At 74.2% G+C, this 57671-nt stretch carries 49 protein-coding genes and 3 pseudogenes (1 of these 52 running past the window's edge); 29 read left to right on the top strand and 23 right to left on the bottom strand.

The genetic code is table 11. The annotated features are described in order from the left end of the window. Positions 1-997, bottom strand: the 5' portion of a protein-coding gene (locus tag ACFYPD_RS29825; protein ID WP_387120659.1) for an SGNH/GDSL hydrolase family protein. Its footprint begins 50 nt before the window's first position; the window shows 997 of its 1047 coding nt (coding positions 1-997); its start codon is at positions 995-997; its stop codon lies beyond the left edge, outside the window. Between the two features lie 140 nt (positions 998-1137). Between ACFYPD_RS29825 and ACFYPD_RS29820 the strand changes: the two genes are divergently transcribed. Both ACFYPD_RS29820 and ACFYPD_RS29815 read left to right on the top strand, forming a co-directional pair. Next, positions 1138-1494 (top strand): YkvA family protein, encoded by a 357-nt coding sequence (locus ACFYPD_RS29820; RefSeq protein WP_387120656.1) that lies wholly within the window; start codon positions 1138-1140, stop codon positions 1492-1494. 76 nt (positions 1495-1570) lie between these two features. Then, positions 1571-2941 carry a cystathionine beta-synthase gene (locus ACFYPD_RS29815; protein WP_387120653.1) on the top strand — a complete coding sequence of 457 codons (1371 nt, stop codon included), beginning with the start codon at positions 1571-1573 and terminating at the stop codon, positions 2939-2941. Positions 2942-2994: 53 nt separating this feature from the next. Here ACFYPD_RS29815 and ACFYPD_RS29810 read toward each other — a convergent pair whose 3' ends face one another. The 10 genes and pseudogenes from ACFYPD_RS29810 to ACFYPD_RS29765 all read right to left on the bottom strand — a co-directional run bounded on the left by ACFYPD_RS29810 (position 2995) and on the right by ACFYPD_RS29765 (position 12644). Next, positions 2995-3945: a S1C family serine protease gene (locus ACFYPD_RS29810; RefSeq protein WP_387120650.1), complete on the bottom strand. Its 951-nt coding sequence runs from the start codon at positions 3943-3945 to the stop codon at positions 2995-2997. Positions 3946-3989: 44 nt separating this feature from the next. Next, entirely contained in the window at positions 3990-4499 is a 510-nt protein-coding gene (locus ACFYPD_RS29805; protein WP_387120647.1) for a GNAT family N-acetyltransferase, read from the bottom strand. Beyond that, complete coding sequence (locus tag ACFYPD_RS29800; RefSeq protein WP_387120645.1) at positions 4496-5422, bottom strand: ribonuclease Z; 927 nt, start codon at positions 5420-5422, stop codon at positions 4496-4498. The genes ACFYPD_RS29805 and ACFYPD_RS29800 overlap by 4 nt, the downstream gene beginning before the upstream one ends. Positions 5423-5785: 363 nt before the next feature. Next, the gene (locus ACFYPD_RS29795) at positions 5786-6961 is read right to left on the bottom strand and encodes an osmoprotectant NAGGN system M42 family peptidase (protein WP_387120642.1); all 1176 of its coding nucleotides are present in this window, start codon (positions 6959-6961) and stop codon (positions 5786-5788) included. After that, entirely contained in the window at positions 6958-8784 is a 1827-nt protein-coding gene (ngg, locus tag ACFYPD_RS29790; protein ID WP_387120639.1) for an N-acetylglutaminylglutamine synthetase, read from the bottom strand. The genes ACFYPD_RS29795 and ngg overlap by 4 nt, the downstream gene beginning before the upstream one ends. Positions 8785-8786: 2 nt before the next feature. Further along, the gene (locus tag ACFYPD_RS29785) at positions 8787-10571 is read right to left on the bottom strand and encodes an N-acetylglutaminylglutamine amidotransferase (RefSeq protein ID WP_387120636.1); all 1785 of its coding nucleotides are present in this window, start codon (positions 10569-10571) and stop codon (positions 8787-8789) included. A 204-nt stretch (positions 10572-10775) separates the two neighbouring features. Further along, positions 10776-10856, bottom strand: a pseudogene (locus ACFYPD_RS29780) (peptide-methionine (S)-S-oxide reductase); the annotation flags it as partial. 49 nt (positions 10857-10905) lie between these two features. After that, positions 10906-11268, bottom strand: coding sequence for a YciI family protein (locus tag ACFYPD_RS29775; protein WP_387120633.1), 363 nt, complete (start codon positions 11266-11268; stop codon positions 10906-10908). 214 nt (positions 11269-11482) lie between these two features. Next, positions 11483-12154, bottom strand: coding sequence for a peptide-methionine (S)-S-oxide reductase MsrA (gene msrA, locus ACFYPD_RS29770; RefSeq protein WP_387120631.1), 672 nt, complete (start codon positions 12152-12154; stop codon positions 11483-11485). 76 nt (positions 12155-12230) lie between these two features. Continuing rightward, entirely contained in the window at positions 12231-12644 is a 414-nt protein-coding gene (locus ACFYPD_RS29765; RefSeq protein ID WP_387120628.1) for an HIT family protein, read from the bottom strand. Between the two features lie 168 nt (positions 12645-12812). Here ACFYPD_RS29765 and ACFYPD_RS29760 point away from each other — a divergent pair, with 168 nt between their 5' ends. The 4 genes from ACFYPD_RS29760 to ilvA are packed head-to-tail and all read left to right on the top strand — an operon-like array spanning position 12813 to position 17587. Next, on the top strand, positions 12813-13955 hold the full coding sequence (locus ACFYPD_RS29760) for a cystathionine gamma-synthase (protein ID WP_387120625.1): 1143 nt from the start codon (positions 12813-12815) through the stop codon (positions 13953-13955). Between the two features lie 16 nt (positions 13956-13971). Next, a complete protein-coding gene (locus tag ACFYPD_RS29755; RefSeq protein ID WP_387120622.1) occupies positions 13972-15384 on the top strand; it encodes an amidase in 1413 nt (470 codons plus the stop codon). A gap of 11 nt (positions 15385-15395) precedes the next feature. Then, on the top strand, positions 15396-16370 hold the full coding sequence (locus ACFYPD_RS29750; protein WP_387120619.1) for a DUF4328 domain-containing protein: 975 nt from the start codon (positions 15396-15398) through the stop codon (positions 16368-16370). After that, positions 16367-17587 carry a threonine ammonia-lyase gene (gene ilvA / locus ACFYPD_RS29745; RefSeq protein WP_387120616.1) on the top strand — a complete coding sequence of 407 codons (1221 nt, stop codon included), beginning with the start codon at positions 16367-16369 and terminating at the stop codon, positions 17585-17587. Before ACFYPD_RS29750 ends, ilvA begins: the two co-directional genes overlap by 4 nt. Positions 17588-17717: 130 nt before the next feature. Here the strand turns inward: ilvA and greA are convergent, their stop codons facing one another. After that, positions 17718-18218 (bottom strand): transcription elongation factor GreA, encoded by a 501-nt coding sequence (gene greA / locus ACFYPD_RS29740; protein ID WP_387120613.1) that lies wholly within the window; start codon positions 18216-18218, stop codon positions 17718-17720. A 146-nt stretch (positions 18219-18364) separates the two neighbouring features. Further along, a complete protein-coding gene (locus ACFYPD_RS29735; RefSeq protein WP_387120610.1) occupies positions 18365-18799 on the bottom strand; it encodes a DUF4307 domain-containing protein in 435 nt (144 codons plus the stop codon). Between the two features lie 213 nt (positions 18800-19012). Between ACFYPD_RS29735 and mca the strand changes: the two genes are divergently transcribed. From mca to ACFYPD_RS29720, 3 genes are all read left to right on the top strand, one after another. Next, the gene (gene mca / locus ACFYPD_RS29730; RefSeq protein ID WP_387120607.1) at positions 19013-19894 is read left to right on the top strand and encodes a mycothiol conjugate amidase Mca; all 882 of its coding nucleotides are present in this window, start codon (positions 19013-19015) and stop codon (positions 19892-19894) included. 48 nt (positions 19895-19942) lie between these two features. Further along, the gene (locus tag ACFYPD_RS29725; protein ID WP_387120604.1) at positions 19943-20236 is read left to right on the top strand and encodes a hypothetical protein; all 294 of its coding nucleotides are present in this window, start codon (positions 19943-19945) and stop codon (positions 20234-20236) included. 216 nt (positions 20237-20452) lie between these two features. Next, positions 20453-22948, top strand: a complete 2496-nt coding sequence (locus ACFYPD_RS29720; protein WP_387120820.1) for a putative bifunctional diguanylate cyclase/phosphodiesterase — start codon at positions 20453-20455, stop codon at positions 22946-22948. A gap of 57 nt (positions 22949-23005) precedes the next feature. Here the strand turns inward: ACFYPD_RS29720 and ACFYPD_RS29715 are convergent, their stop codons facing one another. Further along, positions 23006-24037, bottom strand: coding sequence for a phosphatidylinositol-specific phospholipase C domain-containing protein (locus ACFYPD_RS29715; protein WP_387120600.1), 1032 nt, complete (start codon positions 24035-24037; stop codon positions 23006-23008). Positions 24038-24259: 222 nt separating this feature from the next. Between ACFYPD_RS29715 and ACFYPD_RS29710 the strand changes: the two genes are divergently transcribed. Both ACFYPD_RS29710 and ACFYPD_RS29705 read left to right on the top strand, forming a co-directional pair. Further along, entirely contained in the window at positions 24260-25132 is an 873-nt protein-coding gene (locus ACFYPD_RS29710; RefSeq protein ID WP_387120597.1) for a hypothetical protein, read from the top strand. A gap of 85 nt (positions 25133-25217) precedes the next feature. Then, positions 25218-27254 carry a thioredoxin domain-containing protein gene (locus tag ACFYPD_RS29705; protein WP_387120594.1) on the top strand — a complete coding sequence of 679 codons (2037 nt, stop codon included), beginning with the start codon at positions 25218-25220 and terminating at the stop codon, positions 27252-27254. On the opposite strand, the gene ACFYPD_RS29700 is transcribed toward ACFYPD_RS29705, so the two are convergent. After that, positions 27247-27807, bottom strand: coding sequence for a PadR family transcriptional regulator (locus tag ACFYPD_RS29700; RefSeq protein WP_387120591.1), 561 nt, complete (start codon positions 27805-27807; stop codon positions 27247-27249). The two genes, ACFYPD_RS29705 and ACFYPD_RS29700, sit on opposite strands and share 8 nt — an antisense overlap. A 101-nt stretch (positions 27808-27908) precedes the next feature. Here ACFYPD_RS29700 and ACFYPD_RS29695 point away from each other — a divergent pair, with 101 nt between their 5' ends. From ACFYPD_RS29695 to purE, 3 genes are all read left to right on the top strand, one after another. Continuing rightward, a complete protein-coding gene (locus ACFYPD_RS29695) occupies positions 27909-28385 on the top strand; it encodes a hypothetical protein (RefSeq protein ID WP_387120588.1) in 477 nt (158 codons plus the stop codon). 139 nt (positions 28386-28524) lie between these two features. Continuing rightward, the gene (locus ACFYPD_RS29690) at positions 28525-29685 is read left to right on the top strand and encodes a 5-(carboxyamino)imidazole ribonucleotide synthase (protein ID WP_387120585.1); all 1161 of its coding nucleotides are present in this window, start codon (positions 28525-28527) and stop codon (positions 29683-29685) included. Beyond that, on the top strand, positions 29682-30173 hold the full coding sequence (purE, locus tag ACFYPD_RS29685; RefSeq protein ID WP_387120582.1) for a 5-(carboxyamino)imidazole ribonucleotide mutase: 492 nt from the start codon (positions 29682-29684) through the stop codon (positions 30171-30173). Before ACFYPD_RS29690 ends, purE begins: the two co-directional genes overlap by 4 nt. Before the next feature lie 72 nt (positions 30174-30245). Here purE and ACFYPD_RS29680 read toward each other — a convergent pair whose 3' ends face one another. Both ACFYPD_RS29680 and ACFYPD_RS29675 read right to left on the bottom strand, forming a co-directional pair. Next, entirely contained in the window at positions 30246-35156 is a 4911-nt protein-coding gene (locus ACFYPD_RS29680; protein WP_387120579.1) for an SCO7613 C-terminal domain-containing membrane protein, read from the bottom strand. Positions 35157-35317: 161 nt separating this feature from the next. Continuing rightward, the gene (locus ACFYPD_RS29675; RefSeq protein ID WP_387120576.1) at positions 35318-36745 is read right to left on the bottom strand and encodes a UDP-glucose dehydrogenase family protein; all 1428 of its coding nucleotides are present in this window, start codon (positions 36743-36745) and stop codon (positions 35318-35320) included. 250 nt (positions 36746-36995) lie between these two features. Between ACFYPD_RS29675 and ACFYPD_RS29670 the strand changes: the two genes are divergently transcribed. After that, on the top strand, positions 36996-38159 hold the full coding sequence (locus ACFYPD_RS29670) for an acyl-CoA dehydrogenase family protein (protein WP_387120573.1): 1164 nt from the start codon (positions 36996-36998) through the stop codon (positions 38157-38159). Between the two features lie 55 nt (positions 38160-38214). Here ACFYPD_RS29670 and ACFYPD_RS29665 read toward each other — a convergent pair whose 3' ends face one another. Further along, positions 38215-38883, bottom strand: a complete 669-nt coding sequence (locus tag ACFYPD_RS29665) for a hypothetical protein (RefSeq protein ID WP_387120570.1) — start codon at positions 38881-38883, stop codon at positions 38215-38217. A 23-nt stretch (positions 38884-38906) separates the two neighbouring features. On the opposite strand from ACFYPD_RS29665, the gene ACFYPD_RS29660 reads away from it, so the two are divergent. Continuing rightward, on the top strand, positions 38907-39422 hold the full coding sequence (locus ACFYPD_RS29660) for an acyl-CoA thioesterase (protein WP_387120567.1): 516 nt from the start codon (positions 38907-38909) through the stop codon (positions 39420-39422). A gap of 205 nt (positions 39423-39627) precedes the next feature. Next, positions 39628-41616, top strand: coding sequence for an acetoacetate--CoA ligase (locus tag ACFYPD_RS29655; protein WP_387120564.1), 1989 nt, complete (start codon positions 39628-39630; stop codon positions 41614-41616). A 6-nt stretch (positions 41617-41622) separates the two neighbouring features. On the opposite strand, the gene ACFYPD_RS29650 is transcribed toward ACFYPD_RS29655, so the two are convergent. Next, entirely contained in the window at positions 41623-42312 is a 690-nt protein-coding gene (locus ACFYPD_RS29650) for a TIGR03089 family protein (RefSeq protein WP_387120561.1), read from the bottom strand. Between the two features lie 152 nt (positions 42313-42464). On the opposite strand from ACFYPD_RS29650, the gene ACFYPD_RS29645 reads away from it, so the two are divergent. Both ACFYPD_RS29645 and ACFYPD_RS29640 read left to right on the top strand, forming a co-directional pair. Then, the gene (locus ACFYPD_RS29645; RefSeq protein ID WP_387120558.1) at positions 42465-43610 is read left to right on the top strand and encodes a glycosyltransferase family 4 protein; all 1146 of its coding nucleotides are present in this window, start codon (positions 42465-42467) and stop codon (positions 43608-43610) included. 63 nt (positions 43611-43673) lie between these two features. Beyond that, entirely contained in the window at positions 43674-44765 is a 1092-nt protein-coding gene (locus ACFYPD_RS29640) for a mannose-1-phosphate guanylyltransferase (protein ID WP_387120555.1), read from the top strand. Positions 44766-44776: 11 nt separating this feature from the next. Here the strand turns inward: ACFYPD_RS29640 and ACFYPD_RS29635 are convergent, their stop codons facing one another. Continuing rightward, positions 44777-45349, bottom strand: coding sequence for an NUDIX hydrolase (locus ACFYPD_RS29635; RefSeq protein WP_387120553.1), 573 nt, complete (start codon positions 45347-45349; stop codon positions 44777-44779). Between the two features lie 39 nt (positions 45350-45388). On the opposite strand from ACFYPD_RS29635, the pseudogene ACFYPD_RS29630 reads away from it, so the two are divergent. From ACFYPD_RS29630 to ACFYPD_RS29620, 3 genes and pseudogenes are all read left to right on the top strand, one after another. Then, positions 45389-46064: pseudogene (locus ACFYPD_RS29630) on the top strand (hypothetical protein); the annotation flags it as partial. A gap of 65 nt (positions 46065-46129) precedes the next feature. After that, positions 46130-46477 (top strand): annotated as a pseudogene (locus ACFYPD_RS29625) (hypothetical protein); the annotation flags it as partial. Between the two features lie 253 nt (positions 46478-46730). After that, a complete protein-coding gene (locus ACFYPD_RS29620) occupies positions 46731-47735 on the top strand; it encodes an ArsR/SmtB family transcription factor (RefSeq protein ID WP_387120550.1) in 1005 nt (334 codons plus the stop codon). Positions 47736-47759: 24 nt separating this feature from the next. Here ACFYPD_RS29620 and ACFYPD_RS29615 read toward each other — a convergent pair whose 3' ends face one another. Both ACFYPD_RS29615 and cofD read right to left on the bottom strand, forming a co-directional pair. Beyond that, the gene (locus ACFYPD_RS29615; RefSeq protein WP_387120547.1) at positions 47760-48845 is read right to left on the bottom strand and encodes a coenzyme F420-0:L-glutamate ligase; all 1086 of its coding nucleotides are present in this window, start codon (positions 48843-48845) and stop codon (positions 47760-47762) included. Continuing rightward, positions 48842-49789, bottom strand: a complete 948-nt coding sequence (cofD, locus tag ACFYPD_RS29610) for a 2-phospho-L-lactate transferase (protein WP_387120543.1) — start codon at positions 49787-49789, stop codon at positions 48842-48844. The genes ACFYPD_RS29615 and cofD overlap by 4 nt, the downstream gene beginning before the upstream one ends. A gap of 97 nt (positions 49790-49886) precedes the next feature. Between cofD and ACFYPD_RS29605 the strand changes: the two genes are divergently transcribed. The 6 genes from ACFYPD_RS29605 to ACFYPD_RS29580 all read left to right on the top strand — a co-directional run bounded on the left by ACFYPD_RS29605 (position 49887) and on the right by ACFYPD_RS29580 (position 56441). Next, entirely contained in the window at positions 49887-50807 is a 921-nt protein-coding gene (locus tag ACFYPD_RS29605) for a hypothetical protein (RefSeq protein WP_387120540.1), read from the top strand. A 92-nt stretch (positions 50808-50899) separates the two neighbouring features. Further along, positions 50900-53407: a bifunctional FO biosynthesis protein CofGH gene (locus ACFYPD_RS29600; RefSeq protein WP_387120537.1), complete on the top strand. Its 2508-nt coding sequence runs from the start codon at positions 50900-50902 to the stop codon at positions 53405-53407. Positions 53408-53560: 153 nt separating this feature from the next. Then, on the top strand, positions 53561-53842 hold the full coding sequence (locus tag ACFYPD_RS29595; RefSeq protein ID WP_387120534.1) for a hypothetical protein: 282 nt from the start codon (positions 53561-53563) through the stop codon (positions 53840-53842). Positions 53843-53932: 90 nt separating this feature from the next. Beyond that, positions 53933-55330, top strand: coding sequence for a DUF4331 domain-containing protein (locus ACFYPD_RS29590; RefSeq protein WP_387120531.1), 1398 nt, complete (start codon positions 53933-53935; stop codon positions 55328-55330). A 13-nt stretch (positions 55331-55343) separates the two neighbouring features. Continuing rightward, positions 55344-55685: a phospholipase gene (locus tag ACFYPD_RS29585; RefSeq protein WP_387120528.1), complete on the top strand. Its 342-nt coding sequence runs from the start codon at positions 55344-55346 to the stop codon at positions 55683-55685. Positions 55686-56180: 495 nt separating this feature from the next. Then, positions 56181-56441, top strand: coding sequence for a WhiB family transcriptional regulator (locus ACFYPD_RS29580; RefSeq protein WP_013284161.1), 261 nt, complete (start codon positions 56181-56183; stop codon positions 56439-56441). A 102-nt stretch (positions 56442-56543) separates the two neighbouring features. Here ACFYPD_RS29580 and ACFYPD_RS29575 read toward each other — a convergent pair whose 3' ends face one another. Further along, a complete protein-coding gene (locus ACFYPD_RS29575; protein WP_091260118.1) occupies positions 56544-56993 on the bottom strand; it encodes a metallopeptidase family protein in 450 nt (149 codons plus the stop codon). A gap of 154 nt (positions 56994-57147) precedes the next feature. On the opposite strand from ACFYPD_RS29575, the gene ACFYPD_RS29570 reads away from it, so the two are divergent. Then, positions 57148-57519 (top strand): DUF3499 domain-containing protein, encoded by a 372-nt coding sequence (locus tag ACFYPD_RS29570; protein WP_387120525.1) that lies wholly within the window; start codon positions 57148-57150, stop codon positions 57517-57519. The last annotated feature ends 152 nt before the right edge of the window (positions 57520-57671 follow it).

The raw sequence follows: 57671 nt of genomic DNA, 5'->3' as shown, positions 1-57671 counted from the left end.
GCACCGCGCCGACGCCGAAGAAGGCCCGTCGCCGAAGCTGCGCCCAGCGCCCACCGGGCCCGCGCTCGCGGCCCCGGACCTGGGCGCCGCTGACCTCGGTGCCGGCGTGCCGGGCCGCCTCCTGGGCCGCCTCGGGGAGCGACCGTACGCCTTCCGCGACGGCAAGCAAGGACCGGCGTTCCTGGCCGGCGCCCAACGCGGACAGCACGGTGGGCAGCAGTGCCGCCGCAGCGACCGCGTACCCCTCCGCGGACGGGTGGAACCGGTCCCAGGCGAACATCCGGGTCGGCTCGGCGGCGAACCGCGGCCCGAGCAGGTCGCCGAGGGAGACCGTCCAGCCGCCCGCCTCGACCACCGCCACCGTCTGGGCGGCGGCGAGCTGGCGGCTCCAGCGTCGGGCCAGCCAGCGCAGCGGCGGCTGGATCGGCCGGATCGCGCCCAGGTCGGGGCAGGTGCCGACGACCACCTCGCAGCCGGCGGCCCGCAGCGTGCGAACCGCGTCGACCAGGTAGCGCACGGCCACCGAGAGCGGCGTGCGGTTGGTGACGTCGTTGCCGCCGACCAGGACGACCGCGATGTCCGGTTCGACCTCAAGAGCCGACTCGACCTGCGGCTTCAGCCCGGTGGACAGGGCACCCACCACGGCGAACCGGTGCAGCCGGACCGGCCGGTGCAGCCGGCGGGACAGCCCGGTGGCGAGCAGCGCGCCCGGGGTCTCCCGGCGGCGGTGCACGCCGTAGCCGGCGGCCGAGGAGTCGCCGAGGATCACCACGGTGATCGGCGGGCCGGGGAACTTCGCGCCGTAGACGCCGTCGCAGCGTGGCGGGGGCGCCTCGGCCATGGGGATGGTGCGCCGGGCCTGGCGGGCCTGACCGAGCAGCACCCCGCCCGTGACGACGGTGGCCGCCACCGTGGCGCCCGTGCCGATCGCCGTCACGCGGGCGATCCGCCGGGCGCGCTGCCAGCCGCCCGGCACGACGGAACCAGCGTCCCCCATGCACCGACATTATCGCGCCGCCACGACACCCGCTCTCCCCGTGATCGTCACGGCTGGGACGGGACGGTTCCGGGTACCGGTAGGTCAGGGGCGGGCTTGCGCCGGGCCCGCACCCTGGTCGAGCGGAAAGGGGCGAGGAGATGGGTAAGACGTTGAAGCGGAGCGCGGCCTTCACCGCGCTGGCCCGGGCGCTGGCGGCCGGGGCCCGGGGTGGGCCGTCGCTGGGCGCCCGGCTGGCGGCGCTGCCCCGGATGATCCGGGCTACCGCCCGGGGTGAGTACGACGGCGGCCTGCGGCTGGCCCTGATGGCCGGGGCCACGGCGTACATCGTCTCGCCGATCGACCTGCTGCCGGAGATCCCGCTGGCGATCTTCGGCCTGGCCGACGACGCGGTGATGGTCACCTGGCTGGCCGGCAGCGTGCTCGCTGAGACCGAGCGCTTCCTGGAGTGGGAGGCACGTCGCAGGTCCGTCATCCCGGGGCATGTGGGGCCCTGACGGCACGTACCCTGGGCGACGAACTGACGACTTTCCGGCCGCCCCACGACGGCGGCGCAACGAAGGGCACAACGAGGTGCAGTACTACGACAACGTGGTCGACCTGATCGGCAACACCCCGCTGGTACGCCTGCGCAACGTCACCGAGGGCATCCAGGCGACCGTGCTGGCGAAGGTGGAATACGTCAACCCGGGCGGTTCGGTCAAGGACCGGATCGCGCTGCGGATGGTCGAGGACGCCGAGAAGGCCGGGCTGCTCCAGCCGGGCGGCACGATCGTCGAGCCGACCAGCGGCAACACCGGCGTCGGGCTGGCCCTCGTCGCCCAGCTCAAGGGCTACAAGTGCGTCTTCGTCTGCCCCGACAAGGTCAGCCAGGACAAGCAGGACGTGCTGCGGGCGTACGGCGCCGAGGTGGTGGTCTGCCCGACCGCCGTGGCGCCGGAGGACCCGCGCTCCTACTACAACGTCTCCGACCGGCTGGCCCGCGAGATCCCCGGCGCCTGGAAGCCCAACCAGTACAGCAACCCGGCCAACCCGCGCTCGCACTACGAGACCACCGGGCCGGAGATCTGGCAGCAGACCGAGGGGCGGCTCACCCACTTCGTGGCGGGCGTCGGCACCGGCGGCACCATCTCCGGCATCGGCCGCTACCTGAAGGAGGCGTCCGAGGGGCGGGTCCGGGTGGTCGGCGCGGACCCGGAGGGTTCGGTCTACTCCGGCGGCACCGGCCGGCCCTACCTTGTCGAGGGCGTCGGCGAGGACTTCTGGCCGGAGACCTACGACCGGGCCGTGGCCGACGAGATCGTCGAGGTGTCGGACAAGCAGTCCTTCGAGATGACCCGGCGGCTGGCCCGTGAGGAGGGGCTGCTGGTCGGCGGCTCCTGCGGCATGGCCGTGGTGGCCGCCCTGGAGGTGGCCCGCAAGGCCGGCCCGGACGACGTGGTCGTGGTGCTGCTGCCGGACAGCGGCAAGGGCTACCTGTCGAAGATCTTCAACGACACCTGGATGGCCCGCTACGGCTTCCTGGACAACTCGGGCACCGAGCCGACCGTGGCCGCCGCGCTCGCCGGCAAGCCGGGCGGCCTGCCCGAGCTGGTGCACGTCCACCCGACCGAGACGGTCCGCGACGCGATCGACTACATGCGCGAGTACGGCGTCTCCCAGCTCCCGGTGCTCAAGGCCGAGCCGCCCGTGGTGACCGGCGAGGTGGCCGGCTCGATCGCCGAGAAGGACCTGCTCGACGCGCTCTTCACCGGCCAGGCCCACCTGCACGACACGATCGAGCGGCACATGGCCGACCCGCTGCCCATGATCGGTGGCGGCCAGCCGGTGAGCGAGGCGGTCGCGCTGCTGGAGAAGGCCGACGCCGCGCTGGTGCTGGTCGACGGCAAGCCGAAGGGCGTGCTGACCCGGCAGGACCTGCTCGCCCACCTCGGCGCCCGCTGACCCACCTCGACACGAGGGCCGCACCCCGGGCGGGGGTGCGGCCCTCGTTCGCGTCAGCGGCTCAGCTCGGTGGGCACCGCCACCACGTCCACGTACGCGCCCTTGCGCAGCACGGTGACCGGCAGGCGGGCGCCGATCGCCGGGCCGAGCATCAGCCGCTGCAGGCCCTGGCCGTCCTGCACGGGCCGGCCGCCGGCTGCCACGATCACGTCGCCGAGGTAGAGCCCGGCCATCCCGGCCGGGCTGCCCGGCACCACCTCGACCACGCGCAGCCCGCGCCGCTGCCCGGTCCGGGCGGTGATCTCCGGTGGCAGCGGCACCGGCACGCCGGCCACGCCCAGCCAGGCCCGCCGAACCCGGCCGTCGGCGGTGAGGTCGGCGATGATCTGCCGGGTGGTGGCGTTGACCGGCACGGCCAGCCCGAGGCCGTACCCGGCGACCGCCGTGTTGACCCCGACCACCCGGCCGGCCGAGTCGGCCAGCGCGCCGCCGGAGTTGCCCGGATTGAGTGCGGCGTCGGTCTGGATGACGTCCTCGATGAGCCGGGTGAGCCGCCCGTCGCGGGCCGGCAGTGACCGGCCCAGCCCGGAGACCACCCCGGCGGTGACCGACCCGGCCAGCCCCAGCGGGTTGCCGACGGCGACCACCAGTTGGCCGATCCGCAGCCGGTCCGCGTCGCCCAGCTCCACCGGCGGCACGGTCACCCGCTCCGCCCGCAGTACGGCCAGGTCGGAGAGCGGGTCGGCGCCGACCACCCGGAAGCGGGTCTCGGTGCCGTCGCCGAAGGCGGCCGACCCGTCCTGGGCGCCCTGCACCACGTGGGCGCTGGTGAGCAGCAGCCCGTCCGGGCCGATCACCACGGCCGAACCCGCGCCGGCGCCGAGCGGGGTCCGCACCGCCAGGGCGGCCACGCTGGGCAGCACCCGGGCGGCCACGCCGGTCACCACCCGGGAGTACGCGTCGAGCGCGGCGTCCTCCGCCCCCTCGGTGTGCTCGGTGTCCATGCCGGTCCCAACGCGCCGGCATCGACGCCCATGCCCCGATCCGCTCAGAGCGAACGGCGGTAGCGGAGTTGGGGGACGAGGGTGGTGCCGATGACGTCGTCGCGCTGCTCGCCGGTGAAGGTCCAGCCGCCGCGCTCGTAGAACCGGCGGGCGGTCGCGTTCTCCCGCAGCACCCAGAGCGCCGCCCGGGACCAGCCGCGGGCCCGCATCGCGTCGAGGGCGTCGACCATCAGTGCCCGACCGGTGCCCCGGCCCCGCTCGGCCGGCTCCAGGTGGATGGCGTTGAGCAGGCCGGTGGCCGGGTCGCCCTCGTCGTCCGGCCCCAGGTAGCTGAAGCCGACGAGCCGGCCGTCCCGCTCGACCACGGTCATCCGGTGGTCGGCGCCTTCCCAGGTCACCCGCTCCGTCCAGTACCGGCCCATCGCCTCCGGGGTCGGATCCGCCAGCGCCTCCGGGGGCAGGAACGACGAGTACGCCGCGACCCGGGACCGTTGATGCAGGGCGCCGACCGCCATGAGGTCGGCCTCGGTGGCGGGGCGCAGGGAGACCGTCACCCGGCCGAGGCTACCCGCCGGGGCGGCACCGGCACGGTCATCAGGTCCTCGGCGATCACCAGTTCCCCGGCGAACGCGGAGGCCTCGTCGGCGAAGCGGCGCGGGTCCGCGTACCGCTGGGAGAAGTGGGTGAGCACGAGCGTGCGTACGCCCGACTCGGCCGCCACCCGGGCGGCCTGGCCGGCGGTGAGGTGGCCGACCTCGGCGGCCAGGGCCGCCTCCGACTCCAGGAAGGTCGACTCGATGACCAGCAGGTCGGCGTGCTCGGCCAGGGCCCACACGCCGTCGCAGAGCCCGGTGTCCATGACGAAGGCGAACCGCTGCCCGGGTCGGGTCACGCTCACCTCGTCCCGGGTGACGTGGCGTCCGTCCAGGTCCAGGTGGCCGTCGCGGAGGAGCTGCCCGACCGCCGGACCGGCGATGCCGTACGCGAACAGCTTCTCCGGCAGCATCCGGCAGCCGTCCGGCTCGACGAGCCGGTAACCGTACGTCTCGATGGGGTGCCGCAGCCGGCGGGCCTCCAGCGTGCCGATGCCCAGCGTGATCCGCTGCCCGTCCGCCTCGATGGGCTCGACGGCCAGCTCGGCGGTCTCGTAGAAGCTCGTCGCGTGGCGCAGCCGGGCGAAGTATTCGGCGCCGCCGGCGGGGAAGTGCACGGCCACCGGGTGCGGTACCCGGTCCAGGGAGAGCCGCTGGATCATGCCGGGCAGGCCCAGGCAGTGGTCGCCGTGGAAGTGGGTGACGCAGATCCGGGTCAGGTCGGTGGCGGAGATCCCGGTGTGCAGCATCTGCCGCTGGCTGCCCTCGCCGGGGTCGAAGAGGAGCACCTCGTCGTCCCAGCGCAGCAGGTAGCCGTTGTGGTTGCGCTGCCGGGTGGGTGCCTGACTGGCCGTACCGAGGATCGCCAGCTCGCGCATCGACACGGCGGCCTCCTCCCAGCCGGGCTGACCGGTCCGGCTCCGCCGGACATGAAGCGACCCCCGGGGCTTCCGCGCTCGCGCGCGGGCCGGCTGGACTGGGCCGGCACCCCGGGGGTCGGGTGGCTGTCGTGGTTTCGCCGCACCGCTGCCACACGGTCTCGACGATGGTGCCTTGTGCCCGCCTCGCGGCGGACGGGATTTCACTGTCGAGGACAGCGGCTAGCGGACAGCCACCTCACGAGTCCGATTGCTATACAAGTCTGGACCACCTCCTTTCCCGTGTACCGCCACGCTATCGACTTCCCGTCGGGCTCGGCAACGGATTTGGATCACAGGCCCGACCCGGAATCAGGAGCGCCGGCCCGATCAGTCCACGCCGATCGGGCCCTCGCGTGGCCCCTCCGCGGAGGCGGGCTGGACGGCCAGCGACGGGAAGTCGGCCAGGTCGCCCTCGGGTTCGGCGTCCCACTCGGGGAAGACCAGCGGCTTCTGGAGATAGAGGCAGAGCAGGTGGGCGAGGTGCCGCAGCCCGTCCAGGTGGGTGCGCTCGTGCCCGTGGGTGGCGTCCACGCCGAAGCCGAGCAGCGCCACCCGGGCATGCGCGCCCGCCTCGACCGCCGCCGCCACGTCCGAGCGGTAGTAGTCGAAGACGTCGCGGACCAGGTGGACGCCGTGCTCCCGGGCGATCGCGGCCAGGTGCCGGGTGAGGTGGTAGTCGAACGGGCCCACCCCGTCGCCCATGGCCAGCGTGGCGGCGTCCTCCCGGGACTGCTGACCGGGCGCGACCACCGCGGCGTCCACCGAGACGATCTCCGCGACGTCGGGGTCGAGGCCGTGGCTGGCCCCGTGCCCGATCTCCTCGGTGACCGTGACCAGCAGGTGCGCGGTGACCGCCGGCGTGACGCCCGCGTCGACCATCGCCTTGAACGCGGTCAGCACCGCGGCCACCCCGGCCTTGTCGTCCAGGTGCCGGGACTTGACGTACCCGCTCGGGGTGATCGTCGGGTTGGCGAGCAGCGCGACGAAGTCCCCGGCGTCGACGCCGAGCGCCCGGAGCCCGGCCTCGTCGGTGACCGGCTCGTCGACCCGGACCTCGACCAGCTCCCAGCCGACGCCCTGGAGGTCGACGCCCTCGTTGTAGCGGTGCCCGCTGGCCTTCAGCGGCAGCACCTGGCCGGTGAGCACCCGGTCCAGGTCGTCGGTGAAGATCCGCACCTGAGCGCCCTCGGCGAAGCGGGCGCTGTGCGTGCCGATCGGCTTCACCTCCAGCCGGCCGTTGTCCTTCAGCCGCTTCACCATGCCGCCGATGGTGTCGGTGTGCACCACGATCGCCCGGTCGGCGCCGGTCGACCGCGGCCCGGGCAGGGACGCGCTCAGCGCCCCGCGCCGGGTCAGCGTCGAGCCGATGCCGAGCGCCGAGAGCCGCTCACCCACGTACTGCTGCACGTGGTCGGTACGCCCCGACGGGCTGGGGATCTCCAGCAGCTCCACCAGCACCTGGCGCAGGTAGTCGAGGTCGAGCTCCAGCGGCTTCGGGCTCACGCGGCCCCTCCCGTGCCGGCCGGCGACCAGAGCCGCCGCGGCGCCCGGGTGCCGGGGAAGAGCAGGTCGACGAAGCGTTCGGCGGTCGGCTGCGGCTCGTGGTTGGCCAGGCCGGGCCGCTCGTTCGCCTCGATGAACACGTGCTCCGGCCGGTCGGCGGCGGGAACCAGCAGGTCCAGCCCGGTGACCGGGATGTCCAGCGCCCGGCTGGCCGTCACGCACGCCTCGGCGATCGCCGGGTGCAGCTCGGCGGTCACGTCGTGGATGGTGCCCCCGGTGTGCAGGTTCGCGGTCCGGCGGACCGCCAGCACCTGCCCCTCGGGGAGCACGTCGTGCATCCGGTAGCCGGCCTCGGCCACCACCTCGCGGGTCATGTCGTCGATGGGGATCCGGGACTCGCCGCCCGTGGCGGCCGCGCGGCGGCGGCTCTGCCGCTCGATCAGCTCGGTGACGTCGTGCACCCCGTCCCCGGTGATCTGCGCGGGCCGGCGGACCGCCGCGGCCACCACCTCGTGGTCGATGACGACCACGCGCAGGTCCTCGCCCTCCCGCAGCTCCTCGATCAGCACGTCCGGGCAGAACCGCCGGGCCAGCTCGACGGCCGCGGTCAGCGCCTCCGGCGTGCGTACCCCGACGGTGATGCCGTTGCCCTGCTCGCCCCGGGCCGGCTTCACCACCACCGGGCCGACGTCGGCCAGGAACGCCAGGTCGTCGGCGTCGCCGGTGGCGGTGCGGCCGCGCGGCACCGACAAGCCCGCCTCGGTGAGGATGCGCCGGGTGACCCGCTTGTCGTCGCAGCGGCTCATCGCCACCGCCGAGGTCAGCTCGGAGAGCGACTCGCGGGTGTGGACCGTCCGGCCGCCGCTGCTCAGCCGCAGCTCGCCCCAGCGGGGATCGGTCACCTCGACCCGGATGCCGCGCCGCATCGCCTCGTCCGCGACGATCTTCGCGTACGGGTTGAGCTCGTCGTAGCCCACGGGCATGGCGGGCAGGAACAGCCGCTCGTTGATCGGGTTCTTCCGCTTCACGCAGAGCGTCGCGGTGCGGTGGAAGCCGAGCCGCTCGTAGAGCCGGATCGCCCCCGAGTTCTCGGCCAGCACCGACAGGTCCACGTACGCCCGGCCCCGCGCGTCGAGCCGGTCGGCCAGCGCGGTGAGCAGCGCCTGACCGGTGCCGGGCGGGGCCGTGTTGAAGTCCACGGTCAGGCACCAGAGGCTGGCGCCGTTCTCCGGGTCGCCGAAGACCGCGACGTGGTCCACCCCGGTGATGGTGCCGACCACCTCGCCGGTGGCGTCCTCGGCGACCAGGTGCAGGAACCGGTCGGTGCCGGCGTTGTCGACCAGCACCTCCACCGGCGCGGTGACCATGCCGTTGCGGGCGTAGATCCGGTTCACCGCGTCCGCGTCGTCCGCGTCGCGCAGCGGCCGGACGGTCAGCCCGGGGACCTCGCCGCCCTCGGTGGCGGCCGGCCGCCGCTCGCCCAGCGGCAGCCGGTAGGTCAGCGACGGGTCGATGAACAGCTCGTCGGGGAGGCGGGAGACCAGCACGTGCGGGTCGCGCAGGTAGATGCAGATGTCCCGGGCGCCGACCGCCTCGGAGCGCAGCACGTCGGCGACCTCGACCTGCTCGGCGAAGGTCTGCCCGAAGACCAGCCGGCCCCAGCCGCAGTCCAGCACCACGCCGGACCCGTCGGCGGGCTGCCGGCGCGGCTCGGGGGTGCCGGGCGCCACCGGGTCGCCGCCCGGGCCGACCCGCTCCCGGCGCCGGCCCGGCAGCCGCTCCCGATCGGTACGCGCCGCCCCGGTCGCGAGGGTGTCGGTCACGGTCAGTCGATTCCGTGGCTCTGGAGCCACATTTCCAGGAGTCCCAGCTGCCACAGCTTGTTTCCGTTCAACGGGGTCAGTTCGGCGTTCGGGTCGGCGAGCAGCGCATCGACGTAGTCGGCGCGGAACAGGTCGCGGCGGCGGGCTTCCGGCGCGGTGAGCGCGTCGCGTACCCGGTCGAGGAGCTTGTCCTCCAGGTGGGTGAGGCCCGGGACGGGGAAGTAGCCCTTCGGCCGGTCGATGACCTCGTGCGGCAGGACCCGCCGGCCGATCTCCTTGAGCACGCCCTTGCCGCCCTGGGCCAGCTTCAGCTCCGGCGGGCAGCTCGCGGCCAGCTCGACGAACTCGTGGTCGAGGAACGGCACCCGGGCCTCCAGCCCGTGCGCCATGGTCATGTTGTCGACCCGCTTGACCGGGTCGTCGGTGAGCATGACCTGGGTGTCGATCCGCAGGCCGGCGTCCACCGCGGTCTGCGCCCCGGGCCGGCCGAGGTGCGCGGCCACGAACTCCCGCGCCGGGTCGCCGTCGGCCAGCCACGCCGGGTTGAGCACCCGGGCCAGGCCGGCCGCGTCGCGGTCGAAGAACGCCGACGCGTACGTCTCCAGCGCCCGCTCCCGGTCCACGCCGGCCAGCGGCGGGTACCAGTGGTAGCCGCCCAGGATCTCGTCCGCGCCCTGACCCGACTGGACCACCCTGACGTGCCGGGCGACCTCCTGGCTGAGCAGCCAGAACGCCACGCAGTCGTGGCTCACCATCGGCTCGCTCATGGCGGCGACGGCGGCCTCCAGCGGCGGCAGCAGGTCGCCGGTGGGCACCCGGATCTGGTGGTGGTCCGTGCCGAAGGTCTTCGCGACCAGGTCGGAGTAGACGAACTCGTCGCCCTCCCGGCCGCCCACCGCGTCGAAACCGATGGAGAAGGTGGCCAGCCCCGACTGGCCCTCGCCGGCCAGCAGCGCGACCACCAGGCTGGAGTCGAGCCCGCCGGAGAGCAGCACGCCCACCGGCACGTCGGCCACCATCCGGCGGCGGACGGCGGTGGTCAGCGACTCCAGCAGCGCGTCCTGCCAGTCCCGCTCGGACCAGCCGGCCCGCTCGGCGGATCGGGTGAAGGCCGGGTCCCAGTAGACCCGGTCGTGGGTGGTGCCGTCCGGCTCGTACACGCGGACCGTGGCCGGGGGGAGCTTGGCGACGCCGCGCAGGATCGTCCGCGGCGGCGGCACGATGCTGTGGAAACTCAGGTAGTGGGCGAGGGCCACGGGGTCGATGCCGGTGTCGACGCCGCCGCCGGCGAGCAGCGCCGGCAGGGTCGAGGCGAAGCGCACCACGCCGGGGCTCTCGGCCAGGTAGAGCGGCTTGATGCCGAGCCGGTCCCGGGCCAGCACCAGGCGGCCGGTGTCGCGCTCGCTGATCGCCACCGCGAACATGCCGACCAGGTGGTCGACGAAGTCGAGCCCCCACTCGGCGTACGCCTTGATGACGACCTCGCTGTCGCCCGCCGAGAAGAAGCGGTGCCCCCTGGCCTGCAACTCCTCGCGCAGCTCGCGGTAGTTGTAGATGCAGCCGTTGAAGACGCCGGTGAGCCCGGCGGCCGGGTCGACCAGCGGCTGGCCGCTGGCGGCCGAGAGATCGATGATCTTCAGGCGGCGGTGGCCGAGGGCGACCGGCCCCTGGGACCAGACCCCGCTGTCATCCGGGCCCCGGTCGCTCATGGTGGCCGCCATCCGCTCCACCGCCGCGACGTCGGCCCGCGATCCGTCCCGTCGGAACTCTCCTGCCAGTCCGCACATGCCGGGCAATGCTGCCAGACGTTGTTGCAGTTCGCCTGTTGAGCTGATGTCGGTGGCGTTACGTCTTTGCTAGGATGCGCGCTCCCGACGAGCCGGCGGCTGGCCTGGGCAAAGATCCGGTAGTCGGGCGGGCCGGGTGCCCGAATCGGACCGGGCCCACGGTGTGACAAACACCGCAGGCCCGGGAAACGCTCGTCGGGTCGGTCAGCCGGCGGTGCGCGCCACGCCCACCGGGCAGCTCAGGCCGTTGGGGCCGTGGTTGCAGTAGCCGTTCGGGTTCTTGGACTCTGGCGCAGGGTGTAGTACTTCGCAGCTGGGACCGCCGACTCCCCACTCACTCATCACCGGGTTGCGGGCCGCGGCCGAACCGTCGGACCTCCTGGGGCCAGCCGCATGCTTCCGCGAGCTTGCCGGCCCACATCCGGGCCGATTCCTCGTCGGCCACGTCCACAACGGTCAGCCCGCCCAGCCACTCCTTGGTTTCGACGTAGGGCCCGTCGGTGAACATCAATGTGCCGCTCGTGGCGTCCGCGCTGAAGACAGGGGCGTCCTCTTCCAGGCCCCCGGCGAACACATATGCCCCGGCTGCCTTGATCTCGTCCACGACCGCCGCAGCGAGCGGCCCGCGCCCGCGAAACCACTCCTCGGTGTGGTCGCCCACCCACTGCTGGTTGAAGTAGATGAGGTACTCGGCCATGTCTGCTCCCTCGTCTCGGGCGGACCTTTGTCTGCCTCCATCTTCGCTACGAACGGCGCCGGGCGGATACGACACCTCAGGCCGGAAATTTCCACGTCGATGTTGGCGGGGGAGCGGTGGTGCGGGTCCGTCACCGGTCCACGTAGGCGAGCGACGCGAGCGATGCGTGCGGTTGTCGTTCCGTTTGGGGTGGCGGCCGGCTCTGTCCAAGAGACTAGTGAAGGTCGGACGGCACCCGGGCGACGCCGACGGGGCAGGTCAGGCCGCTGGGGCCGTGGTTGCAATAACCGTTCGGGTTCTTGGTCGGCGCGAGGTACTGCTGGTGGTAGTCCTCGGCGAAGTAGTAGTCACCGAGGCGGGCGATCTCCGTGGTGATCTCACCCTTGCCGGCCCGCGCCACGATCGGCGCGAACGCGTCCCGCGAGGCCTGCGCGGTGGCCAACTGCTCGTCGGTGGTGACGTAGACGGCCGACCGGTACTGCGTACCGACGTCGTTGCCCTGGCGCATGCCCTGGGTCGGGTCGTGGTTCTCCCAGAAGACCTTGAGCAGGTCCTCGTAGCTGATCTTCGACGGGTCGTAGACCACCTGGACCACCTCGGCGTGCCCGGTCATCCCCGAGCAGACCTCCTCGTACGTCGGGTTCGTGGTGTATCCACCCGCGTAGCCGGCCGACGTGGTGATGACGCCGGGGAGGGTCCAGAACAGCCGCTCGGCACCCCAGAAACAGCCCATCCCGAAGACGGCAACCTGCGCGCCCGGGGGGAATGGGCCCTTCAGCGAGGACGGCAGAACCTCGTGCCGGTCGGCGATCGGCATCGCGATCGGACGGCCCGGCAGGGCCTGGTCGGGAGAGATCATCTCGGCCTTGATGCGGCGAAGGAACACGGTGGGACTCCTCTCTTGGCTTTCCCAGCGTGTGCAACAGCGCCGGTCCCCGGTTCCTTACCCGACGGTCCCGGGCTCAGGCCAGCGCGGCGGCGACCCGGCCCGCGACGTCCTCGGCCTCCGCGTCGTCGGCGTAGCGGGTGCGCGGCCAGAAGAAGCCGCGCAGCCCGTCGCCCTTGGTCCGCGGCACCACGTGGGTGTGCAGGTGGGGGACCGACTGGGACACCTTGTTGTTCATCGCCACGAACGTGCCACCGGACCCCAGACCGGCCTCCACCGCGACGGCGAGCCGCTGCACCAGCCGGAAGTAGCCGGGCAGCGCGTCGGCCGGCAGGTCGGCCAGGCTGACCAGGTGGGTGCGCGGCACCACCAGCACGTGCCCCTTGAACACCGGGCGGGTGTCCAGGAAGGCCACCCCGTCCGCCTCGTCGGCGACCCGGAACGCCGGCACCCCGCCCGCCACGATCCCGCAGAACACGCACCCAGCCACCCGCCCAGGCTAGGTGTTGCCCTGTGCTCTTGCCGGTTTCCCGCGCCGATCTTGGCGACCTGTCGTTCGCCCGGGAACGGCAACTCGCCAAGATCCACACCATGCGCCAGCGCGGGTGCCGGGCGGGTTCCGGGCGGTGGGACGGGCGGGCGGACTAACGTCTCGGGAATGAGTCACGGCTTCGAGACGCTCGCCATCCACGCCGGTCAGGACCCCGAGGCCCGCACCGGCGCGGTGATCCCGCCGATCTATCAGACCAGCACCTACGCCCAGGACGCCGTCGGAGCGCCCCGGGAGGGCTACGAGTACAGCCGCTCCGGCAACCCGACCCGGGACGCGCTCCAGGAGTGCCTGGCGGCGCTGGAGGGCGGGCCGGTGGGGCTCGCCTTCGCCAGCGGCCTGGCCGCCGAGGACGCCCTGCTGCGGACCGTCTGCAAGCCGGGCGACCACGTGGTGATCCCGGACGACGCGTACGGCGGCACCTACCGGCTCTTCGCCAAGGTGGCCGAGCGCTGGGGGCTGGAGTACACCCCGGCCCGGGTCTCCGACCCGGACGCGGTGCGGGCCGCGATCCGCCCCGGCGCCACCCGGATCGTGTGGGTGGAGACGCCGACCAACCCGCTGCTCGGCATCGCCGACATCGCCGCGCTGGCCGCCGTCGCCCACGAGGCCGACGCGCTGCTGGTGGTCGACAACACGTTCGCCTCGCCGTACCTCCAGCAGCCGATCGCGTTCGGCGCGGACGTGGTGGTGCACTCCACCACCAAGTACATCGGCGGACACTCCGACGTGGTCGGTGGCGCCCTCGTCGCGGCCGACCGGGCGCTCGGCGAGGAGCTGCGCTACCACCAGAACGCGATGGGCGCCGTCAACGGCCCGTTCGACGCCTGGCTCACCCTGCGCGGCATCAAGACCCTCGGGGTACGGATGGACCGGCACTGCGACAACGCCGAGCGGATCGCCGCCTACCTGGACGGTCACGCCAAGGTCGCGCAGGTGATCTACCCGGGGCTGCCGGCGCACCCGGGTCACGAGGTGGCCGCCAAGCAGATGCGCCGGTTCGGCGGGATGATCTCCTTCCGGGCGGCGGGCGGCGAGGAGCACGCCGTGGAGATCTGCAACCGGGCGAAGCTCTTCGTGCTCGCCGAGTCGCTCGGCGGGGTCGAATCGCTGATCGAGCACCCGGGACGGATGACACACGCGAGCGCTGCCGGCTCGCCGCTTGAAGTTCCCGGCGATCTCGTGCGACTGTCTGTCGGCATCGAGACGGTCGACGACCTGCTCGCCGATCTGGAGCAGGCGCTGGGCTGACCGCTGGCTGGGGAGGATGGCCGTGCAGGACATCATGCCGACGACCTGGGTGGGGGCGACCGCCAAGCAGATCGCCCGGGGCGTACGCCGGGGTGACGTCTCCGCCACCCAGGTCGTGGCCGACCACCTCGACCACATCGCCCGGGCCGACGCCGACCTGGCCGCGTTCCGCTCGGTACGCGGCGGCGAGGCGATCACCGAGGCGGAGAAGGTCGACGAGCAGGAGGACCTGGCCAACCTCCCCCTGGCCGGCGTGCCGATCGCGGTCAAGGAGAACACTCCCGTGGCCGGCCTGCCGACGTGGAACGGGTCCGCCGCCGTGCGTACCGCGGTGGCGGAGGCCGACCACGAGGTGGTCCGCCGGCTGCGCGGCGCGGGCGCGGTGATCCTCGGGGTGACCCGGATGCCCGAGCTGGGCCTCTGGGCCCTCACCGACGACGAGACCGGGGTGACCCGCAACCCCTGGGACCCGACGCGGACCCCCGGCGGCTCCTCCGGCGGCGCGGCCGCCGCGGTGGCCGCCGGGCTGGTGCCGATGGCGCACGGCAACGACGGCCTCGGCTCGATCCGCATCCCGGCCGCCTGCTGCGGGCTGGTCGGGCTCAAGCCCGGCCGGGGCGTGGTGCCCTGCCAGCTCGGCGCGGACGACTGGTTCGGCCTCACCGAGCACGGCGTGCTGACCGGCACGGTGGCCGACGCGGTGGTCGGCTTCTCGGTGCTGGCCGGGCGGCGCCCGGACAAGCTGGTCCCGCCGCCGCGGCTGCGGGTCGGCGTCTCGCTCCGCTCCCCGGTGCGGGGCGTCTCGCCGGACGCGCCGAACCGCGACGCGGTCGCCGCCGCCGGCCGGCTGCTCGCCGCGGCCGGGCACGACACCGTCCCCGCCGACCCGGTCTACCCGACCCGGCTCGGGCTGCAGGGCATCGCCACCTGGTTCGCCGCGGCCGCCACCGAGGTGCAGGCCGCGGGCGTGGAGCGGCGCGGGCTCCAGCGGCGCAGCCGCCGGCACGTCGCGCTCGGCGAGTGGGCGCAGCGCCGGGGGTACGTGCGCGAGGCCGACCGGGCCGCCTGGCGCGAGCGGTCGGTGAACTTCTTCGCCGACCAGTCGGTCGACCTGCTGCTCACCCCGGCGCTGGCCGGCCCGCCGCCGGAGGCCGCCGGCTGGTCCGGCCGGTCCTGGCTGGCGAACATGAAGGCCAACATCCGGTACGCCCCGTACGCCGCGCCGTGGAACATCGCCGGGCTGCCCGCGATCGTGGTGCCGGTCGGCCGCCGCCCGGACGGCCTGCCGGTCGCCGTGCAGTTCGTCGGCCCGCCCGGCTCGGAGCTGCTGCTGCTCGGCGTCGCCGGCCAGTTCGAGATGCAGGCGCCGTGGCAGCGGCACGCCCCCGGCTATCCCCGGGTGGGCACGGGGTCGCCGGCCCACGCATGATCGTCTAGCGTGTGCGCACCTCCCACCGCGCACACCACCGGACGGTCGACATGCACTGCCAGACCTGCGGGGACGCCATGTCCCCGGCCGACAACGAGTGCCGGCGTTGTGGCACGTTCCCCGGTCAGCCCGCGGTGCTGCCCGGCGTGTCCACGTACGCCGTCCGCGGCCTCGGCACGGCGGCCGCGATCGCGGTCGGCATGGCGACCGTGCTCTACCTGCCGAGCGCGCTCTTCTCCCTGGTCGGGGTGCGGATCGCCCGCGCGGCGGCCGAACAGGCCGACCGCGACCTGCTGATGGGTGCGGCGGTGGCCGAGGTGCTGCTCGTCCTGCCGTACCTCATCGCTCTGCTGGTCGCCGCGGTCCTGGTCATCGTCTGGACCTGGCGGGCGCGGAAGAACATCGAGGCGTTCCCGGGCGCCCAGCCGGCGCTGGGTCCCGGTTGGGCGATCGCCGGCTGGCTGGTGCCGATCGCCAACTTCGTCGTGCCGGCCCGGGTGGTGTCGAACGTGGCCAGGAACAGCACGTGGCGGCGGAGCACGCCCGTGCTGGTCGGCGTCTGGTGGGCGGCGTGGCTGGTGTTCACCGTGGGCGACCGCATCGTCAGCCGGCGCGAGGAGCAGCGGTACGCCGAGCTGACCGAGTGGCCCCGCAACGACGTGGAGTTCGGCACGTACGTCCGCTACTACCAGGACGCGCTGGGCCCGCGGCTGATCCCCGTCGTCGCCGTGCTGGTGGCGGGGCTCTCCTTCGTGGTGCTGATCCGGCGCGTCTCCGCCGCCCAGCAGGACCGCATCGCCAGGGCGGTTCCGGTCTGGCCGGCCCACCCCGGGTGGCCGCTGCCCGGCGCGGTCGTCCCGGCGCCCGGATCCGCCCCGGGGTACCCGACGCAGCCCGTCACCGGCGTGTCGCCCCAGGTGGCGACAGCTCCGTCGGTGGCGTCGCCGCAGGTTCCACCCGGCGCGGGTGGCACGATCGGGGCATGACGGAACTGGTCGGTCTCGCCGACGTACAGGCCGCGCGGGAACTGCTCGCCGGCGTCACCCGCACCACCCCGCTGGAGCCGTCCCGGCCGCTCAGCGCCGCGCTCGGCGGGCCGACCTGGCTGAAGTGCGAGAACCTGCAGCGCGCCGGGTCGTACAAGGTGCGCGGCGCGTACGTGCGGATCTCCCGGCTCTCCGCCGCGGAACGGGAACGGGGGGTGGTCGCGGCCAGCGCCGGCAACCACGCCCAGGGGGTCGCGCTCGCCGCCGGCCTGGTCGGCACGCACGCCACGGTCTTCATGCCGGTCAACGCGCCGCTGCCGAAGGTGGCCGCCACCAAGGGGTACGGGGCCCAGGTCGAACTGGTCGGCAACACGGTGGACGAGTCGCTGGTCGCGGCGCAGACCTTCGCCGAGCGGACCGGGGCGGTGTTCATCCACCCGTTCGACCACCGGGACGTCATCGCCGGCCAGGGCACGGTGGCCCTGGAGATCCTCGAACAGTGCCCGGACGTGAAGACCATCGTGACCGGGGTGGGCGGCGGCGGGCTGATCTCCGGCCTGGCGGTGGTCGCCAAGGCGCTGCGCCCCGACGTACGCGTGATCGGGGTGCAGGCGGCGAGCGCCGCCGCCTTCCCGCCCTCGCTGAAGGCCGGCGAGCCGGTCCGGCTGCCCTTCTTCTCGACGATCGCCGACGGGATCGCGGTCGGCCGCCCCGGCGAGCTGACCTTCACCCACGTCCGCAAGCTGGTCGACGAGATCGTCACGGTCTCCGAGGAGGACATCTCCCGGGCGCTGCTGATGCTGCTGGAGCGCGGCAAGCAGGTGGTGGAGCCGGCCGGCGCGGTCGGCGTGGCGGCGCTGCTGGCCGGGGTGGTGGAGGTGCAGGCGCCGGTGGTGGCAGTGCTGTCCGGCGGCAACATCGATCCGCTGCTGATGCTGCGGGTGATCGAGCACGGCCTGGCGGCGGCCGGTCGCTACCTGCGGGTCACCGTCCGCTGCACGGACCGGCCGGGCCAGCTCGCCTCGCTGCTCGGCGAGATCGCCGAGCACCGGGCCAACGTGGTCGACGTGGTGCACCAGCGAGCCAACCCGCACCTGCGGCTCGGCGAGGTGGAGGTGGCGCTCTCGGTGGAGACCCGCGGCGTGGAGCACTCGGACACCCTGATCAGCGCCCTGCGGGCCAGCGGTTACCAGGTGGTCTTCGCCGCCGAGGGGTGAGGACGCCGCGGACGCGACCGCCCCGGCCGGACGGTGCCGGTCGGGGCGGTCGGATGTGGCTCGGGGCCGAGGAGCCTGTCAGCCTCGGTCGGGTCGGACCCGAGCCGTCCGGCGCGGGTCCGGATGGCGGCTAGCCGGAGAACGGCTCGAACGTGACCACCGTCACCTTGATGTCGGCGCCGCTGGGCGCCGTGTAGGTGCAGGCCTGGCCCGCCTTGCCGCCCAGGATCGCCTTCCCGAGCGCGGACTCGGGGCTGTAGACGGTGAGGTCGGTCGTGGCGGCGATCTCGCGGGAGCCGAGCAGGAAGGTCTCCGTGTCGTCGGCGTCGTCGTCGAAGTAGATCGTCACGACCATGCCGGGCGACACCACGTCGGCGGTCGGGGCCTCGCCGACCTTGGCCGTGCGGAGCAGCTCCTTCAGGTAGAGGATGCGGCCCTCGGCCTTGCCCTGCTCCTCGCGCGCGGCGTGGTAGCCACCGTTCTCCCGCAGGTCGCCCTCCTCGCGCCGGGCGTTGATCTCGGCGGCGATCACCGGCCGGTTGGCGATGTGCTCGTCGAGCTCGGCCTGCAGGCGGTCGTACGCGTCCTGGGACAGCCAGGTGGCGGGCGCCTTGTTGTCATTGGTGGACACAGGCGATCTCCTCGGTTGGTGCGGACTGGCTGACAGGTGAACGTCCAATTTACCAGTGCGGGCCACGTCGGGGTGTTGCCGATCACCCCGGGTGCGGGCGGTGGGACCCGGCGTGCGTGTGTGCCGCGGCTCGCCGGGCTCCCGGCTCAGCCGGCCGGTCGGCAGCGCAGCACCTCGCCGATGAAGGGCCGGGCGGTGGTAGGCACCTCCTGCCGGGCCCGGATGTGCCGTTCGCCGGGCGGGGCGGTCACCGTGGCCTCGACGTGGCCCACCTCGGCGCCGTCGTGGGAGCGGGCCCGCAGCACGCAGGTCGCCGAGCCGCCCGCCGGCACCGTCACCCGGAAGTCGACCACCACCCGGGAGTCGGTGATGTCGGTGTAGGTGATCAGTTCGGCGCGGTAGTCGGGGTCGCCGTACTGGCTGTACAGCCGGGCGGCGACCAGCCCGAGGAGCGCCAGCAGGACGGCCGCCACCAGCACGAGCAGGAGGGGACGGCGGCGCCCCGGCTCCCGGCGGCGGCCGTAGCGGCCGGGCGGGAAGACCGGTGCGCCCGATGGGACTGTGGCGTGCGTCTCGCTCACCGGCGGGTATCTCCTGGCGTTGTTGTCGGCGGCATCGGCAAGAATGGCAAAGTCCATCTTCCCAGCCCGGCGCTGAGTCAAGAATGGCAGGTCGGCCCCGCCGCCGATCGGCCACCACGGGGGCTTTCGCGGGCACGGGGGGAGATTCCGGCAGGTCAGCCGGGCGGGCCCGGGCGGGCCGGGCCCGGTGGGCACAGACGAGGAGCGCCGAAGGTGGCAGAACAGCTGCGGCTCATGGCGGTGCACGCCCATCCCGACGACGAGTCGAGTAAGGGCGCCGCCACCATGGCGAAATACGTCGCCGAGGGGGTGGATGTCCTGGTCGTCACCTGCACCGGTGGCGAGCGGGGCAGCGTGTTGAACCCCAAGATGGACCGGCCCGACGTGTGGGCCAACATCGGCGACATCCGCCGCGCCGAGATGGACGCGGCCCGGGCCATCCTCGGCATCGAGCAGGCCTGGCTCGGCTTCGTCGACTCCGGCCTGCCCGAGGGCGACCCGCTGCCGCCGCTGCCGGAGGGGTGCTTCGCCATGGAGGAGGTCGAGGTCGCGGCCGCCCCGCTGGTGCGGCTCATGCGCCAGTTCCGCCCGCACGTCGTCACCACGTACGACGAGGAGGGCGGCTACCCGCACCCCGACCACATCATGACCCACAAGGTGACCGTGGCCGCCTTCGAGGCCGCCGGCGACCCGGACCGCCACCCGGAGCTCGGCGAGCCGTGGCAGCCGCTCAAGCTCTACTACGACGTGGGCTTCTCGCGGGCCAAGATCATGGCCCTGCACGAGGCGATGCTCGCCGCCGGCCTGGAGTCGCCCTACGGGGAGTGGATGAAGCGCTGGGAGGATCGTGCCGACAAGGGCGAGCGGATCACCACCCGGGTCGACTGCGCCGAATACTTCCCGGTCCGCGACGACGCGCTGCGCGCCCACGCCACGCAGATCGACCCGGACGGCTTCTGGTTCCAGGTGCCCATGGACCTGCAGCAGCGCGCCTGGCCGACCGAGGACTTCCAGCTCGCCCGCTCGATGGTGGACAGCCCGCTGCCCGAGTCCGACCTCTTCGCCGGGGTGCGCGAGACGTGCCATGCCCGCTGATTCCCCGGCGGGCTACGCTGGTGGTCAGCCGCACATCGGAGGAACACCATGCTGACCACCGCACAGGTGCTCGCGGAGAACAACTTCGGTGACACCCGCACGGGTGGTCTGGCCGGCCCGATGGGCCTCTTCCTCATCGTGCTGCTGGCCATCGTCACCGTCCTGCTGATCCGCAACATGAACGCCCGGCTGCGCCGGCTGCCCGACCGGTTCCCGCAGCAGGGCGGCCCGGCCGAGCCGGGCCGGACGGACGCGACAGTCGCTGATCCGACAGACGGGACCGCCGCGCAGGATTCACCGACAGACGCCCCCAACGGCTCCGAGCAGCGCCGGAACGGCTGAACACCGCGTGAATCACGCCGAAGCCGGTCGCCAACCCCTGTTGCGGCCACCGGGTTTGGCTTAGCCTTCCGCCGGGGGGACCGAAAGGCCCCGAGCCGTGCGCGGAAGGGGGGCGCCGATGTCGATGGCAGCAACGGCCCCTGACCGTGCCCTGGGGCCGCCGCCTGACGGGGTGGGTCGGTGACGTCCGGCCGGGCCGGCGATCCCCCCGATCGGCTGGGCCTGCGCGGCACACCGGTCGGAGTCCTCCTGCTGACCTCGGCCGTCGCGGTCACCGCCGTGGTGGCCGCCGTGGTCGGCCTCACCGTGCCCGCGCACCTGCCGTCGGACGACCCGCTGCCCGGATTCGTCCGGTTCGGCGTCGCCGTCGTGGCGTTCGCCGTGGCCCAACTCGCCCGGCTGCGCTTCCGCACCGCCTCGGGCATGGTCAGCATCACCTGGGGCGAGGCAGCCCTCGTCGTCTGCCTCTACCTGGTGCCGGCCGGCTGGCTGCCGGCTGCGGCGCTGCTCGGCACCGGGGCCGCCTGGACGGCCATGTCCCTGGTCGCCGACCGCCGACCCGCCCTGGAGCTGGTCCGGATCGCCGGTTCGCTCAGCGCCGCCACCGCGCTCGCCGCCGCGGTCGCCAGCGCGCTCGGCCGGCCGCTGCTCGCCGCGCTCACCCCCGAGCTGGCCCTCGCGCTGACCGCCGGCGCGGTGGTCTACCTGCTCACCACCGCCTGGCTGGGCGGCGCCGGCCTCGCCCTGCGGCACGGCATCCCGATCGGGCCGCCGCTGCTCGCCGCGCTCCGCGGCAAGCTGCTGATGTTCGTCGGCAACGTGGCGGTCGGCCTGGTGGTGGTCACCCTGCTGGAGCTCGACCCGCGCTGGCTGCTGCTCCTGCCGCCGCCGCTCTGGCTGCTCCAGCAGACCTACCGGCACCGGCTCCGGGCCGACCAGGAGCGGCGCACCTGGCGGGCCTTCGCCGAGGCCACCGCCGCGCTCAACCAGCTCGACGAGCGGGGCGTGGCGACCTCCGCGGTGACCGGGGCGCTCACCCTGTTCGGCGCCGAGCTGGTCGAGGTGGACGTGGCCCGGGGCGACGCCCGCTGGCGCCGCTACCGGGCGGACACCGGCGCGCAGGTGCGCGACCGCGAGGTGGAGCCACCGACGGCCACCGGGTCGGGCGAGCACGAGCTGGTCCGGCGGCTCACCGTGGGCAGCGCGGAGGTCGGCCAGCTGCGGGTCCGGTTCTCCCCGTCCGCCCCGCCCACCGCCCGGGAACGGGACGGCGTCGCGGCGTTCGGCGACGCGCTGGCCGCCGCCCTGCACGACGCCGCGACCCACCGCGAGCTGCGGCTGGTCACCGCCCGCTCGTCGTACGAGGCGGTGCACGACCAGCTCACCGGCCTGCTCAACCGGGCCGCCCTGCTGGCCAAGGGCGACCAGGCGTTGCGGCAATGCGCCCACGACCACCCGGTGGCGCTGCTGCTGCTCGACATCAACCAGTTCAAAGAGGTCAACGACACGCTCGGGCACGCGGCCGGCGACCAGCTGCTGCGGCTGGCCGCGAGCCGGCTGACCACCATGGCCCGTCCGGGCGACCTGCTCGGGCGGCTCGGCGGCGACGAGTTCGCCCTGCTGCTCACCACGGTCCCGGTGGTCGACGACCGGGCCGCCCCGCTGGCGTACGCGCTGCGCCAGGCCCGGGAGATCGCCGAGCGGCTGGCCGCGCCGACCGAGGTGGCCGGGGTGCGCATGTCGGTCGAGGTGGCCGTCGGCGTGGTGGTCGCCGACGCGGGCACCGCCGACCTGACCGAGCTGCTGCGCCGGGCCGACATCGCCATGTACCAGGCGAAGGAGGGCGGCGGCAGCGTCGCCGCATACGACAGCTCGCGCGACGCGGCGAGCACCGACCACCTGGCGCTGCTCGCGGAGCTGCGGGAGGCGCTGGAGGCCGACGACCAGCTGGTGCTGGCGTTGCAGCCGGCAGTGGACCTGGCCACCGGCGCACCGACCGGGGTGGAGGCGCTGATCCGCTGGCAGCACCCGCGCCGGGGCTGGCTCAGCCCGGCGGACTTCATCCGGCCGGTGGAGAACAGCGAGCAGCTCGGCAGCTTCACCCGCTACGTGCTGGACAAGGCCCTGGCGGTGGCGGCCGACTGGGCGCGCGAGGGACTGGACATCCCGATCTCGGTGAACCTGTCGGCGCGCAGCCTGCTCGACCCGCGGCTGCCGGCCGAGATCGGCGAGGCGCTGCGCCGGCACCAGGTCCCGCCGCACCGGCTGGTCCTGGAGATCACCGAGACGGTGGTGATGAGCGAGCTGGAGGTCATCGACGAGGTGCTGGCCACCCTCCGCTCGATGGGCGTGCAGCTCGCCGTCGACGACTTCGGCACCGGGTTCTCCTCGCTGACCTTCCTGACCCGGATCGCGGTCGACGAGTTGAAGGTGGACCGCTCCTTCGTGATCCGGATGGCCGACTCGCCGGAGGCGGCGGCGATCGTGCGGACCACCGTCGGGCTCGCCCACGAGCTGGGGCTGCGGGTGGTCGCCGAGGGCGTGGAGACCGCCGAGCAGCGGACCGCCCTGGCCGAGCTGGGCTGCACCGCCGCGCAGGGCTATCACTTCTTCAAGCCGATGCCGGCGGACAAGATCGGGGCGGTGCTCGGGTCGCTGGTGGAGACCGCGCGCGGCAACGTCTTCCCGCTCCGCGCCGACGGCGCGTCCTGACCGTCCCGCGCCGCCGGGACCGCTCGCCCCGACGGCGCGGACCGGCCGGGCGCGGGGTCAGCCCCGGGGCAGCACGTCGTCGAGGACGGTGGGCAGCGCCGCCCAGTCCGCCGAGGCGATGCTGGCGTGCGCCCGGGCCAGCTCGGCGACCCGGGTCGCTGCCGCGCCGGCGTCGCCGGTCCCGACGGCCGGCGGGACGTTCTGCGCGTCGGTCATCACCAGCAGGTAGTGGTGGGCGCCGTACCAGGCGGTGTCGATGCCCCCGGTGACGTACGCGGTGGCGTCGCCGTCGAAGAGCACGAACCAGGCCCGCAGGCTCGCGTCGGCGTACCGGGCGCGCGGGTCGCCGGCCTGCGCCCGGTGCACGGCCGGGAAGGCGCGGGCGGTGCCCAGGGTGCCGGCCGCCGCGAGGCCGGCCAGGTGGCGGGCGTACTCGACGTCGGTCCACAGGGTGTCGGTCGGGTTGCCCTCCTCGACGGTGCCGGGGATCAGCTCGACGATCACCTTGCCGGCGAGCTGCGCCCGGCCGGGCCAGGCGTCGGCGCGCGCGGCGGCGTCCAGGTTGGCGTGGCCGCCGAGCAGGTCGGCCGGGCGGAACACCCGGTCGCCGAGCCGCGCGGCGAGCACCGCGTCGAGCTGGCCCGGCCCCTGCCCGGTACGCCCGCTGAAGCCGGTCTTCAGCTCCAGTTTGAGGACCAGCGGGCCGGCGTCGGGGTGGGCGCCCAGCCAGAGCCGGATGTCGTCCAGGCAGTGTTCCAGGTTCCGGTTCCGGGTGCCGGTGTAGAGCTGGGCGGGGCTCGTGGCGACCACGCAGTTGTTGTCGTTGCCGAGCGGGTTGGAGTGGCTGACCCGCCACTGCCGGGTCAGCACGTCCGGCCAGACGTCCAGCTCGATCAGCCCGGGCCGGGCGTCGAGCGCCTGCGCCAGGTAGGGGTAGGTGGCGCGCTCGTACGCGTTGTGGACGCCGACACCGGTGGTGGCGGAGAACCGGGTCTCCGGGTCCACCGCGGCTGACGCCGGCCCGGCGCCGAACATCGTGGCGAGCACCGCGACGGACGTGAGTGCCGACAGGGCACGGGGTCTCTGCATGCCTACCTCCTCGGAGGCCGGCGACGGTCACCGGCATGCACAGATATAAATCGATAAACATGAACACCGAAAGGCCCTCGCGTGCCCGGTCGGGACACGGGAGCGAGTCGGGTCGTCGACAGAGCGCGGCGCGGGACAGCGGGCCAGGTTCGGAACCCATACCCTCGGCTCGGGCGACGCATCGACACCCGTCGCCCGGCAGTCCACTTCGGGGGAGGATGCATGCGTAGGTTCGGTCGACGTCCGCTGCTCGCGGCGGCCCTGTCTCTGATCGCCGGCGCGGCCGGCCTGACCGTCTCCACGCCTGCCCAGGCGGAGCCCCGGGAGGTGCCCGCCACGGGCACCTTCACGGTCTCCGGCGAGGCGGGGGAGCCACTCACCGGCGGCAACTCGTACGCCTTCTCGACCGATGCGGGCGACGAGATGCAGTTGTGGGGGCAGGATCAGGAGATCACCGTCAGGGTGTTCGGTGGCTGGCACCTCATCCTGGTTTCCGGCTCGGACCGGCCGCTCGCGCCGGGCACCTACACGGACGCGCTCGGCTACCCGTGGCCCGGGCCGAACCCCGGGCTGACCCTCGTGGGCCCCAACGGCCCGTGTGACGAGAGCGTCGGTTCGTTCACCATCACCGATGTGGTCTTCGCCCCGTACGGCTACATGGAGAAGCTGGACGCCAGCTTCGAGGTGTACTGCGACGGCGCGCCGGTGCCGGCCCGTGGAGAGGTCCACCTCACCAACCCGCCCGCCGCGCCGCTGCTGGACCCCCGGGCCACCGTGGCCGACACCGGCACCATTGCGCTGAGGTACGGTGCGGCCACCGTGCACGGGACGTTGACCTGCCGCCAGGCGGCAACCCTGAACATCAACGGCGCGGTCACCCAGGGCCGCGTGCGGATCTGGTTCGCGGCCACCGACGTGCAGTGTGCACCGGACCAGGTGGTGGAGTGGGCGGCGACGACCACCCCGGTGGACGGCCTCCGCTTCCGGCCGGGCGACGCGGAGGTGGGGGCGCAGGTCGAGGGCCGCGACCCCTTCTACGACGAGTACGTCCAGGTCGACGTCGGCCCGACGACCGTGCGCCTGACGCCGGCCTGATCCGGTGCCCGGCCCGGGTCAGGTGACCCGGGCCGGGGAAGGGCGACCGGCGGCGGCGGATGCCGGCGGTGGTTATGGTCGTCGGGTGAACCGACTCGCGGACGCCACCTCGCCCTACCTGCTCCAGCACGCCGACAACCCGGTCGACTGGTGGCCCTGGTGCGACGAGGCGTTCGCCGAGGCGAAGCGGCGCGACGTGCCGGTCCTCATCTCGGTCGGCTACGCGGCCTGCCACTGGTGCCACGTGATGGCGCACGAGTCGTTCGAGAACGAGGGCGTCGCCCAGCTCATGAACGACGACTTCGTCTGTGTGAAGGTCGACCGCGAGGAACGGCCCGACGTCGACGCGGTCTACATGACGGCCACCCAGGCGATGACCGGCCAGGGCGGCTGGCCCATGACGGTCTTCGCCACCCCGGACGGCACCCCGTTCTTCTGCGGCACCTACTTCCCGCGGGCCAACTTCGTCCGGCTGCTCGGCTCGGTCGCCACCGCCTGGCGCGACCAGCGGGAGGCGGTGCTCCGGCAGGGCGCCGCCGTGGTCGAGGCGATCGGCGGCGCGCAGGCCGTGGGCGGCCTGACCGCGCCGCTCACCGCCGAGGTGCTGGACGCCGCCGCCGACCAGCTCGCCACGGAGTACGACGAGACGAACGGCGGCTTCGGCGGCGCGCCGAAGTTCCCGCCGCACATGAACCTGCTCTTCCTGCTCCGGCACCACCAGCGCACCGGCTCGCCGCGGAGCCTGGAGATCGTCCGGCACACCTGCGAGGCGATGGCCCGCGGCGGCCTGCACGACCAGCTCGCCGGCGGCTTCGCCCGCTACTCGGTGGACGGGCACTGGACGGTGCCGCACTTCGAGAAGATGCTCTACGACAACGCCCTGCTGCTGCGGGTCTACACCCAGCTCTGGCGGCTCACCGGGGACCGGCTGGCCCGGCGGGTGGCGCGCGACACGGCCCGGTTCCTCGCCGACGAGCTGCACCGGGCCGGCGAGGGCTTCGCCTCGGCGCTGGACGCCGACACCCAGGGCGTCGAGGGCCTCACCTACGTCTGGACGCCGGCCCAGCTGGTCGAGGTGCTGGGGGACGAGGACGGCCGCTTCGCCGCCGACCTGTTCGAGGTGACGGAGCAGGGCACCTTCGAACACGGCAGCAGCGTGCTGAGGCTGGCCCGGGACATCGACGACGCCGACCCTTCGGTGCGCCGGCGCTGGCAGGAGGTGGTGGGCCGGCTGCTCGCGGCCCGGGACACCCGCCCCCAGCCGGCCCGCGACGACAAGGTGGTGGCCGCCTGGAACGGGCTGGCAATCACCGCGATCGCCGAGTTCCAGCAGGTCGCGGCGCTCTGTGCGTCCCCCGACGACGAGGACGCGAACCTCATGGAGGGCGTCACCATCGTGGCCGACGGCGCGATGCGGGACGCCGCCGAGCACCTGGCGGCCGTGCACGTGGTGGACGGCCGGCTGCGCCGGGTCTCCCGGGACAAGGTCGTCGGCGAGCCGGCCGGCGTGCTGGAGGACTACGGCTGCGTGGCCGAGGCGTTCTGTGCGATGCACCAACTTACCGGCGAGGGGCGCTGGCTCGTCCTGGCGGGGCAGCTGCTCGACGTGGCGTTGGCCCGGTTCGCCGCACCGGACGGCGGCTTCTACGACACCGCCGACGACGCCGAGCGCCTGGTCACCCGGCCGGCGGACCCGACCGACAACGCCACCCCGGCCGGCCGCTCGGCGATCGCCGCGGCGCTGGTCGCGTACGCGGCGTTGACGGGGGAGACCCGGTACCGGGAGGCGGCGGACGGGGCTCTGTCGACGGTCGCGCCGATCGTGGCCCAGCACGCCCGATTCACCGGCTACGCGGCCACGGTCGGCGAGGCGCTGCTTTCCGGGCCGTACGAGATCGCCGTGGTGACCGACGACCCGGTGGGCGATCCGCTGGTGGCCGCCGCGCTCCGGCACGCCCCGCCCGGGGCCGTGGTGGTGGCGGGCCGCGCCGACCAGCCCGGCGTGCCGCTGCTGGCCGACCGGCCGGCGCTGGGTGGGCGGCCCACCGCGTACGTCTGCCGGGGGTTCGTCTGCGACCGGCCGGTGACCACGGTCGAGGATCTGGTCGCCCAGCTCAGGTGACCGGCTCCTCGCCCCCGGTTGCCGGGCGCAGCGGCTCGGGCAGCGCGTCGAACCACTCCAGCACCGCCCGCTCGTACGCCAGCCCGAAGCGCAGCGTGGCCACCGCGTACGGTTCGACCTCGTCCGCCTCCGGTGGGAGCGCCGCCGCGGCGGCCTGGTAGTCGGCGAGCCGTGCGGCGTGGGCGGCCCGGTGCGCGCCGAGGTAGCCGGCGAGCCGTTCCGGGGGCAGGTGCCGACCGAAGAGCACCGTCAGCAGCAGCGGGAACCGGATCGTCTCGTCCGCCGGTGGTCGGGCCGTCCACTCGGTGAACGCCCGGCGCCCCGCCTCGGTGATCTCGTACGGCTGCCGGTCCCGTCGGCCCCGCTCACCGGCCTGGACCAGCCCGGTGGCCGCCATGGCGGTCAGCTCCCGGTAGACCTGGCTCTGGGTCAGCGACCAGAACGCCCCGATCCGTTGCTGGGCGACGGTGACCAGGTCCCAGCCGGTCATCGGGCCGTCGTGCAGGAAGCCCAGCAGCGAGGCGGCGGTGGCGTTCAACGGCCGGTCCGGCATCGGTCGGTTCTCCTTCGCGAATCTCCTTGACATCCCATTGTGTCAGGTCCGATGCTGGACCCATCGACCTCCCACATAGGGATGTCGCGGGAGGGGGACCCGTGCACACCGTTCTCGTCGTGCTCCACGCCGCCAGCGGCACCGTCGGGCTGCTGCTGGCGCTGCCCGTGCTGCTCGCGCCGAAGCGGCGCGGCCGGCACACCCTGCTCGGCCGGGTCTACGCGGGCGCCGCCGTCGGCCTGAGCCTCAGCGCCTTCGGTCTCTTCGCCTACGACCCGGGCCGCCTGTGGGGGCTGGCCGTGCTGGGCGCGCTCACCCTCGGCTGGCTGGTCGGTGGCCTCTGGTTCGCCCGGCGTCGGCCGCGCGGCCTCGGCGGCCGGGGCTGGCGGATCTGGCACTTCAACCTGATGGGCAGCACGGTGATCGCCTTCGTCACCGGGTTCGCCGTGCAGATGACCGGCGGGCACCTGGTCGCCTGGCTTGCCCCGACGGTGCTCGGTTCGCTGCTGATCGCCCGGACGACCGCCCGCGAGATCGCCCGCGCGCCCCGCCGCGTCGCCGTCGCCACGACGAGCTGACCCCGGCCCGCCGCGCGGCCGGGGCCGTCCACGAGGTCGTCGTGGCCGGGTCTCCCGGGCCCCGGGTCGCCGCCCGAACCGCGGTGCAGCGGCCCTCCCCGGCCGGGGAGGGCCGCCGTCCCGATAGGCTGGCGGCGCTATGGATTCCCGTACCGGACTGCCTGTCGTCGGCATGGTGGGCGGTGGCCAGCTCGCCCGGATGACCCACCAGGCCGCCATCGCCCTCGGCCAGTCGCTGCGCGTGCTCGCGCTCGCCCCGGACGACGGCGCCGCCCTGGTCGCCGCCGACGTCCAGTACGGCGACCACACCGACCTCGCCGCCCTGCGCACCTTCGCGAAGGGGTGCGACGTGGTCACCTTCGACCACGAGCACGTGCCCAACGCGCACATCCGCACCCTGACCGAGGAGGGCGTGAAGCTCTTCCCGCCGGCCGAGGCGCTGGTGCACGCGCAGGACAAGCGGGTGATGCGCGAGCGGCTCGGTGAGCTGGGCGCGCCGAACCCGGCCTGGCGGCCGGTCGAGACCCCGGCCGACCTGCTCGCGTTCGGCGCGGAGATCGGCTGGCCGGTGGTGCTCAAGGCCGCCCGCGGCGGCTACGACGGCCGGGGCGTCTGGATGATGGACGACGCCACCCAGGCCGCCGAGCTGGCCACCACCCTGCTGGCCGGGGGCACCCCGCTGATCGTCGAGGAGCGGGTGGCGCTGCGCCGGGAGCTGGCCGTGCAGGTGGCCCGCTCGCCGTTCGGGCAGGTCGCCGCGTACCCGGTGGTGGAGACGGTGCAGCGGGACGGCATCTGCGTCGAGGTGCTCGCCCCGGCGCCCGACCTCCCGGAGGAGCGTGCGGTCGCCGCGCAGCAGCTCGCCATCGACCTGGCCACCGCGCTCGGCGTGGTCGGCTTGCTCGCCGTGGAGCTGTTCGAGACGCCCACCGGTCTGGTGGTGAACGAGCTGGCCATGCGGCCGCACAACTCCGGGCACTGGACCATCGAGGGGGCCCGGACCTCCCAGTTCGAGCAGCACCTCCGAGCCGTGCTCGACTACCCGATGGGGGACACCTCGCTCGCCGCGCCGGTCGTGGTGATGGCGAACGTGCTGGGCGGCGAGCCGGGCGGCATGTCCGTCGACGAGCGGCTGCACCACCTCTTCGCCGCCGAACCTGGGGCGAAGGTCCACCTGTACGGCAAGCAGGTGCGGCCGGGCCGCAAGATCGGGCACGTCACCGTGCTCGGCACCGACCTGGACGACGTACGGGCCCGGGCGGCGCGCGCCGCCCGCTGGCTGCGGGAGGGGCGCTCATGAGCACCGTCGGGCTGATCATGGGCAGTGACTCGGACTGGCCGACCATGAGGGCCGCCGCCGAGGCGCTGGACGAGTTCGGCGTGCCCTACGAGGTCGGCGTGGTGTCGGCGCACCGCACCCCGGTCAAGATGATCGAGTACGGTCGGGCCGCCGCGGACCGCGGCGTCAAGGTGATCATCGCCGGGGCGGGCGGCGCCGCACACCTGCCCGGCATGGTCGCCTCGGTCACCCCGCTGCCGGTGATCGGCGTGCCGGTGCCGCTGAAGTACCTCGACGGGATGGACTCGCTGCTCTCCATCGTGCAGATGCCGGCCGGCGTGCCGGTGGCCACGGTGTCGATCGGCAACGCCCGCAACGCGGGGCTGCTCGCCGTGCGCATCCTGGGCGCGTCCGATCCGGCGCTGCGTGACCGGATGGCCGCCTACCAGGCGAGCCTGGAGGACCTGGTCGCGGAGAAGGAGAAGGCCCTCCGCGCCTCGCTCACCTGAGCCCGCAGGGACCTCCGCGCGGACCCGGCACCGTTTGCCCGCCCACGACGGCGAACGCCCACCCCTCCGGTTTCATCTCATTCCGCGAAGCGCCGTCTGGAGACGTTCCTGGGCGCGCCGGCGCCGCTCGTTGCTCGCACCGAGCACCAGCAGGACGAAGCCGACCGGGATCAGCACGAGCCACGGGCCGAGGCTGACCAGCGCGTGCACCGCGGCGATCGCGGTGACCGTGGCGCCCACGATCACCGGCGCCTGCTGCTGGCTCGTCGAACCGAAGATCAGCACCGCGACGGCACCGAGCAGCAGCAGCACCTGGCGCAGCATGCTGGACTCGGTGGCCAGCACGATCGCCAGCGTCGGCAGGAACGCGGCGACCAGCGCCGGCCCGTACGCCACCCAGCTCGACAGGTCGGGCCGGTGCCGCAGTTGCAGCACCCCGACCAGCAGGGCGAGCAGGGCGAACGGCAGGGTGTAGGCCTCGGGCAGCGCCACGTCGGCCGTCCGCATGAGGATCCACCAGGCGCTGATCTCGCAGATCACCACGCCCCAGATCAGCAGGTTCCGTTCCGCCGGCCGCCGGCCCGGGCGGCTGGCCGCCATGCCGAGGACGGCGCCCCAGGCGGCGAGCAGCGCGGCGATGTGCCGGGGCGAGTCGTACGCCAGGGCCAGCGCGATGAGCGCCGCGGCGTGGCCGCTCCACTCCACGGTGGCCGCCTCCCGGTACGCCTCGGGCCGGCGCAGCCGGGGCAGGGCGGCGGCGAAGACCTGGAGCGCCGCCCCGACGGCCAGCACCCCGAACGCGGACCAGACCGCGGCGAGCCCGGCCACCAGGCCGAGGGTGAGCACGAAGAGCTGGGCCATCAGCGAGGCGAAGAGCCAGCCGAGGATGCGGGCCCGCTGGGTGGTGCCGAAGAGCGCGGCGACCGCGCCCACGCCGACCGCGCCGCCCAGCGTGAACAGGGTCAGCTCCCGGGTGGCGAGGCTGCCGGAGAGCCCGGCGTTCCCGGCGGCCAGCCCGATGGCGAACACCAGCACCCGGGCGACCCGGATCGAGTGGGCCGGCTCGGCCAGCGCGGGCGGCGGGGTGAGCGCCAGCCCCAGCATCGAGACGGTGAAGACGGCCAGCCCGGCCATCGCGGTCACCGGCCAGCCGCGGCCGAGCGCCACCGGGGTGATCAGCAACGTGACCGCCGCCCCGGGCAGGACCACCGGCACGGCCCGGGACCGCCGGCCGCCGCTGAACCCGACGGCGGCGAGCGCCGCCGCCGCGGTGAGCAGGAGCGCCGTGAGCACGTGTGTCGGGTCCACCGCCTCGGGTGGCGGGGTGAGCAGCCCCGGCGGGGGCCCCTGCCAGACCCGGGACACCACCTGGAGCGGCTCGACCAGCGCCACCACCAGCGCCGGCGCCAGCGTGGCCAGGGCCAGAGCGGTGGGCAGCGCCGCCGCGGCGAGCGCACCGGCCGCCGGGCTCACCCGCCACCGTCGCACGCTCGGGTCGTCGGGCGCGCGGCGCAGCGCCCCGTTCAGCAGCACCGACCAGCGGCGGACCGGCTGGGCCGAGCCGGCCGGCGGTTCGGTGGCGGCCCGGATCAGCTCGGCGAGCACGCCGAGCAGCGCCGCCGCGGCGGCGTACACCCCGGCGGGGAGGTGGGTGATCACGGCGGCGGCCGCGCTGACCGTCGCGCCGCCCACCACGGCCACGCTCGCGTACGGGAGGTACTGCGGGACCTGCCGGCGGACCGCCGCCACCGCGGCCAGGCCGATGCTGGACGCGGCGAGCGCGGCGGTGAGCACCACCTGCGGGGGTCGGCCGTACTCGGCGGCGAGGGCGGCCACCGCCCCGGGCAGCGCGAGCAGGGCGGCGCCGGCCGCCGCGCCACCGACCTGCACGAGGTGCGTCGGCATCCCCTCGGTGCGGACGTCCTCGACCAGCGCCGGCGCGAGCGCCCGGGCCAGGGCGGCCACCGTCACCCCGATCAGCGCGATGCTGCCGAGTGCCAGCGCGGTGGTCCACGGGCGGACCAGCCCGGCGCCGGCGGCGTGCAGGGCGACGACCCCGGCCACCGTGGCCCGGGACAGCGCCGCGCGCGGATCGGCCGCGGCCACCGCCGCCATCCCGAAGACGGTGGCGACCATGGCGCCCACCAGCACCGGCGACCACCAGGGCAGGTCGAACGCGGCCGGCGCGCCGATGGTGGCGAGCACGGCGGCCGCGCCGGGGACGTCGTACCTCCAGGGCGGTGGCAGCAGGATGCCGGCGGCCACGGCCAGCAGCGCCAGCGCGACCGGCGCCTGCCAGGTGGACCCGCCGGTCGGCGCGGCCGGCCAGCCGCTCAGGTCGCCGGCCCAGATCGGGCCCGGCGTGGCCAGCACGCCGACTCCGCCGCGCAGCGCGCTCCACGCCGCGATCAGGCCGATCAGCGTGCCGCCGGCCGCGATGCCGAGGACCGGGCCGCGCCGCCACTCCTCGGGCATCGCCCGTGCGGCGACGGCGACCACCGTCACCAGCGCGGCGGCCACCACGAGCTGGCCGCCGGGGGCCAGCACGGCGGCGATCCGGACCAGGGTGGCGATGAGCGCCACCGTGGTGGCGGCGAGGGCCAGGTCGGATCCGTCGAGCGACAGGTCGGCGCGGCGGCCGGCGTCGATCCGGGGGGCCAGCGCCAGCAGCGCGGCGGCGACCAGCACCAGCCCACCCAACCAGGCGTCGGCGGTGGTGGCGCCGGGCGCGCCGAACGCGGCCGCCGCGACCGCCACCGCGCCCAGCACGGTGCCGAGCGCGTGCGGCACGGTGAGGTGTCGCTGCGCGACCTGGACGAGGGCGGCGTAGCCGAGCGTGACGCACACGCCGAGGAAGCTCGCCGCGAGGATCGGGACGGTGACCTCCCGCAGGTTCGCCGGGGTGAGGGCCGGCGCGGTCGGCACCGTGGCGGTGACGAACGCGGCCACCGCGCCGGGAAACGCGAACGCCGCCCCGCCGGCCGCCCAGGCGCAGACGGTGTCCGTGGCGGCGGCGGCGATCCGGACCCGGGGCGCCAGCGAGACCAGCGCGCCGGCCAGGAACAGGAGGGTCAGCGCGGCGGCGGTCAGCGCGGGCCGGGCGAGCGCGGCCCCGGCCCCGATCAGTCCCAGCCCGCCGGCGGTCACCGAGTGGGCCACCGCGGCGCGCTCGGTGCCGGCGGTGAGCCCGAGCACCCCGATGGCCACCGCGGTCAGCAGCATCGGCCAGCAGGCGGTCGCCCAGCCCAGTCCGAGCGAGGCCGGCACGGCGAGCGCGGTCAGCGCCGCGCCGACCACCGCGAACTCGCGCCGGATCTCCGCCGGCAGGGCCACCACCGCCGCGACGGTGAGCAGCAGGGCGCTGGCGGCGAGCTGCCAGCCGGTCGGGCCGACCGCCGCGGCCAGCTCGGCGTGCCAGTCGCTCAGCTCCGCCGACCAGGCGGGCAGCGCGGCGCGGACCGGGGCCAGCCCGGCGCGCAGCGCGCCGCCGGCCACCACGAGGCCGCTGACCGTGAGCGCCACCGCCGAGGCGAGCTGCGGACCCCGCCGGGCCGCCTCCGGTACGGCCCGGACGGCGAGCCCGGCGAGCGCGATGACCGCGGCGATGAGCAGCAGCGACCGGCCGGGGAAGGCGACCGAGGCGACCCGGCCCAGCGCGCCGATCACCGCGAGGGTGACGATGCCGGCGCCCACGTCCGGCAGCGGCGGCCGGCGCAGCACCAGCGTCCCGGCGAGCCCGACCAGCGCGGCGAGCAGCAGCACGGCTCCCGCCCCGGCGGCGGCCGGCACGGTGGTGGCCCGCAGCAGGGCGGTGACCGCGTACGCCAGGGCGACGGCGACCGCCGCCCCGTGCAGCAGCCAGGTCAGCTCGCGCAGCCAGGGCACCGGACGGGCCGGTGGGACCGGCTCCGCGCCGGGCGGCGGCTCCGCGCCGAGCACCTCGCCGGACTCCTCCGGGTCCGACTCGGGCCGGCCGTCGGCGGTGCGCTGCCGGGGCGGGGCGGGCTCCGGCGGCGGGATCGGCAGGTCACGCCGGACCGGGCGTTCGACCACCACCGCCGAGCGGGCCAGCGCGAGGTCGACCACGGCCACGACGGTGAGCACCAGCGCCCAGCCGGCCGGCCCGGTGATCCGCTCGTACGCCAGCAGCGGCAGGACCGGCTGGGCGGCCAGCACGGTGGCGAAGCGGGGAGCCCGCAGTCCGGTCCAGTACGCGTACCCGAACGCGACCACGGTGGTGACCAGGAAGATCGACCCGGAGAAGGCGGGGCCGGAGGTGCCGCCGCCGACCCGGTCGACGGCCCAGAGCGCGTACCCGGCTAGCGGCAGCAGCAGCAGGCCCACCGCGGCGATCGTCTCGGCGGTCGAGGTGAGCCCGCGCCGGGCCACCACCGGTGGGGCCAGCAGCATCAGCACCGTGGCGATCAGCAGCACGCCGAGCCGGGCCAGCGCGTCCATCGAGCTGGTGGCCACTGCGGCGAAGACCACCGCCGCGATGCCGAGCAGCAGCGCGCCGAGCCCGAGGGGGATGTTCTGCACCTCCCGCGAGGACGCCTCCGGCGGGTGCTCGGGGTCGTCCGCGTCGAGCCACTGTGGGCGGCCGCGCGGCGGCGACGGGGGGAGATCGTCCGGGCCGGTCGGCGGGGTGCCCTGGCGGGGCACCCGGGGCGGCGCGCCGGTGGTGGCGGTGGGCGGGCGGCGGCCGGGCCGGCGGCGCAGCACGCGGCGGGGCCGGGTGGCCTGCTTGATCCGCTCCTCACCGGCGTGCGCCAGGATGTCGCGCTGGAAGAGGGCGGCCTGCATCTTGGCGGCGATCTGCCGTTGCTCGCGGGCGATCTCGGCGTCGCGGGCCTTCATCTCGGCGATCGAGCGCTCGATCTCGGCCAGGTGCTCGGCCCACTGTGGCTGGTCGGCGCCGCAGTGCGGGCAGGCGACCGCGGGCTTGATCTCCCGCCCGCACGAGGCGCACCTGAAGGTCTGCACGACACTCTCCCGTCCGGTCGGCCCCCGCGCGGTGAACCTCCCAGTCGCAGCATGCCTTGACCGGGCCCGGATTTCGACCGTTGCCGGCGCGTTCCGGACAACAAAAAGAGCCGGCCGGCCGGGGAACGGGTCCCCGGCCGGCCGGCCGATGGTTCACGGCGTCAGGGGCGGCCCATGCCGCGGTACTCCCATCCGGCCTGCGTCCACAGTGTGGAGTCCAGGCAGTTGCGGCCGTCGACCACCTTGCGGCCGTTGGCTAGTTCGCCCAGGGCGACCGGGTCGGCGTTGCGGAACTCGGCCCACTCGGTGAGGACGCAGACCAGGTCGGCGCCCTGGACGGCGTCGTTCATGGTCGGCTCGTAGGTCAGCTCGGGCACGGCCCGGCGGGCGTTCTCCATGCCCTGCGGGTCGAACACGTGCACGTCGGCGCCGGCCTTGCCGAGCAGCGCGGCGACCGCCAGCGCCGGGGCGTCCCGGACGTCGTCGGTGTTCGGCTTGAAGGTGGCGCCGAGCACGGCGATCCGGGTGCCGGAGAGGTCCGGGCCGGCCGGGCCGGAGCGGCGGCCGAGCAGGTCGGCGGCGAGCTGGATCACCCGGGTCCGCCGGCGCAGGTTGATCAGGTCCACCTCGTGCAGGAAGCGCAGCGCCTCGCCGGCGCCGAGCTCCTGGGCGCGGGCCTGGAACGCCCGGATGTCCTTGGGCAGGCAGGCGCCGCCGAAGCCGAGGCCGGCCTGGAGGAAGCGGTTGCCGATCCGGGGGTCGTAGCCGATCGAGCGGGCGAGCTGGGTGACGTCGCCGCCGGCGGCCTCGCAGACCTCGGCCATCGCGTTGATGAAGGAGATCTTGGTGGCCAGGAAGGCGTTCGCGGCGACCTTGACCAGCTCCGCGGTGGCGAAGTCGGTGACCACCAGCGGCACCTCGCGGTCCTCGGTGGCGGCCAGGTCGAAGACGCCCTTGTGGGCGGCGTAGAGCATGCCGTTGGCCCACTCGCTCTTGACCCCGACGACGATCCGGTTGGGCCGCAGCACGTCGTCGACGGCGAAGCCCTCCTGGAGGAACTCGGGGCTCCAGGCCACCTCGACGCCCAGGTCGGTCGGGGTGTGCTTGCCGACGAGCTGCTCCACCCACTCGGCGGTGCCCACCGGCACGGTGGACTTGCCGACGATCAGCGCCTTGCGGGTCAGGTGCTGGGCGAGGCTGGTCACCGACGCCTCGACGTACGACAGGTCGGCGCCCATCCCGTCGGCCCGCTGGGGGGTGCCGACGCAGATGAAGTGCACGTCGCCGAAGTCGGCGGTCTCCTGGATGTCGGTGCTGAAGCGGAGCCGGCCGGCGGCCAGGTTGCGGCGGAGCAGCTCGTCGAGGCCGGGCTCGTGGATCGGCACCTCGCCGGCGTTCAGCTTCGCGATCTTGTCCGTGTCGACGTCGAAGCCGAGCACCTCGTAGCCCAGCTCGGCGTAGCAGATGGCGTACGTCGCGCCGAGGTAGCCGGTGCCCAGGAAGGTCACCCGGGGTCGGGCCGCGCCGGAGGGCGGCGTCACCGCGGCGATGGCGGGCATCGGCTGGGTGTTCGGGTACGGGATCGTCACGCCTGTTTCTCCGCTCGCACTGGCGGCGCTTCCTTGCGTCGCGTTCGGCTGGGGCGCCAGGGCCGGCACCGAGGGAACTCTCTCGTCTTGTGTGTGAGGGTAGTTGTGGCCTGTCGCCGCCGCTCGTGCGCGAGCCTACCCGCCGGTAAGGTCCGGCTGAACCCTGGTGGCTATCCTTCAGTCTGCGGCAGTCGGCAGCCTTCCGGGCGCCACAGACTGCGCATGATAGCGGTGAAAGGGGAGGGCCGACATGTCCGCAGAGCAGTCGTTCGACGTCTACCGGTTGCCGGAGGAGCACGAGGCGATCCGGGAGGCGGTCCGGGAGGTCTGTGCGGCGAAGGTCGCTCCGCACGCCGCTGAGGCGGATGAGACGGGTGAGTTCCCGAAGGCGTCCTACGACGCGCTGCGGGCCGCCGACTTCCACGCCCCGCACATCCCGGTCGAGTACGGCGGCGCCGGCGCGGACGCGCTGGCCACGGCCATCGTGATCGAGGAGGTGGCCCGCGCCTGCGCCTCGTCCTCGCTGATCCCGGCGGTGAACAAGCTGGGCACCATGCCGCTGATCCTGGCCGGCTCCGAGGAGCTGAAGCGGAAGTACCTGACCCCGGTGGCGGCCGGCGACGCGATGTTCTCCTACTGCCTCTCCGAGCCGGAGGCGGGCAGCGACGCCGCCTCGATGACCACCAAGGCGGTCCGGGACGGCGACCACTGGGTGCTCAACGGCGTGAAGCGGTGGATCACCAACGCGGGCGTCTCGGAGTACTACACGGTCTTCGCTGTGACGGATCCCACAGCCCGCTCGAAGGGCATCTCGGCCTTCGTGGTGGAGAAGTCCGACGCCGGGGTGAGCTTCGGCGCGCCGGAGAAGAAGCTCGGCATCAAGGGCTCGCCGACCCGCGAGGTCTACTTCGACAACGTCCGGATCCCGGCCGACCGCATGATCGGCGCCGAGGGCACCGGCTTCGCCACCGCGATGCGGACCCTGGACCACACCCGGGTCACCATCGCCGCCCAGGCGGTCGGCATCGCGCAGGGCGCGCTGGACTACGCCAAGGGCTACATCCAGGAGCGCAAGCAGTTCGGCAAGCCGGTCGCCGACTTCCAGGGCATCCAGTTCATGCTCGCCGACATGGGCATGAAGCTGGAGGCGGCCCGGCAGCTCACCTACACCGCCGCCGGCAAGTCGGAGCGGGGCGACGCCGACCTGACCTACTTCGGCGCGGCGGCCAAGTGCTTCGCCTCGGACGCCGCCATGGAGATCACCACCGACGCGGTGCAGTTGCTCGGTGGCTACGGCTACACCCGGGACTACCCGGTCGAGCGGATGATGCGGGACGCCAAGATCACCCAGATCTACGAGGGCACCAACCAGGTGCAGCGCATCGTCATGGCGCGCCAGCTGCTCAAGGGCTGACCCGCTCCGGCGACGATCGGGCGGGCGGGCCGGGTGACCGGCCCGCCCGCGGTCGTCAACGGATCTCGGTGGTGCCCTCCGGTCGGGTGGTCGCGCGCGGGGGCGCGGACCACGGCGACTCGCCGCCGGTGCGACGGGGCAGGGGTTCGGTGGGGGTGTCGGGATAGGCCAGCGTGAGCGGGGCCGGGTCACCGTCCTTCGTCGGGTCCTTCGTCGGGTCCGCCGGAGGCCAGTCGCCGAGCGAGGGGTTGTGCTCGATCGGCGTGTCGGCCGGGGTCAGCTCCGCCTCGGCCGGCCCGCCCGGCCGCTGTCGCCAGCGCTGGCCGCTGAACACGGCCATCAGCAGCAGCACGCCGATGAGGAACAGCGTGCCGTTCTCCAGCGGCTGGCGCAGCGGCAGCGGGTCCCCGAGCATCTTCCAGTCCTCGGGGATCCGGTTCCGGACGGTGAAGGGCGCTACGAACAGCCCGAGGTACGGGACCACGAGCAGCAGCCCGGCCACGGCCGGGCCGAGCGGCGAGAAGCGCAGCGTGCCGAGCAGGCCGAGCAGGATGCCGGCGACGCCCAGGTAGACGGCCGGCTCGATCAGGTTGGGCGTGCTGTACGTACCGATCTCCACCCAGCGGTGCACGGTGCGCCCAGATCCGTCCTGACCGAGCGTGACGAGCACCCAGGTGACGGGCGCCACCACCAACCCGGCGAGGAAGCTCCAGAGATGTCGCATCCGCGCACCGTACCGTTTCTGGCATGACAGATCACCCCTCCGCCCCGCCGGGCAAGCCGACCTCGTACTCGCGCGTCACGCTGAGTCGCATCATGACCGCTGTCGATGTCAATCTGTACGGGACCGTGCACGGTGGGGTACTGATGAAGTTCGTCGACGACGTGGCCGGTGCGGCGGCGGCCCGGCACAGCGGGGGCACCGCGGTGACCGCCTCGATCGACGAGATCGTCTTCTCCGAGCCGGTCCGGGTGGGCGACCTGGTGCACGCGCACGCCCAGGTCAACTGGACCGGCAACACGTCCATGGAGGTCGGGGTGAAGGTGGTCGCCGAGCGCTGGGACTCGGCCGAGGACGAGCCGGTCCGGGTGGCCACGGCGTACCTGGTCTTCGTGGGGGTGGACGTGGGTGGCGCGCCGCGGCCGGTCCGGCCGGTGCTGCCGGAGACGCCGGAGGACGAGCGGCGCTACCGGGAGGCGGAGATCCGCCGGGCCCACCGGCTGGCCCGCCGCCGGGCGATCCAGGCCCACCGCGCCGGCTGAGGTGTGAGGAGGGGCCCCGGTACGACGCCGGACGTCACGAAGGGGCCCTTCCTTGCACGGACCCACACTGGTGGGGGGCTTGGGGTGTGGGTGGGGCACGCCCCGTCGGGAGGGCCGGGTGCGGAGAATGGCCTCGCGAGGTAGGGCAAGATGGCGCCACGGCCCATGCACAGTGTCGTGCCGGGGCCTCAGGGAGGGTGGAACAGTGGGTGACGTGCTGTGGACGCCGCCGGCCGACGTGCGTGAGCGGTCCCGGATCGGCGACTACCTGCGCTGGCTGGCCGAGCACCGGGGGCTGGAGTTCGCCGACTACGACGCGCTGTGGCAGTGGTCGGTGACCGACCTGGACGGCTTCTGGCGGTCGATCTGGGACTACTTCGAGGTGGTCTCGCACACCCCGCCGACCGCCACGCTCACCGACCGGACCATGCCGGGCACCCGGTGGTTCCCCGACGCCACCCTCAACTACGCCGAGAACGTGCTGCGGATGCCCGGCCGGGGCGACGACGACCCGGTGGTGATCGCGCACGGGCAGACCCGCGCGCCGGAGACACTGACCGCCGCGCAGTTGCGCGACCGGGTCCGCCGGGTGGCGGCCGGTCTGCGCCGGCTCGGCGTGGGGAAGGGCGACCGGGTGGCGGCGTACGCGCCGAACATCCCGGAGACCTACGTCCTGCTGCTCGCCACCGCCAGCCTCGGCGCGATCTTCTCCTCCTGCGCGCCCGAGTTCGGCACCCGCAGCGTCACCGACCGCTGGCAGCAGATCGAGCCCACGGTGCTGGTGGCGGTCGACGGCTACCGCTACGGCGACAAGCCGGTCGACCGGCGCGCCGAGGTGGCCGCGATCCGGGCCGCCCTGCCGTCGCTGCGGCACACCGTCGGCATCGCGTACCTCGACCCGGCCGGCGCGCCTCCGGAGGCTGCGCTCTCCTGGGCGGAGCTGGCGGCGGAGACCGACGAGCCGCTGGCCTTCACCCCGGTGCCCGTCGACCACCCGCTCTACGTGCTCTACTCGTCCGGCACCACCGGCCTGCCCAAGCCGATCGTGCACGGCCACGGCGGCATCCTGCTGGAGCACCTGAAGATGCTGGCCCTGCACCACGACCTGGGCCCGGCCGACCGGTTCTTCTGGTTCACCACCACCGGCTGGATGATGTGGAACTTCCTGGTCTCCGGGCCGGCGGTGGGCGCGACGATCGTGCTCTTCGACGGCAACCCGGGCCACCCCGACCTGGGCGCGCTCTGGCGGCTGGCGGCGGAGACCGGCACCACCTACTTCGGCACCTCGGCGCCGTTCCTGCTGGCCTGCCGCAAGGCCGGGCTGGTCCCGAAGGACGGCGCCGACCTGTCCGCGCTGCGCGGGGTCGGCTCGACCGGCGCCCCGCTGCCCGCCGAGGGCTTCACCTGGGTCTACGAGAACGTCGGCGACCGCCTCCAGCTCCAGTCGCTCTCCGGCGGCACGGACGTCTGCACCGGTTTCGTCGGCGGCGTGCCGCTGCTGCCGGTGCACGCCGGGGAGATCACCTGCCGGGCGCTCGGCGCGAAGGTGGAGGCCCGCTCGGCCGACGGCACGCCGGTGATCGGCCAGCTCGGCGAGCTGGTGATCACCGAGCCGATGCCGAGCATGCCGGTCGGCTTCTGGAACGACACCGACGGCTCCCGCTACCGGGAGGCCTACTTCGAGCTCTACCCGGGCGTCTGGCGGCACGGCGACTGGATCACCGTCAACGAGCGCGGCGGCTGTGTGATCACCGGCCGCTCCGACGCCACCCTCAACCGGGGCGGCGTCCGGCTCGGCACGGCCGAGTTCTACTCGGTGGTCGAGGGGCTGGACGAGGTGGTCGACTCGGTCGTGGTGCACCTGGAGGACGACGAGGGTGGGGCCGGCGAACTGCTGCTCTTCGTGGTGCTCGCCGACGGCCTGGAGCTGGACGACGAGCTGCGGAAGAAGATCTGCCGGGAGTTGCGCACCGCACTGTCGCCGCGGCACGTCCCCGACGAGATCCACCAGGTCCGGGCGGTGCCGCGCACCCTGTCGGCGAAGAAGCTGGAGGTGCCGGTCAAGAAGATCCTCACCGGCACCCCGGTGGACCACGCCGCGGCGAAGGGCGCCCTGGCCAACCCCGAGTCGCTGACCGCCTTCGCCGCCTTCGCCCAGCGCCGCGCCGAGTCGGACCACCCAACCCCCGCCTGACCCCGGTCAGGCGAGGACCCGGGTGACCTTCTCCGTCGCGGTGCGGGAGTCGAGGCGGGCCGGGTCCAGGTTGGCGCAGGCCACCAGGGTGGCTTCGGCCGTAAGCGGGGCCAGCAGCCAGTCGACCGGGTCGGGGTGCCGCGTCACGTCGACCAGGAGCCGGTCGCCGGGGATGAGGCACAGCTCCGCGGCCCGGGCCTCCGCGCGGGCCAGCAGCGCCACGTCCCCCTCGCCGCCTCCGGGGTACGGGGTGAAGTGGTCGCCGTGCCCGCGTACGGCCGAGACGAAATCGGTGAAGCCGGCCGGCACCTCCCGCATCGGCAGCGCGAACGGGTCCAGGGCCAGCGCGTAGCGCTCGCCGGCCGGCCAGGCGCCCGCCTCGTCGACCCGGCCGGCGGCGGCGAAGAGCACGTCCACGTCGCCCGGGGCCTCGGCCACGGTCAGCTTCGCCGACCAGCAGCCCAGCAGCACGGCGGCGGTCTGCCAGTGCGGCGGCAGCAGCACCGCGGCCGTGTCGCCGGGGGCGAGGGCCGCCTCGTCGACGAGCAGGTTGGCCGTCTTGGCCACCCAGTTCGCGAGCGTCGCGCCGGAAAGTTCGGTGCGCTCGCCGGTGGCGTCGTCGTACCAGGTCAGCAGCGGGCGGGCGGGGTCGGGCGCGATCGCGTCGGCGAACACCCGGGCAATGTTGTCGGCCATCGGCGCGAACGATACGCGCCCGGTACGCGTACTCGATGACAACGACAAGTCGGCGTACCGTCGGGTCGCAGTCAGCGTCGGGCACCCGGCCCGGCGTAGGCTTGCCGACAGTGTTGTACCCCACAGACGCGCCACCCCTGAGGAGTCGCCCCGTGACCGCCGGTCGCCCGCCCCGCGTGCTCATCGACGCCACGAGTGTCCCCGCCGACCGTGGCGGCGTCGGTAGATACGTCGACGGCCTGCTCGGTGCCCTCGGCCGGGTCTGCGGCTCGGGCGTCGACCTGGCGGTGGTGAGCCTTCGCACCGACCTGGAGCGCTACACCCGCATGCTGCCCGGCGCCGAGGTGATCCCCGCCCCGGCGGCCGTCGCCCACCGGCCGGCCCGGCTCGCCTGGGAGCAGACCGGCCTGCCGCTGCTGGCCCAGCAGGTGGGCGCGGAGGTGCTGCACTCGCCCTTCTACACCTGCCCGCTGCGGGCCGGCTGCCCGGTCACGGTCACCGTGCACGACGCGACCTTCTTCACCGAGCCGGAGCACTACGACAAGTCGCGCCGCACCTTCTTCCGCAGTGCGATCAAGACCTCCCTGCGCCGCGCCGACCGGGTGATCGTGCCGAGCAAGGCCACCCGGGACGAGCTGATCCGGCTGCTGGACGCCGACCCGACCCGGATCGACGTGGCCTACCACGGGGTCGACCAGGCCGCCTTCCACGCGCCGAGCGAGGAGGAGAAGGCCCGGGTCCGGGCCCGCCTCGGGCTGGGCAGCAGCAGCTACGTCGCGTTCCTCGGGGCCAAGGAGCCGCGCAAGAACGTACCCAACCTGATCCGCGGCTGGTCCCGCGCGGTGGCCGACCGGGAGAACCCGCCGGCGCTGGTCATCGCCGGCGGCCAGGGGCACGACGACGACATCGACCGCGCGGTGGCCGAGGTGCCGTCGCACCTGCGGCTGCTGCGGCCGGGCTACCTGCGCTACGCCGACCTGCCCGGCTTCCTCGGCGGCGCGCTGGTCGCCGCCTACCCGTCCTACGGCGAGGGCTTCGGCCTGCCCATCCTGGAGGCGATGGCGTGCGCCGCGCCGGTGCTCACCACCCCGCGGCTCTCCCTGCCCGAGGTGGGCGGCGACGCCGTGGCGTACACCAGCGAGGACCCGGACCAGATCGCCACCGACCTGACCGCCCTGCTCGACGACGAGCAGCGCCGGCTCTCCCTGGCCAAGGCCGGCTTCGACCGCGCCAAGGAATTCACCTGGGAGTCCAGCGCGGAGGTGCACATCGCCGCGTGGAGCCGGGCGCGTTCCTGAGTGTCACCTGCGGGTACGCCCGACCCCGGGCCCGTAGCACGGCGGTTCGGGCATGATGTGCTGATGTTCTACGCCGTCATCCCGGCGGGTGGCAGTGGCACGAGGTTGTGGCCGCTGTCCCGTGCCGGCCACCCCAAGTTCCTCCACCCGCTGACCGGCACCCCGGCCTCGCTGCTCCAGGCGACGGTCGACCGGCTGTCGCCGCTGACCACGCCGCAGCGCACGCTGGTGGTCACCGGGGCCGCGCACGTCGCGGCGGTGGCCCGGCAACTGGCGGGCGTGCCGGAGGAGAACATCCTGGTCGAGCCCTCGCCGCGGGATTCCTGCGCGGCGATCGCGCTGGCCGCCGCGGTGATCGCCGACCGCGACCCGGAGGCGGTGATGGGCTCGTTCGCCGCCGACCACCTCATCGGTGACCCGGCGCGCTGGGCCGAGGTGGTCCGGCAGGCGATCCGCGGTGCCGAGCAGGGTTCACTGATGACGGTGGGCATCACCCCGACCCGGCCCGAGACCGGCTACGGCTACCTGGAGACCGGCGAGCCGGTGGGCGACGGCCCGCTGCGCCCGGTGATCGAGTTCAAGGAGAAGCCGGCCGCCGAGGTGGCCGAGGGCTACGTGCGTTCCGGCCGGCACCTCTGGAACGCCAGCATGTTCGTCTGGCGGGTGGACGTCTTCCTGGCCGAGCTGGCCCGGCAGCAGCCGGCCCTGCACGCGGGGATCACCGCGATCGCGGCGGCGTGGGGCACCCCCGAGCAGGACGACGTCCTCGGCACGGTCTGGCCGACCCTGCCGAAGATCTCCGTCGACTACGCGGTGATGGAGGGCGCGGCGACCGCCGGCCGGGTGGCGACCGTCCCGGGCGACTTCGGGTGGAACGACGTCGGCGACTTCCACACCCTCGGCGAGGTGCTCTCCGCCGACGCCGCCGGCAACGTGGTGCTGGGCGGCGACGCCAAGCCCGGCGTGCTGCTGCGGGACACCAGCGGCCTGGTGGTGGTGCCGCAGTCCGGCCGGCTGGTGGCCGCGATCGGCGTCCACGACCTGATCGTCGTGGACACCCCGGACGCCCTGCTGGTCTGCCCGCGCGACCGGGCGCAGGACGTGAAGAAGGTGGTCGACGAGCTCAAGGAGCGCGGCGAGGAGGGGCTGGTCTGACCGGCGCCGGATCAGCCGGCGGCCCGCCGCGCCAGCGCGGCCAGCCCCGGCGCCAGCAGCTGGACGGTCCCGTCGGCCAGTGGCTCGGGCAGCCGGTCCGGCGGGAACCAGCCCAGCGCCTCGGACTCGGCGCTGACCCGCTCGGTCGCCCCGGCCGGAGCCAGCACGGCGAACCGGACGTCGTAGTGCAGCGAGCCGCCCTGGCAGGCCACCGGGTGAATGTCCACGTCGATCGGCTCCGGGTCGACCACCAGGCCGGCGATCCCGGACTCCTCGGTGGCCTCGCGCAGCGCGGCCGCCGCCAGGGTCCGGTCGCCGGGCTCGCAGTGCCCGCCGAGCTGCACCCACTTGCGGAACCTGCCGTGCAGGCAGAGCAGCACCCGGGCGCCCGTCGGGTCGAGCACCAGGGCGCTGGCGGTGACGTGCCCGGGCCGGTGCGCCCGGCCCATGGCCACCGGCCCGGCCGCCAGCAGCGCCAGCGTCCGGTCCCGGTTCGCGGCGGCCGCCGGGCTGGTCGCCGTCCAGCGGCTCAGCACCGCGGTGGCGTCGACGTGCAGGTCGGCGTACGTCTCGGTGTCCGGCACCCCGCCACTGTACGGGCGCGCCCTTCGTACCCTGTCCCGGTGACCCTCCGACTCGTCGAGTTCGTCGTGGCCGGCAACGAGGCCAGTGACCTGCTGCCCGTCCGCTCCCCGGCGCTGCTGCGCGCCCACGGCGCCCGCCGCGGCTTCTGGACCGTCCTCGACGAGGGACCGGTGGAACGGTGCCTGGCGCTGCTGCTCGAGCGCGCGGACGGCGAGTGGGTGGCGCACCACGTGGCCGCCGACGCGGGCCGGGAGAACGGCCGCACCGAGGACGGCGAGGCGCTCGCCCACCACGACGGCTGGGTGTACGTCTTCGGCTCGCACTTCGGCTCGAAGGCCGGCCCGCTGCGCCCCCGCCGGGCGTTCGTGGCCCGGTTCCGGGAGGACGACGCCGCACGCGGGACGCTGCCGCTGCACGTGGTGCGCAACCGGTTCCGGCTGCACCGGGCGATCAACGACGCCCTCGCCGCCGCGCCGCTGACCCCGCTGCCGGCGGGGGAGCGGGTCCGCCGGCGGTTCATCGTGGAGACCCTGCACCGGGGCACCGCCCGGGCCAAGAGCTGGGTGAGCCGGCTGGCCGAGGACGACCTGCCCGTCAACGTCGAGGCGGCGGCCTTCACCCCGGCCGGGACGGTGCTGCTCGGGCTGCGCTTCCCGGTGACCGCCGAGGGCGAGCCGATCCTGGTCGAGCTGGCCGGCGTGGCCGACATGTTCGGCAACGACGACGGCTCCGGGTCGCGGCGTGGCGTCGGCCGCGCCGAGCCGGAGATGGCGCAGGGCTGGCCGCGCGCCGTCGGGGCGTACGCCCTGACCGGGGTGACCCCGGCGGGCGCGCTGACCGGCTTCCGGGCTGTCGCGCCGACGCCGGACGGCGGCTACGCGGCGGTGATCGGCTCGATCGACGCGGTCGGCAAGGGCTCGGTGCTGCTGGACGACCATCCGCACGGCGGCCCGGTGACCTCGCGGCACGTCCGGTTCCGGCACGACGTCGGCCCGGACGCCCGGGTGGCGGGGAAGCTGGTGACCGAGCTGGCGCCGTTCCACCACGTGGAGGGGCTGGCCGAGCTGGACGGGCGCTGCTACTACGTCACCGACGAGGACCACCGGGTGGCGCTCTGGCTCGGCTGAGCGGTCGCCGGACGACACCTCTACGGAGAACAGCCGCAGACCCTCGTGGTGCCGTCCGGTCGACCGGCGCGCCCGCTGACCGACGACCGGTTCGGCGTGGCCGTGCCCCGGCATCGGCGGGCAAGAGGAAGTCTGCCCAACCCGGCCGGGCACCGTCGAGGTTTTTCATCCCACGCTTAAAGATGGAGATAAGTGCCGGCAGGTACAGTGCTCAAGGTGGCGGGCATTCCCTCTGTCCGCCCGGGAGAGCTCCATGCTGAAGGTCATTTTCTCCCGCGAGGACATCCTGCGGACCAGGGTGGCCGCTGCCGCGGACCCGGTCTGGGAACTGGTCCTCAGCCTGCACCTGCTTCAGGGCCGCGGGCGTGACCCGCTCCTGACCGAGTGGCGACGCACCGTGGCCCGCGGGCTGCGGACGGACACCACGGCCGACCGCTTCCGCCTGCTGCTCGCGCTCAATCCGCCCCGCGGCTACTTCCCCGACTTCCTCACCCCGTACGCCAGCAAGGACGGCCTGGACGCCGGGCTGGAGGCGGTCCGGGGCACCCCGGTCGACCTGCTCCGCCGTGACCTCACCCGGCTCGCCGAGGAGAACGTGCTGCCGGCGTCGGCGAGCGCCCTGGCCCGTGGCCAGCCCGACGTGCTGAGCCACCTGACCGACTCGATGGTCCGGTACCAGTCGCTGGCGGTCACCCCGTACTGGTCGCGGATCCAGGCCGCCGTGGAGGCGGACCGGGCCCGCCGCGCCCGGGCCATGCTCGACGGCGGCGCCGAAGGGCTGCTGACCAGCCTGCGACCGAGCATGCGCTGGGCCGACGGGGTGCTGGAGGTCCTCGACTACCCGGACAGCCGGGAGCTGCACCTCGACGGCCGGGGGCTGCTTCTCGTGCCCTCGTTCTTCTGCGCGCGCACACCCGTCGCGCTCCTCGACCCGAGCCTGCCGCCGGTGCTGGTCTACCCCGTCGACCGGCTCGGCGGCCTCATGCCCGAGCCGGGCAGCGCCGCGCACCGGGACGCCGACGCGGCGCAGCGGGAGGCGCTGGCCGCCCTGCTCGGCCGGACCCGCGCGGCCGTGCTGGAGGCCGCCGACGAGGGCTGCACCACCGGCGAGGTCGCCCGCCGGCTGCGCATCTCCGCCGCCGCGGCCAGCCAGCACACCACCGTGCTGCGCAACGCCGGCCTGCTGGTCAGCCACCGCGACCGCAACACGGTCCTGCACACCCTGACCCCCCTCGGCCGCGCCGTCCTCGACGCCTGACCCGCCGCCGGCGGCGCCTAGGTGTCACACGGCGAGGGTCGCGCTGGCGGTGCTTCCCGGCGGCGGGGGGAGCAGCGCCGACGGGACGCCCTCGGCGGCCAGCGCGGTGCGGAGCCGTTGCAGGTCGGCGCCGAAACGGACCAGGTCCGCCGCGTCGACCGGGGCCGGTGGCACCCCGAGGACCAGGCCGGTGGCCGGCGCCGGCCAGCCGGGCATGGCGGCGACCAGTCCGGCGCGTACCTCGGGGTCGGTGACGTGGGTGAAGACGGTGCCGGGCGCGACCACCTCGGCGACGGCGGCGATCGCCCGGTCGACGGCGGCCGGGTCGGCCGGGGTCGGGCCGGGGCCGTCGGCCAGGGTGGCCGCCTCCCGCAGGCCGGCGGCGCGCGCCTCGGCGGTGCCGAGGGAGAAGAGGTCCAGCGACGCATCCCGCACCAGCGCCCGGGCGCCCTCGTCGTCGTCGCGGGTCCCGCCCAGGTAGCCGCGGATCACCGCGACCGGCACCTGGTCGCACTTGCCCTTGATCAGCTCGCCGGCCGCGGCCAGCTCGTCCACCACGGCCATCTGGGTGAGCTGGAGTTCGTTGCCGTAGGGGTCGATCTCGCCCCGGTGGTCGCGGATCGCCGGCATGCCGGCCACCCCGAGCGCCACGTCGGTGAGCCCGTTGCGCCACGGCCGGCCCATGGTGTCGCTGACGATGACCGCCACGTCGACGTCGTACCGCTCGCGCAGCGTGCCGCGCAGCGCGCGGGCGGAGGCATCCGGGTCCTTCGGCAGCAGCACCAGCCGGGTCTTGTCCACGTTGGACGCGTCGATGCCGGCGGAGGCCATCACGAACCCGTGGTGGGTCTGCACGATCCGGGTGGTGCCGCGCGCGGCCACCACGCGGGCGGTCTCCCCGGCCAGCACCTCGTCCCGGGCGGCGAGCCGCTCCGGCCCGTCGGCCGGCACGTCGACCAGCCGGCCCTCCGCCTTCGACACGACCTTGCTGGTCACCACCAGCACGTCGCCGTCGCGCAGCCAGGGCGCCGCGGTGGCGATCAGCGCCGCCAGGTCGTCGCCCTCGGTCACGTCGCCGATGCCGAGCACCGGCAGGATCTCCAGCCTCACATCAGCTCCAACGCTGCTCGGACCATCGCCGCCGTCGCCGCCTCGTCGGTCATCCGCAGCGGCGCCGGGCGCACGGTCACCTCCGGTACCACGGTGCCCTCGTCCTCGGGCGCGACCAGCCAGCCGTCGAGCAGGCCGCCGGCCGAGCGGCCGCCGTAGAGGCCGCCCACCCCGGCCGCGCTGCACTCGACGCCGAGCACGGACAGGCAGCGGTCCGCCATGCCGCGGACCGGCGCGCCGCCGATGATCGGGGACACCCCGACGACCGGGGCCGGCCCGTCGGCGACCGCGTCCCGCAGGCCCGGCACGGCCAGGATCGGGGCGACACTCACCACCGGGTTGCTGGGCGCGACGAGGACCACGTCGGCGGCGCGGATCGCCTCCAGCACCCCGGGCGCCGGCTTCGCCGTCTCCGCGCCGACGAAGACGAACCGGTGCGTCGGGACGTCCGCCCGGTGGCGTACCCACCACTCCTGGAAGTGGATCGCCCGCTGGCCGCCGTCCAGATCCACCACGACGTGCGTCTCCAGCCGGTCGTCGGTGGCGGGCAGCAGGCGTACGCCGGGCTCCCAGCGCATGGACAGCGCCTCGGTGACCTGGGACAGCGGGTAGCCGGCGTTGAGCATGGTGGTGCGCACCAGATGGGTGGCGAGATCCTTGTCGCCCAGGCCGAACCAGGCCGGCTCGGCGCCGTACGCGGCCAGCTCGGACTTGACCGTCCAGGTCTCGCCCACCCGGCCCCAGCCCCGTTCCGGGTCGGCGCCCCCGCCCAGCGTGTACATGACGCTGTCCAGGTCGGGGCAGACCTTCAGCCCGTGCAGCAGCAGATCGTCGCCGACGTTGACCACGGCGGTCACCTCGGCCCCCACCTCCCGGGCGTACGCCCGGACGCCGAGCAGGAACCGGGCGCCCCCGATACCGCCGGTCAGAACCACGATGCGCATGACGTCCATCCTTGCGCACGCGGCGCCGTCGATGAGCCGTGGCCGGAGAGACTACGCTCACGTCGGCAACTTCCGTTTTCGTCCCCAGGGGGAGTCCGTGACCAGCCCCGCCGAGCCCGCGTCCGGCGACACCACGCAGGCCAGCCAGTTGACCAAGCCGCTGCGCGAACTGGCCGCGCTCGTCCTGCTCGGCGCGAACGCCGTGCTGCTCTTCGTCGGCCTGCTGCGCCTGCTGGTGCCGGTCGACGACTACAGCACGTTCAGCGGCCGGGCCGGGAGCACCTTCTTCGCCTTCATCGGCCTGGAGTCGACCGTCCTGCCGCTGCTGGCCGTGCTGCTCGCCACCCACGTCCGCCCGGTGTTGCCGAAGGCGAAGCTGATCACCCAGGTCGCGCTGGTCGAGTACGCCGTCGCCGCGGTGTTCGGCGCGCTGACCCTCCTGATCTGGCTGGTCGGCCGGCTCGCCGACGGCGAGGTGCTGGACGCGTTCCTCGGCCTGCTCACCCGGCTGGCCTGGCTGGCCGTGTTCGCGATCGCCGCGTTCGTGGTCTTCAAGATCTGGCGAACCCTCTACTACGTCCCGAAGCCGAAGCCGCAGCCCGGTGTCTACGGCCAGGCGCAGCCCGGCTGGCCGCAGCAGCCCGGCCCGATGCCCGGCCAGCCCGGCGGCTACCCCGCCGCGGGCGCGTACCCCGGCGCGCCCCAGCAGCCGGGCGGCTACCCGCAGCCCGGCCCGTACGGCTCGGCCCAGCCGGCGCCGCCGTTCAACACCGCCCCGCCGCACGCGCCACAGTCGAGCCCGCCGTTCGGCGCCCCGCAGTCGGGTCCGCCCCTCGCCGGCCCGCCGTCCGCGCCGCCGTACGGCGCCCCGCACGCGGCGCCGCCGTTCGGCCAGCCGCCGTCGGCCGACCCGACCCAGGCGATCCCGCGCCAGCCGGCCGACCCCGGCCAGCCGGCCCCGCCGGACGGCGACCGGACCCAGCGCTTCGACCGGGAGGACCCGAACTTCCCGCGCTGAGCCGCCGGATGCGCACGGTTTCCCGCGGCCGACCGCCCGTCTCCTCGTCGGGGGCGGGCGGGCCCGGACCTGCCAGCGCATAGGCTGGGCGGATGGTTGATCGCAGCGAGCCGGTCCCGACCGAGGCGAGTGTCCGGCGGGCCCTGGGCCGGGCCGCCACCGGCCGGGCACTGGACGTGGCTGAGGCGAGCGCACTGCTCACCGCGCGCGGCGCGGCCCTGGACGAGCTGCTCCGGACCGCCGCCGAGATCCGCGACGCCGGGCTGCGGGAGGCCGGCCGCCCGGGCGTCGTCACCTTCTCCAAGAAGGTGTTCATCCCGCTGACCCGGCTCTGCCGGGACCGCTGCCACTACTGCACCTTCGCCACGGTGCCGCACCGGCTGCCCGCCGCGTACCTGGAGAAGGACGAGGTTCTGGCCATCGCCCGGGAGGGCGCCGCGCAGGGCTGCAAGGAGGCGCTGTTCACCCTGGGCGACCGCCCCGAGGAGCGCTGGCCGGCCGCCCGGCGGTGGCTCGACGAGCGGGGCTACGACTCCACCCTCGACTACCTGCGCGCCTGCGCGGTGGCGGTGCTGGAGGAGACCGGCCTGCTGCCGCACCTCAACCCGGGCGTGCTGTCCTGGTCGGAGCTGCAACGGCTCAAGCCGGTCGCCCCGAGCATGGGCATGATGCTGGAGACCACCGCCACCCGGCTCTGGTCCGAGCCGGGCGGCCCGCACTACGGATCACCCGACAAGGAGCCGGCGGTGCGGCTGCGGGTGCTCGACGACGCCGGCCGGGTCGGTGTGCCGTTCACCACCGGGCTGCTGATCGGCATCGGGGAGACCCTGGCCGAGCGGGTCGACGCGCTCTTCGCCATCCGCCGCGCGCACCGGGAGTACGGCCACCTCCAGGAGGTGATCGTGCAGAACTTCCGCGCCAAGCCGGACACCGCGATGCGTGGCATGCCCGACGCGGAGCTGCACGACCTCGCGGCCACGGTGGCGGTGGCCCGGGTGCTGCTCGGCCCGAAGGCCCGGATCCAGGCCCCGCCGAACCTCATCGAGGGCGAGTACGACCTGCTGCTGCGCGCCGGCATCGACGACTGGGGCGGCGTCTCGCCGGTCACCCCGGACCACGTCAACCCGGAGCGCCCCTGGCCGCACCTGGACGAGCTGGCCCGGCGTACCGGGCAGGCCGGCTTCACCCTGCGCGAGCGGCTGACCGTCTACCCGGAGTACGTCCGGGCCGGCGATCCGTGGCTCGACCCGCGCCTGCTGCCGCACGTCACCGCCCTGGCCGACCCGGAGACCGGGCTGGCCGTCGAGGCGGCCCGCCCGGTGGGCCGGCCGTGGCAGGAGCCGGAGGAGGTGTTCGGCGGTCGGACCGACCTGCACGTCACCATCGACACCACCGGGCGGACCGGGGACCGGCGGGGCGACTTCGACGACGTCTACGGCGACTGGTCGGAGGTGGCCGCGAGGGTCGCCGTGCCGGCCGCCGTGGCGAACGATCCCGAGCTGCGCGCCGGCCTGCGGCTGGCCGCCGACGATCCGGCCGCGCTGCTGGAACCGGCGCACGAGGCGAAGGCGCTGGCGCTGTTCGGCGCGGACGGCCCGGCGCTGGAGGAGCTGTGCCGGATCGCCGACGACGTGCGGCGGGACGCGGTCGGCGACGACGTCACCTACGTGGTCAACCGCAACATCAACTTCACCAACGTCTGCTACGTGGGCTGCCGGTTCTGCGCCTTCGCCCAGCGGGAGAGCGACGCCGACGCGTTCCGGCTGTCCGTGGGGCAGGTCGCCGACCGGGCCGAGGAGGCGTGGGCGGCCGGCGCCACCGAGGTGTGCCTCCAGGGCGGCATCGACCCGAAGCTGCCGGTCACCGGCTACGCCGACATCGTCCGGGCGATCAAGGCGCGGGTGCCCGGGATGCACGTGCACGCCTTCTCCCCGATGGAGATCGTCACCGCCGCCGCGAAGGCGGGCGTGCCGGTGAAGGAGTGGCTGCTCCAGCTCCGCGAGGCCGGCCTGGACACCATCCCGGGCACCGCGGCGGAGATCCTCGACGACGAGGTGCGCTGGGTGCTCACCAAGGGCAAGCTGCCGGCCGCCGCCTGGGTCGAGGTGGTCGGCACGGCCCACGAGCTGGGCATCCGGTCCAGCTCCACCATGATGTACGGCCACGTCGACCACCCCGGCCAGTGGCTGGCCCACTTCCGGGTGCTGGCCGGCCTGCAGGACCGCACCGGCGGCTTCACCGAGTTCGTGGCGCTGCCGTTCGTGCACACCAACGCGCCGATCTACCTGGCCGGCCTCGCCCGGCCCGGCCCGACCTGGCGGGAGAACCGGGTCGTGCACGCGATGGCACGGCTGCTGCTGCACGGCCGCATCGCCAACATCCAGTGTTCCTGGGTGAAGCTCGGCGACGCCGGCACGGTGGCGATGCTCCAGGGTGGCTGCAACGACCTGGGCGGCACCCTGATGGAGGAGACCATCTCCCGGATGGCCGGCTCGGGCAACGGCTCGGCCCGCACGGAGGAGCAGCTCCGGGGGATCGCGGCGGCGGCGGGCCGACCGGTCCGCAAGCGGACGACCGCGTACGGTCACGTCGGCGCGTAGCGTCGAACCTTTCCCCGCCGTCGGCCGTACCAGTGGATGCCGGCGGCGGTTGCGGCGAGGACCGCCGCCGGCGCCCCCAAGCCCGGGGCACCCGGCCGCGTCCGGGTCCCGGTCCACCGCGGGCGCTGCGGCGCCGGCCCGGAAAGGTTGCCCATGACCACTGATGAGCCGAAGCGGCGGCCCTGGCCGCGACTGACCCGCCGGCAGACACTGACCGCGGCCGCGAGCGCCACCCTGGGCGCCGCCGCCCTCACCGTGCCGGGCCTGTCCGCCGCGCAGAACGCCCCCTCCGCGGGCCGGCGCGACGAGCCGATCGTGGTCCACCTCCGCGACGCGGCCTCCGGCGCGCTGGACGTCTTCGTCGGCACGACCCGGATCCAGGTACGCGACCGCGGCCTGGCCGACCGCCTGGTCCGCGCCGCCGCCCGGCGCTGACCGCCCCCGCGCCACCGGCGCGGCCCTCCCGGCGCGGGCTCCCGGCGCCGGTCCCGACTTCCGCTACCCCCGACGAAGGTGTGGTCCGCCATGTCCTCTCACCGCGAGGCCCCGGAGATAGCCAAGGATCCGGTCGCCGACAGCTCCGACTTGTACGCGTTCGTCAGCCCGAGCCAGCCCGACACGGTCACGTTGATCGCCAACTACGTGCCGGTGCAGCTCCCCTCCGGCGGCCCCAACTTCTTCGAGTTCGGCGACGACGTCCGGTACGAGATTCACGTCGACAACGACGGCGACGGTAATCCGGACGTCACCTATCGTTTCGAATTCACCACGGAGATCACGAATCCGAACAGCTTTCTTTACAACACCGGGCCGATCGAGGCGCTGGACAGCAAGAACTGGAACCGGCGGCAGTTCTACCGGCTGACCCGGGTCGCCGACGGCCGGGAGCACGTGCTGGCGCACAAGCTGCCCTGTCCGCCGTGCAACGTCGGACCGCTGTCCACGCCCAAATACCAGGACCTGGTGCGGCAGGCGACCTTCCGGCTGTCGACCGGGGAGAAGGTCTTCGCCGGCCAGCGGGCCGACGGCTTCTTCGTCGACCTGGGCGCCGTCTTCGACCTCGGCACGCTGCGACCCTTCCAGCAGCTGCACGTGGCCGGCAAGAAGCTGTTCAAGACCGAGGGCGAGCCGGTCAACGCACTCGACCGGTTGAACGTGCACAGCATCGCCGTGCAGGTCCCGCTCGCCAAGGTCCGGCGCAAGGCCAGCCGGTACGGCTACGCCGACCGCGCCTCGACCATCGGCGTCTGGACGACCGCCTCCCGGCAGCAGGTCCGGGTGCTCGGCGACCGGGTGGCCGCGGCCACCGCCGCCGGCCCCTTCACCCAGGTCTCCCGGCTGGGCAACCCGCTGTTCAACGAGGTCGTCGTGCCGATGTCCAAGAAGGACCTGTGGAACACGCTGCCGCCCACCGAGGACAAGCGCTTCGCCCAGTTCGTCGAGCATCCCGAACTGGCCGCGCTGCTGCCCGCGCTCTACCCGGGCGTGTTCCCCAGCCTGGACGCGCTGAACAAATCGAAGAAGCCCCGGGCCGACCTGGTGGCGATCCTGCTCACCGGCGTGCCGGCCGGGCTGATCAACGGCTTCGCCAACACCACCGGCGACCTGCAGGCCGACATGCTGCGGCTGAACACGGCGATCCGGCCCAGCCGCAAGCCGGACCGGTTCGGTGTGCTCGGCGGCGACCTGGCGGGCTTCCCGAACGGCCGCCGGGTCGGCGACGACGTGGTGACCATCGCGCTGCGGGCGATCGCCGGGCTGACCGTGCCGTTGGTGGACAAGACGTTCAAGCCGGACGCGGCGGCGGCCGCGGTCACCCCGGGGTTGAGCGCCGCCGACGTGACGGCGCCCTTCCTCGGTGACTTCCCGTTCCTCGGTACGCCGTACGACGGGTTCAACAATCCGCCGGCGAAGAAGTCCTGAGCGGGGAGGTCACGTGCACGACCATCACCACACCCTCGGTCCCTCGGAGAGCGGCAGCGTCGTGCTCGACCTGGGCGGCGACTCCGGCGCGCTGATCATCCACACCGGACGTGACCTGCACGGCCGGGAGATCGAGATCAGCCGCGTCGACCGGGACGAACCTCGCACCCACTCGGCCGTACGCGAGCGGCACGTCCGGGACGGGGTGGTCCACAGCGCCGTCTACCCGGACCTGGCGGCCGGTCTCTATACCGTCTGGTGGGACGACACCACCCCCGCCGGCGCGATTTCGGTCACCGGCGGCGCGATCGCCGAATTCGTCTGGCCAGCCAGCTCACCGCAGGGAGTGGACTGACCGTCCAGGTTGCCGCGCGGCCGCGCCTCGTCCACATGGTGGGCGGGGCGCGGCCGGCGTCTCGAACCTCGACGGGCAGTACTGCTCCGGTCGGGTTAACCTTGGGCCCCACCAAAGCTGATCTTGGACGGTGTCACGACGACCGCCCCGGGTTGCGGCCCGCCGGAAGCCTCCACCGGGGGCCGCCGGCGGTGTCCACACCGGTGCGCCACGGCAGAAAACTTGGGGCAACTCGCCGGGGAAGGCGTTACTCGTCCGGGGTCTGAATCGATAGGGCAGGTTGCGAGGGTCGGGCGGCCACGAGGGTCGTCCGGGACGTGTCGGGAGGACGACTCCATTATCAAGTTTGGCTTGACGGCGCACGCATTACACGCGTGTAATTTGAATGGGGTTGTTCGCGCGGAACGCAACAAATTGTGACCGGACGAACAGGCACGCCTTTCGCGTGGGGGGTTGCAGCGGCGATGACGCCGGTGCGCGACAAGGAGGCAACGGATGGACGGCCAGCTCGAGGTGGCCGACCTGCTCGGAAACGCGCCGGAGTGGCAGGAGCGGGCCCTGTGCTCGCAGACCGACCCGGAGGCGTTCTTTCCCGAGAAGGGCGGCTCGACCCGCGAGGCGAAGCGCATCTGCTCGCGGTGTGAAGTGAAGACGGAGTGTCTCGAATACGCGCTCGGCCACGACGAGCGGTTCGGGATCTGGGGTGGGCTCTCCGAGCGGGAGCGGCGCAAGCTCAAGCGGCGGGTCGCCGCCTGACACGCGTACCGGACCGGGTGGTGGGGGCCGCCCGGGGTCCGGGGCCGGCGACCCGGCCGGCGGGGGCCGGCCGGGACGCGGCGGTGGTCGGCCGGTGCCGGTTCAGGCCAGTTCGTCGGGGTCGACGCCGAGCAGGTTCGCCACCTGCTCGATGATCACGTCGTGCACGAGGTCCGCGAGGTCCTCGCGGTCCATGGCCCGGAACTCCAGCGGTCGCCGGTAGAGCACGATGCGCGGCGGCACCTCCTGCCGGCCCGGGCGCCCGGGCAGCAGCCGGGCGAGCGGCACCTCGCCGTCCTCCAGCACGTCCGAGTCGTAGACGTTCAGATCCGGCGGGACGTCCTCCACGGCGAACTCCACCCCGGCCAGTTCCTTGGCGAAGCGGCGTTCGAGCGTCTCGACCGTGTCCAGCACCAGGTCGTCGAAGACCTCGGCCTTGGTCCGGGCCAGCGGCACGGTGGCCGGCACCAGCCGCCCCCGCAGCCCCCGCCCGTGGCGGTCGCGGTGGGTGCGCCGGCCGGAGCCGGGGCGGCGGTTTTCCGGGCTCGTCATGACGCACAGGGTAGCCCGCGTACCCGGGCCACCCGCCGTCGCGCCGCCGGCCCGGCGCGCCGACGCGCCGATCGGACGAATTGTGATCACCATGACGGGCGTGTCGCAACGCGAAGCGGTGCGCCGCACCCGGTAATGGGGATACCCTGCCGCCGTGAGGTCACCACGGCGCTGCTCCCGTAACGGCTGCCCCCGGCAAGCGGTCGCCACATTGACCTATGTCTACAACGAGTCCACAGCCGTCGTGGGCCCACTCGCCGCGTTCGCCGAGCCGCACACGTACGACCTGTGCGAGCCGCACGCCCGCAACCTGACCGCCCCGCGCGGCTGGGACGTGGTGCGCCACGAGGGCGAGTTCGAGCCCCCGCCGCCCACCACCGACGACCTGGTCGCCCTGGCCGAAGCCGTCCGCGAGGCGGCCCGCCCGGCACCCCCACGGCCGCCGTCGAACGACGACCACCAGGCCCCCCAGACGCCCCAGCAGGGCCGCCGAGGCCACCTCCGCGTCATCCCCCCGAACCACTAAACCCTGCCCTCCTCCGCCCCCCACCCGGGTGGATCATGAAGTTGTTGTCCTCCAGCACGGGGCGGGGTCAAGGGGTCAGTGCAATCGCTAGGGCGCGATGAGTTGTGCGAGGCGTTGGGCCGGGGTGGCCCAGCCCAGCGTTTCGCGGGGTC

It is taken from the genome of Micromonospora sp. NPDC005299 (assembly GCF_042872345.1).
In the GTDB taxonomy this organism is placed as follows: Bacteria; Actinomycetota; Actinomycetes; order Mycobacteriales; family Micromonosporaceae; genus Micromonospora.
Note: the sequence above shows the minus strand (reverse complement) of the source record. Positions and strands in the feature narration are given on the sequence as shown.

What these genes read in the sequence shown, in the direction of transcription:
- ACFYPD_RS29820 (WP_387120656.1), top strand. Translation starts at nt 1,138, where the DNA reads ATGGGTAAGACGTTGAAGCGGAGCGCGGCCTTCACCGCGCTGGCCCGG.
- ACFYPD_RS29810 (WP_387120650.1), bottom strand. Translation starts at nt 3,945, where the DNA reads ATGGACACCGAGCACACCGAGGGGGCGGAGGACGCCGCGCTCGACGCG.
- ACFYPD_RS29785 (WP_387120636.1), bottom strand. Translation starts at nt 10,571, where the DNA reads ATGTGCGGACTGGCAGGAGAGTTCCGACGGGACGGATCGCGGGCCGAC.
- ACFYPD_RS29775 (WP_387120633.1), bottom strand. Translation starts at nt 11,268, where the DNA reads ATGGCCGAGTACCTCATCTACTTCAACCAGCAGTGGGTGGGCGACCAC.
- ACFYPD_RS29760 (WP_387120625.1), top strand. Translation starts at nt 12,813, where the DNA reads ATGAGTCACGGCTTCGAGACGCTCGCCATCCACGCCGGTCAGGACCCC.
- ACFYPD_RS29755 (WP_387120622.1), top strand. Translation starts at nt 13,972, where the DNA reads ATGGCCGTGCAGGACATCATGCCGACGACCTGGGTGGGGGCGACCGCC.
- ilvA (WP_387120616.1), top strand. Translation starts at nt 16,367, where the DNA reads ATGACGGAACTGGTCGGTCTCGCCGACGTACAGGCCGCGCGGGAACTG.
- ACFYPD_RS29725 (WP_387120604.1), top strand. Translation starts at nt 19,943, where the DNA reads ATGCTGACCACCGCACAGGTGCTCGCGGAGAACAACTTCGGTGACACC.
- ACFYPD_RS29715 (WP_387120600.1), bottom strand. Translation starts at nt 24,037, where the DNA reads ATGCAGAGACCCCGTGCCCTGTCGGCACTCACGTCCGTCGCGGTGCTC.
- ACFYPD_RS29710 (WP_387120597.1), top strand. Translation starts at nt 24,260, where the DNA reads ATGCGTAGGTTCGGTCGACGTCCGCTGCTCGCGGCGGCCCTGTCTCTG.
- ACFYPD_RS29700 (WP_387120591.1), bottom strand. Translation starts at nt 27,807, where the DNA reads ATGCCGGACCGGCCGTTGAACGCCACCGCCGCCTCGCTGCTGGGCTTC.
- ACFYPD_RS29690 (WP_387120585.1), top strand. Translation starts at nt 28,525, where the DNA reads ATGGATTCCCGTACCGGACTGCCTGTCGTCGGCATGGTGGGCGGTGGC.
- purE (WP_387120582.1), top strand. Translation starts at nt 29,682, where the DNA reads ATGAGCACCGTCGGGCTGATCATGGGCAGTGACTCGGACTGGCCGACC.
- ACFYPD_RS29670 (WP_387120573.1), top strand. Translation starts at nt 36,996, where the DNA reads ATGTCCGCAGAGCAGTCGTTCGACGTCTACCGGTTGCCGGAGGAGCAC.
- ACFYPD_RS29665 (WP_387120570.1), bottom strand. Translation starts at nt 38,883, where the DNA reads ATGCGACATCTCTGGAGCTTCCTCGCCGGGTTGGTGGTGGCGCCCGTC.
- ACFYPD_RS29660 (WP_387120567.1), top strand. Translation starts at nt 38,907, where the DNA reads ATGACAGATCACCCCTCCGCCCCGCCGGGCAAGCCGACCTCGTACTCG.
- ACFYPD_RS29650 (WP_387120561.1), bottom strand. Translation starts at nt 42,312, where the DNA reads ATGGCCGACAACATTGCCCGGGTGTTCGCCGACGCGATCGCGCCCGAC.
- ACFYPD_RS29640 (WP_387120555.1), top strand. Translation starts at nt 43,674, where the DNA reads ATGTTCTACGCCGTCATCCCGGCGGGTGGCAGTGGCACGAGGTTGTGG.
- ACFYPD_RS29620 (WP_387120550.1), top strand. Translation starts at nt 46,731, where the DNA reads ATGCTGAAGGTCATTTTCTCCCGCGAGGACATCCTGCGGACCAGGGTG.
- cofD (WP_387120543.1), bottom strand. Translation starts at nt 49,789, where the DNA reads ATGCGCATCGTGGTTCTGACCGGCGGTATCGGGGGCGCCCGGTTCCTG.
- ACFYPD_RS29600 (WP_387120537.1), top strand. Translation starts at nt 50,900, where the DNA reads ATGGTTGATCGCAGCGAGCCGGTCCCGACCGAGGCGAGTGTCCGGCGG.
- ACFYPD_RS29595 (WP_387120534.1), top strand. Translation starts at nt 53,561, where the DNA reads ATGACCACTGATGAGCCGAAGCGGCGGCCCTGGCCGCGACTGACCCGC.
- ACFYPD_RS29590 (WP_387120531.1), top strand. Translation starts at nt 53,933, where the DNA reads ATGTCCTCTCACCGCGAGGCCCCGGAGATAGCCAAGGATCCGGTCGCC.
- ACFYPD_RS29580 (WP_013284161.1), top strand. Translation starts at nt 56,181, where the DNA reads ATGGACGGCCAGCTCGAGGTGGCCGACCTGCTCGGAAACGCGCCGGAG.
- ACFYPD_RS29575 (WP_091260118.1), bottom strand. Translation starts at nt 56,993, where the DNA reads ATGACGAGCCCGGAAAACCGCCGCCCCGGCTCCGGCCGGCGCACCCAC.